This window comes from Pedobacter puniceum (assembly GCF_009674685.1).
In the GTDB taxonomy this organism is placed as follows: Bacteria; Bacteroidota; Bacteroidia; order Sphingobacteriales; family Sphingobacteriaceae; genus Pseudopedobacter; species Pseudopedobacter puniceum.
In genome coordinates this window covers 922743-980413 of record NZ_WKJI01000002.1, presented here as the reverse complement: position 1 = coordinate 980413, position 57671 = coordinate 922743, and the positions used below count along the sequence as shown (strand labels likewise).

General features: G+C 34.5%; 38 protein-coding genes and 1 tRNA gene (2 of these 39 cut by a window edge). 26 read left to right on the top strand and 13 right to left on the bottom strand.

The window, feature by feature from the left end:
- From GJJ64_RS10885 to GJJ64_RS10875, 3 genes are all read left to right on the top strand, one after another.
- Window positions 1-826: the 3' portion of a glycoside hydrolase family 10 protein gene (locus GJJ64_RS10885; RefSeq protein WP_154287798.1), read on the top strand. 704 nt of this gene lie to the left of the window's left edge; 826 of the gene's 1530 nt are visible here — the last part of the coding sequence; its start codon lies beyond the left edge, outside the window; the stop codon is at window positions 824-826.
- A gap of 2 nt (window positions 827-828) precedes the next feature.
- Window positions 829-1842 (top strand): Gfo/Idh/MocA family protein, encoded by a 1014-nt coding sequence (locus GJJ64_RS10880; protein WP_154287797.1) that lies wholly within the window; start codon window positions 829-831, stop codon window positions 1840-1842.
- Between the two features lie 72 nt (window positions 1843-1914).
- A complete protein-coding gene (locus GJJ64_RS10875) occupies window positions 1915-3261 on the top strand; it encodes a M20/M25/M40 family metallo-hydrolase (protein ID WP_229655518.1) in 1347 nt (448 codons plus the stop codon).
- Window positions 3262-3686: 425 nt separating this feature from the next.
- On the opposite strand, the gene GJJ64_RS10870 is transcribed toward GJJ64_RS10875, so the two are convergent.
- The 5 genes from GJJ64_RS10870 to GJJ64_RS10850 form a co-directional block, all read right to left on the bottom strand.
- Window positions 3687-5978, bottom strand: a complete 2292-nt coding sequence (locus GJJ64_RS10870; protein ID WP_154287796.1) for a glycoside hydrolase family 3 N-terminal domain-containing protein — start codon at window positions 5976-5978, stop codon at window positions 3687-3689.
- 77 nt (window positions 5979-6055) lie between these two features.
- Window positions 6056-6892 carry a glycoside hydrolase family 16 protein gene (locus GJJ64_RS10865; protein WP_229655517.1) on the bottom strand — a complete coding sequence of 279 codons (837 nt, stop codon included), beginning with the start codon at window positions 6890-6892 and terminating at the stop codon, window positions 6056-6058.
- Window positions 6893-6909: 17 nt separating this feature from the next.
- Window positions 6910-8184, bottom strand: coding sequence for a PKD domain-containing protein (locus tag GJJ64_RS17000; RefSeq protein WP_154287795.1), 1275 nt, complete (start codon window positions 8182-8184; stop codon window positions 6910-6912).
- Window positions 8185-8201: 17 nt separating this feature from the next.
- Window positions 8202-9722, bottom strand: a complete 1521-nt coding sequence (locus GJJ64_RS10855) for a RagB/SusD family nutrient uptake outer membrane protein (protein ID WP_154287794.1) — start codon at window positions 9720-9722, stop codon at window positions 8202-8204.
- An 18-nt stretch (window positions 9723-9740) separates the two neighbouring features.
- A complete protein-coding gene (locus GJJ64_RS10850; RefSeq protein ID WP_154287793.1) occupies window positions 9741-12827 on the bottom strand; it encodes a SusC/RagA family TonB-linked outer membrane protein in 3087 nt (1028 codons plus the stop codon).
- 330 nt (window positions 12828-13157) lie between these two features.
- Between GJJ64_RS10850 and GJJ64_RS10845 the strand changes: the two genes are divergently transcribed.
- Both GJJ64_RS10845 and GJJ64_RS10840 read left to right on the top strand, forming a co-directional pair.
- Window positions 13158-16058: a triple tyrosine motif-containing protein gene (locus GJJ64_RS10845; RefSeq protein ID WP_154287792.1), complete on the top strand. Its 2901-nt coding sequence runs from the start codon at window positions 13158-13160 to the stop codon at window positions 16056-16058.
- Between the two features lie 69 nt (window positions 16059-16127).
- On the top strand, window positions 16128-16382 hold the full coding sequence (locus tag GJJ64_RS10840; RefSeq protein WP_154287791.1) for a TFIIB-type zinc ribbon-containing protein: 255 nt from the start codon (window positions 16128-16130) through the stop codon (window positions 16380-16382).
- A 70-nt stretch (window positions 16383-16452) separates the two neighbouring features.
- Here GJJ64_RS10840 and carB read toward each other — a convergent pair whose 3' ends face one another.
- From carB to GJJ64_RS10820, 4 genes are all read right to left on the bottom strand, one after another.
- Complete coding sequence (carB, locus tag GJJ64_RS10835; RefSeq protein WP_154287790.1) at window positions 16453-19269, bottom strand: carbamoyl-phosphate synthase large subunit; 2817 nt, start codon at window positions 19267-19269, stop codon at window positions 16453-16455.
- A 128-nt stretch (window positions 19270-19397) separates the two neighbouring features.
- Window positions 19398-20354 (bottom strand): energy transducer TonB, encoded by a 957-nt coding sequence (locus tag GJJ64_RS10830; protein WP_154287789.1) that lies wholly within the window; start codon window positions 20352-20354, stop codon window positions 19398-19400.
- 203 nt (window positions 20355-20557) lie between these two features.
- Window positions 20558-21514, bottom strand: coding sequence for an energy transducer TonB (locus GJJ64_RS10825; protein ID WP_154287788.1), 957 nt, complete (start codon window positions 21512-21514; stop codon window positions 20558-20560).
- Between the two features lie 41 nt (window positions 21515-21555).
- Window positions 21556-22515 (bottom strand): energy transducer TonB, encoded by a 960-nt coding sequence (locus tag GJJ64_RS10820; protein WP_154287787.1) that lies wholly within the window; start codon window positions 22513-22515, stop codon window positions 21556-21558.
- 237 nt (window positions 22516-22752) lie between these two features.
- Here GJJ64_RS10820 and GJJ64_RS10815 point away from each other — a divergent pair, with 237 nt between their 5' ends.
- From GJJ64_RS10815 to GJJ64_RS10805, 3 genes are all read left to right on the top strand, one after another.
- Window positions 22753-23271, top strand: a complete 519-nt coding sequence (locus GJJ64_RS10815) for a hypothetical protein (RefSeq protein ID WP_154287786.1) — start codon at window positions 22753-22755, stop codon at window positions 23269-23271.
- A 333-nt stretch (window positions 23272-23604) separates the two neighbouring features.
- Window positions 23605-24222: a nicotinamide riboside transporter PnuC gene (pnuC, locus tag GJJ64_RS10810; RefSeq protein ID WP_154287785.1), complete on the top strand. Its 618-nt coding sequence runs from the start codon at window positions 23605-23607 to the stop codon at window positions 24220-24222.
- Window positions 24215-24754: an AAA family ATPase gene (locus tag GJJ64_RS10805; RefSeq protein ID WP_154287784.1), complete on the top strand. Its 540-nt coding sequence runs from the start codon at window positions 24215-24217 to the stop codon at window positions 24752-24754. The genes pnuC and GJJ64_RS10805 overlap by 8 nt, the downstream gene beginning before the upstream one ends.
- Window positions 24755-24974: 220 nt before the next feature.
- Here the strand turns inward: GJJ64_RS10805 and GJJ64_RS10800 are convergent, their stop codons facing one another.
- The 3 genes from GJJ64_RS10800 to GJJ64_RS10790 all read right to left on the bottom strand — a co-directional run bounded on the left by GJJ64_RS10800 (window position 24975) and on the right by GJJ64_RS10790 (window position 27987).
- Complete coding sequence (locus GJJ64_RS10800) at window positions 24975-25556, bottom strand: carboxymuconolactone decarboxylase family protein (RefSeq protein WP_154287783.1); 582 nt, start codon at window positions 25554-25556, stop codon at window positions 24975-24977.
- A 475-nt stretch (window positions 25557-26031) separates the two neighbouring features.
- Complete coding sequence (locus tag GJJ64_RS10795; protein WP_154287782.1) at window positions 26032-26580, bottom strand: peroxiredoxin; 549 nt, start codon at window positions 26578-26580, stop codon at window positions 26032-26034.
- A 129-nt stretch (window positions 26581-26709) separates the two neighbouring features.
- Window positions 26710-27987 (bottom strand): FAD-dependent oxidoreductase, encoded by a 1278-nt coding sequence (locus tag GJJ64_RS10790; RefSeq protein ID WP_154287781.1) that lies wholly within the window; start codon window positions 27985-27987, stop codon window positions 26710-26712.
- Window positions 27988-28116: 129 nt separating this feature from the next.
- On the opposite strand from GJJ64_RS10790, the gene GJJ64_RS10785 reads away from it, so the two are divergent.
- The 18 genes from GJJ64_RS10785 to GJJ64_RS10700 all read left to right on the top strand — a co-directional run bounded on the left by GJJ64_RS10785 (window position 28117) and on the right by GJJ64_RS10700 (window position 56858).
- Window positions 28117-28890: a UDP-2,3-diacylglucosamine diphosphatase gene (locus tag GJJ64_RS10785; RefSeq protein ID WP_154287780.1), complete on the top strand. Its 774-nt coding sequence runs from the start codon at window positions 28117-28119 to the stop codon at window positions 28888-28890.
- Entirely contained in the window at window positions 28880-29698 is an 819-nt protein-coding gene (locus tag GJJ64_RS10780) for a hypothetical protein (protein ID WP_154287779.1), read from the top strand. Before GJJ64_RS10785 ends, GJJ64_RS10780 begins: the two co-directional genes overlap by 11 nt.
- Window positions 29699-29848: 150 nt before the next feature.
- Window positions 29849-30922 (top strand): peptide chain release factor 1, encoded by a 1074-nt coding sequence (gene prfA / locus GJJ64_RS10775; protein ID WP_154287778.1) that lies wholly within the window; start codon window positions 29849-29851, stop codon window positions 30920-30922.
- A gap of 73 nt (window positions 30923-30995) precedes the next feature.
- Window positions 30996-31069, top strand: a tRNA-Asp gene (locus GJJ64_RS10770).
- A 503-nt stretch (window positions 31070-31572) separates the two neighbouring features.
- The gene (locus GJJ64_RS10765) at window positions 31573-31857 is read left to right on the top strand and encodes a hypothetical protein (RefSeq protein WP_154287777.1); all 285 of its coding nucleotides are present in this window, start codon (window positions 31573-31575) and stop codon (window positions 31855-31857) included.
- A gap of 10 nt (window positions 31858-31867) precedes the next feature.
- Window positions 31868-35038 (top strand): SusC/RagA family TonB-linked outer membrane protein, encoded by a 3171-nt coding sequence (locus tag GJJ64_RS10760; RefSeq protein ID WP_154287776.1) that lies wholly within the window; start codon window positions 31868-31870, stop codon window positions 35036-35038.
- Between the two features lie 4 nt (window positions 35039-35042).
- Entirely contained in the window at window positions 35043-36551 is a 1509-nt protein-coding gene (locus tag GJJ64_RS10755; RefSeq protein ID WP_154287775.1) for a RagB/SusD family nutrient uptake outer membrane protein, read from the top strand.
- Between the two features lie 51 nt (window positions 36552-36602).
- Entirely contained in the window at window positions 36603-38084 is a 1482-nt protein-coding gene (locus tag GJJ64_RS10750) for a CBM96 family carbohydrate-binding protein (protein WP_195759277.1), read from the top strand.
- A gap of 335 nt (window positions 38085-38419) precedes the next feature.
- Window positions 38420-42577, top strand: a complete 4158-nt coding sequence (locus GJJ64_RS10745) for a hybrid sensor histidine kinase/response regulator transcription factor (RefSeq protein WP_154287773.1) — start codon at window positions 38420-38422, stop codon at window positions 42575-42577.
- Window positions 42578-42714: 137 nt separating this feature from the next.
- Window positions 42715-44010 (top strand): T9SS type A sorting domain-containing protein, encoded by a 1296-nt coding sequence (locus GJJ64_RS10740; RefSeq protein WP_154287772.1) that lies wholly within the window; start codon window positions 42715-42717, stop codon window positions 44008-44010.
- A gap of 111 nt (window positions 44011-44121) precedes the next feature.
- A complete protein-coding gene (locus tag GJJ64_RS10735; protein ID WP_154287771.1) occupies window positions 44122-45414 on the top strand; it encodes a hypothetical protein in 1293 nt (430 codons plus the stop codon).
- 45 nt (window positions 45415-45459) lie between these two features.
- A complete protein-coding gene (locus GJJ64_RS10730; RefSeq protein ID WP_154287770.1) occupies window positions 45460-47022 on the top strand; it encodes a sulfatase family protein in 1563 nt (520 codons plus the stop codon).
- A 185-nt stretch (window positions 47023-47207) separates the two neighbouring features.
- A complete protein-coding gene (locus GJJ64_RS10725; protein ID WP_154287769.1) occupies window positions 47208-50090 on the top strand; it encodes a glycoside hydrolase family 2 protein in 2883 nt (960 codons plus the stop codon).
- Window position 50091: 1 nt separating this feature from the next.
- Window positions 50092-51315, top strand: coding sequence for a hypothetical protein (locus GJJ64_RS10720; protein ID WP_154287768.1), 1224 nt, complete (start codon window positions 50092-50094; stop codon window positions 51313-51315).
- A 132-nt stretch (window positions 51316-51447) separates the two neighbouring features.
- On the top strand, window positions 51448-52326 hold the full coding sequence (locus GJJ64_RS10715) for an ROK family protein (protein ID WP_154287767.1): 879 nt from the start codon (window positions 51448-51450) through the stop codon (window positions 52324-52326).
- Between the two features lie 171 nt (window positions 52327-52497).
- Window positions 52498-55074 (top strand): GH116 family glycosyl-hydrolase, encoded by a 2577-nt coding sequence (locus GJJ64_RS10710; protein WP_154287766.1) that lies wholly within the window; start codon window positions 52498-52500, stop codon window positions 55072-55074.
- A gap of 4 nt (window positions 55075-55078) precedes the next feature.
- Entirely contained in the window at window positions 55079-55648 is a 570-nt protein-coding gene (locus tag GJJ64_RS10705) for an RbsD/FucU domain-containing protein (protein WP_154287765.1), read from the top strand.
- A gap of 214 nt (window positions 55649-55862) precedes the next feature.
- A complete protein-coding gene (locus tag GJJ64_RS10700; protein ID WP_154287764.1) occupies window positions 55863-56858 on the top strand; it encodes an alkaline phosphatase D family protein in 996 nt (331 codons plus the stop codon).
- 91 nt (window positions 56859-56949) lie between these two features.
- Here GJJ64_RS10700 and GJJ64_RS10695 read toward each other — a convergent pair whose 3' ends face one another.
- Window positions 56950-57671, bottom strand: the 3' end of a protein-coding gene (locus tag GJJ64_RS10695; protein WP_154287763.1) for a sensor histidine kinase. The gene runs 1012 nt beyond the window's last position; the window shows 722 of its 1734 coding nt (coding positions 1013-1734); its start codon lies beyond the right edge, outside the window — the gene reads right to left on this strand; its stop codon occupies window positions 56950-56952.

The following is a 57671-nucleotide window of genomic DNA, read 5'->3' as shown; positions in this document are numbered from 1 at the left end:
ACTCATTAAAATGGTGAGTGATAGCATTAGAACATATAAAAAACACGTAAAATTTGGAATTAGCCCTTTTGGTATTTGGAAAAACAAAAAGCAAGACCCAGAAGGCTCTGAAACCAATGGTGGAGATTCTTACTACGGCTTGTTTGCCGATTCTAGAAAATGGGTTAAAGAAGGCTGGATAGATTATATCAACCCACAAATTTACTGGGCTTTTAATACAATGGCAGCTCCTTACAATAAATTAGTTGATTGGTGGAGTAATAATGCTTATGGCAGACATTTATATATCGGACAAGGTGCTTACCGTTTAAGCGATAATAAGGATATAGGCTGGCGAAACCCTACACAAATGCCTAGCCAGTTGGTTTACAACCGCTTAAATAACCGTGTGCAAGGTAGTGTATATTTCAGTTCTAAATCATTAAACAGTAATCTTAAAGGAATATCAGACACCTTAAAAAATAATTTCTATAAATACCCGGCTCTTCCACCAGTTATGCTATGGTTAGATTCTATCTCGCCAAACCGGCCAGAAAACTTATTAGCTGTACAAACTAATAAAAGTGTTTTGTTAAGTTGGAAATTGCCTACTAAAGCAAAGGATGGCGATTTGGCTTATGGTTTTACCATTTATAGATTTGAGGAAGATGAGCCTTTAGACATTGATAAAGCATCGGCTATAAGAAAAGTATTTTATAGTGCTATTACTTCTTGGGAAGACCAAGATATTGTTAAAGGAAAAAAATACACTTATGTGGTTACCGCTTTAGACCGTTTAAAGAATGAAAGCGAACACGCTATACCTGTTACTGTATCAATAAAATAATCATGGAAAGAAAAATTAGAGCTGGCCTAATGGCTTACGGAATGTCTGGTAAAGTATTTCACGCTCCATTTTTAGATCAACATCCGGGTTTTGAGTTAGTTGCTATTGTAGAACGTAGCAAAAACGACGCTGTAAAAGATTATCCCAATATCATCCAATATAGAGATCAAGAAAGCCTTTTGGCTGATGATTCTATAGAACTTATTGTTGTAAACACACCTAATTTTACACATTACGAGTATGCTAAAGCTGCTTTACAGGCCGGTAAACATGTATTGATAGAAAAACCTTTATCTGTACTAAAAACAGAAGCAGAAGAGCTATTTGCATTGGCATTTAGAAAAAATTTACAGGTTTTTGCTTATCAAAATAGACGTTTTGATAGCGATTATTTATCTGTAAAAGAGGTTTTAGACAGCCAAAAATTAGGAAATATTATTGAAGTTCATTTCCGTTTTGATAGATATCGCCCAGAGGTTAGCCATAAGTTTTTTAAAGAACAAGCTATGCCTGGCGCTGGTATTTTGTATGATTTGGGTGCACACATTATAGACCAAGCCATCAGTTTATTTGGTGTACCCGATGATTTTGTTAAAACTTATGGCAGTAATCGCCCTGTTACAGAGGTTGATGATTATGCCCATGTACATTTAAAATATAAAAATGGCTTAAACGTATACATCAGTACCAGTTTACTGGTTGCAAACCCTTTACCTAGCTATGTTTTACATGGTACCAAAGGAAGTTTTACTAAACACAGAACCGATGTGCAGGAAGAACAATTATTAGCTGGCATTAAGCCTTTAGATGCTAACTATGGTATAGAAAAACCAAATAGCGAAGGTATTTTAGTTTATTATGATATTGAAAATCAACAGCATCAAGAATTGTTAAAAGCAAAGCAAGCAAGCTATATGCATTTGTTTGATCATGTATACGAAGCTATTGTTCATCAAAAACCATATTACGTAAAACAAAATGAGATTATAGCGCAACTAAGCATCTTAGAAAAATAATTCTTCTGGATATAAACTTATTAGCCTATTTCAGGTTAATATTCTGAAATTCAACACTAACCAAACCAAAATATGAGAATTGCAGGAATTATTGCTTTATTATTTGTTTTCGCAGAAGGTATAGCGCAAACTACCGTAAGAAGAGACCCTCAAATACAGCAAATGGTAGAAGAGGTATCTGCCCAAAACTTAGAAATACTGGTTAAAAAACTCGCTAGTTTTGGCACCAGACATACTTTAAGTGATACTACAAGTAAAACTACAGGCATAGGCGCTGCCAGAAATTGGATTAAAAGCGAGTTTGAAAAATACAGCAAGGCATCTGGCGGCAAACTAAAAGTTGATTTTGATACTTTCACCCAACCTGCCGACGGACGTAGAATAAAACAAGACGCCGTTCTTAAAAATGTTTTGGCAACTTTACCAGGAACAAATCCTAATGATAATAGGGTTTTCATCATTTCTGGTCATTATGATTCTAGAGCCTCTGATGTTAATGATGCCAAAAGCAAAGCCCCAGGTGCTGTTGATGATGCTTCTGGAACGGCCATTTCTTTAGAGCTGGCCCGTATCATGAGTAAACACCAATTTAGCGCCACTATTATTTTTATGGCTGCCGTTGGAGAAGAGCAAGGTTTGTATGGTGCTGCCCATTTAGCTAAAAAAGCTAAAGCAGAAGGCTGGAATATTAATGCCATGATTACCAATGATATTGTAGGAAATACCTATGGTAGCGAAACAGATTTGAAAGACAACCGCTCTGTAAGGGTTTTTAGCGAGGGTGTGCCTGCTGCAGAAACCAAAGAACAAGCTGCTTTAAGAACTTCTGTAGGTGGCGAAAACGATAGTCCGGCAAGACAATTTTCACGTTATGTTAAAGAAATTGCAGAACGTTATGTAGACCAATTAGATGTTAAACTTATTTACAGAAGAGACCGCTATTTAAGAGGCGGAGACCATACACCTTTTTCTTTAGAAGGCTTTACTGCTGTTAGGTTTACAGAAATGAATGAGAATTTTGATAGACAGCATCAAGATATTAGAACAGAAAATGGTAGAGATTATGGCGATTTACCAGAATTTGCAGATTATAATTATATCCAAAAAGTGGGTAGGATGAATTTAGCTGTATTGGCAAATATTGCTAAAGCACCTTCAGAACCTCAAAATGTGGGTATTTTAACTAGCGATTTAACAAACAAAACTACCTTAAAATGGGAAGCACCTAAAAGCGGGAATGCAGCAGGTTATTATATTTTGATGCGTGAGACTACTTCTCCTTTTTGGGAAAAGAAATTTTATGTAAGTACTACCCAGCATACTTTACCTTATTCTAAAGACAATTACTTTTTTGGTGTACAAGCTGTAGATACAGATGGGCATGAAAGTGCTATTGTGTTTCCTAAACCAGTGAGGTAAAAAAAAATTTTCTATTTAAAGGAGCGGAGTCGAAGTCTCTCTTGTTTATCCTTCGACTCCACTACCATTGAAGTTTTTTAAGTATATTTCAAAATCAAAATCAGGCATTCGCACAAGTCTTTCCAGCCTCTTGACCGGCCATGTCAAGTTACTTTTATTCAAAGTATTAGTTTTATGTTTTGGCCTTCATGAATGCTTCGCATGTTTCCGCAAAAAGTAACCAAACCCGAGCTAAGCGAACACATGAAAGCCTTTAAAAAACAATAAGCTAATTGAATAAACTCTCCGCTGCGCCGCTTGCTTCTAAAGATTCTACTAGGGCTAATGCTGTAGATACCGCAACCGCCAAGGCGGAATTAGACGTAAACGGTTGTTATTACTTTGGCTCGATTTATCGAACTACTTAAAACAACGTTTTATCACCACTATTCTACCTCAAACTGCTTTTTTAAGCCCCCGATTTGAATTTCAAATTCGCCAGGTTCAACAACTTTTTGGTTATTAGCATTTATAAAAGCTAATTCTTCTTTTGTGATGGTAAAATCTACAGTTTTAACTTCACCTGGTTTTAAAATAATTTTCTCGAAAGCTTTTAATCGCTTTTTATCTGGTGTGATAGAAGCATATAAATCGCTCAAATAAACATCAACCACTTCTTTACCTTCTCTTGTACCTATATTGGTAACATCAACACTTATCTGCAGCTTATCATTTTCTGTAATCTTTACAGCCGATAACCTTAAATTGCTGTATTTAAAAGTGGTATAACTTAAACCATATCCAAATTCATATTGCGGATTATAATCAGCATCGTAATTATAAACACCCTCTACTACCGACCTACTTTCTGATGGTTTATGATTATAATTTACCAAAGAATTTGGGTATTTAGGATAGGTATAAGGCAGTTTACCCGATGGATTAACATCCCCGAAAAGGATATCAGCTAAAGCATCGCCACCAAAATTACCCGGTAAATAGGTTTGTACTATAGCAGGCATAGCGGGCTCTATTTTACTGATGATTCTTGGCCTACCTTCATTTAAAACTAAAATAACAGGTTTACCTAAAGCGGCTATTTTTTGAGCAAATTCTGTTTGTAAATCAGAAAGATATAAATCACTTAAATTACCCGGTGTCTCGGTATAAGAGTTTTCGCCTAGGCATAATACTACAGCATCAACATTTTTTGCTGCTTCTAATGCTTCTTGCATTTTATCGGCATATTCCTCAAAGTATTTACCATCCATTTTATAGCTAACTCCTGGAACATAAACTACCTGATTTTCTCCTATTTTATGCTTTAAAGCCTCTAAAATGGTATTATATTTTGATGCAAATTCTTCTACTTTTTCGCCTTGCCAAGAATAAGTCCAGCCGCCATTTAAAGTACGCATAGAATTTGCGTTTGGCCCAGTTACTAAAACCTTCATGTCTTTCCTCAGCGGAAGCGTATTATTGTTATTTTTTAATAAAGTAATAGATTCGGCTGCAGCCTGATAAGCTGCTTGCTCAAACTCCTTACTACCAAATTTTGGATAATTTTTGTAATGCGTAACCGGATTTTCAAATAATCCTAATTTATATTTCAATACTAGGATTCTACTTACGGCTTCATCTACACGAGACTGCTTTACTTTTCCCTCTTTAACCAAGGCGATAAGATTATCGCAAAAGGTTTCATATTGATAGGCAATCATAGACATATCTATACCTGCGTTAATGGCAAGCATGATAGCTTCTTTATGAGATTTTGCGATTTTATCTCTGGTGTGTAGGTTTTCTATATCGCCCCAATCTGTAACAACTAAACCTTTAAAACCCAATTCTTCTCTTAGTAATTTGGTAAGTAAATTATAATTAGCATGAACGGGAATACTATTTATTAAGCCAGAATTTATCATGATGGTATGAGCGCCAGCATCTATTGCTGCTTTAAAAGCAGGTAAATGATACTCTCTTAAAGCTTGTTCAGAAATATAAGCAGGCGTTCTGTCTTTACCAGATAAAGCAACCTGATAACCAAGAAAATGCTTTAAACAAGATGCAACATGAAAAGGGTTATTGATATCATTATCATCACCTTCATAACCTTTAATAGATGCTATTCCTAAAACAGTGGTAAGATGTACATCTTCACCAAAAGTTTCCCAGATACGTGGGAAACGTGGGTCTGGACCTAAATCCAGAACTGGAGAAAAATTCCACGGAATACCACTAGCTCTGGTTTCATAGGCTGTTATTTGTGCTGCTTTTTTAACCAGTTCTACATTTCTACTAGCTGCTTGTCCTATTTGCTGAGGAAACATGGTTGCGCCTGCCGTATAAGTTGCACCATGTATAGCATCAATACCATAAATAACAGGTATGTTTAGCTTACTACGTGAAGCTTTTTGTATCCCACTAATGATGTTGTACCAAACTTCTGGTGTTCTGGCTCTGTTGTTTGCAGTATTAAGTACCGAGCCTATTTTGTATACTCCAAAAGCTTTATCCATAGCAGCTTTGTCTAATACTACAGGTTCATCACTTGTAAATCTATCTTTACCTTTAGTAATAACATCTAAAGTAATTTGAGCCATTTGCCCAACCTTCTCTTCTAAGGTCATTTTTGCAATTAGCGCCTGAACTTTTTGGTTTGTAAGTTTATCTTCTTGCGCATAACTAAGGCAAGAGACTCCTAGCCAAAGCCAGAAGAATAAGTGTAGTTTTTTCATAAAAAATTGGTAAAAAGTATACTCTTTACGCCAAAAATGCTTGTTGTAAAGAGTATACTTTGTAAGAAGATAGGATGTTATTTATCTATCATTTTATAAACCCTCACGTAATCTATTTCCATAGCTGTAGGGAAAACATTAGGGTCTACGCCTTGTGCGCCACCCCAATTACCACCAACTGCAATGTTGAGTAGTAAATGGAATCTTTTATCAAAAGGCCAAGCTTTAAAACCTTGCCCATTGTTCACAAATTCAAAAACAAGATCGTTATCAATATAACCTCTAACGGCATAAGGTGTCCAATCTACCCTGTAATTATGAAATGCAGTAGAAGCTGTTGGGATAACTTTAGAGTTTCCTTTTTGTGTATTGATACTATGGTTAAAAGCGCCTGTGTGTACGGTAATATGTACTCGGTTTTGGTCATAACCCACATGCTCCATAATATCAATTTCACCAGAGTTTGGCCAATTGCCATAAGCAAAATCAGTTGGAAGCATCCAAATGGCTGGCCATGTACCTCTTCCGGTAGGTAATTTAGCTCTTATTTCAAATCTACCATACAAGAAATCTCCTTTACCTCTGGTAACCAATCTGCTTGATGTATAAAGATTAGTCTCGCGGTTTTCTTTTTTTGCCGTTATGGTTAATATACCGTTGGCGATATTTACGTTATCTCCGGCGGTATAATATTGCAATTCGTTATTACCCCATCCGCTACCTCCAACATCGTAGCTCCATTTAGTAGCATCGGGTTTACCATTATTAACAAATTCATCTGCCCAAACTGGAGAGGTTTCAAAAGTCCAGTTTTTGTCTTCTATAACCTTTGGCGCAGTTGTAGTTGGTAAATCCTTCTTTTCTGTACAAGCCATGGCTACAAGCCCAATGCTAAAAAATATAATACTGTTCATTCTAATCATCATAAATATTAATTTGCTCTTACAAAAAATAAATCAAATACAACCCCACTATTACCATTTCCGGCTCTTAACACCATTCTGTTGTCATTTATCTCTATTATTCTGTAAACATTTTCATTAGGTCTATCGGTTATACCAATAAAATATTGTGCATTAATAGGAAGGTTTATTTGAGCTATACCAGCCCCTCCAGGCACATTAGTAAAGGTATAAGTAGTGCTGTAGTTTCTTGGCGCTTGGCAACTACCAGGGTTTCCTGCCACAAAGGTTTCGGCACCAGCATTATAAACAATGGTATTATTTTGGCCAAAAGTATATACATCATCAATTTGGCAAGGTGCTAAAGGACCACCACCAAAATAACCGGTTGGGTCTCCATCATTAGGACCAACAGTAATAGGGCCAGGTATTTTATTGACATCTAATTTCCATGATCTGGTAGAACCACCTGTTAATACTAATTTCACATTGTCTAAGTCTGATGGTAATTGGAATTTAAACTCTATCAAATTACCATCGGTTAAAGTACCTCTTAAAACCATAGTTTCATCGGTAATAGACCTAATTTCATAAGCGTTACCCACCACTTGGTCTGTAGTACCTAAAAACGCTCTACCGCCTGTAGCCGCCGGACCTAAAATGATTTTTGGTACACTACCCGCTCTGGCTACCATTTTGAAAGAGTTAGCATTAGCGATAGCTGGCTGGCAAGAATAACCTGCTTGTACGCTAAAAGTTTCTCCTCTTGCATCGTATCTAAAAGTACCATCAGATTGGAAAGTAAATCTATCATCAACTTGGCAACCTGCTGCTGGGCCAGCAAAAAACACTTGTGAAGCATCTGCTGATAATACTCTTATAGCATCGGCACTACTGCTCCATGTCCAATTTTGTACGCCACAGCTGGTTAATTTTCTAAAAGTTTCATTACTGCAAGCATCTTGTACGGTAATTACTCTGGTACTTTCGCTGCTACCTGCTTTACCTACTGAAGTAAGTTTTACGGTAAAAGTATTACTGCTTTTATATATATGTACAGGGTTTGCTTCCGCAGATGGGTTACTACCATCACCAAAATCCCATTTGTAAATGAAAGCATCTTTAGAATTATTAGTAAAAGTTACCTTTTGTTGAAAAGGTAAAGTATCTGGTACGGCGGTTATGGCCGCTGTAAAAGATGCTTCAGAAGGTGTACCTTCTAATATATTATCAGACTCTTTACAAGCTGTCCAGAAGAAAGTTGTAAGAACTGCAGATAAGGTTATTAAAATATTTTTTTTCATAACATGTATCTTAAACGTTAATAATCATTTTGAGTTAAGTTTGGATTGATATCTCTCTCGCTTTGCGGGATAGGCATAAACCTATGTTTAGCAGCAACATTTGTTTTACCGGCTGCCCTCATTACATCTATAAAGTAATTAGGGTTTGGATGACGTAATAAATCAAACCAACGATGCATCTCAAAAGCAAATTCTAGTCTGCGCTCTTTATAAATTGCAGCCAAATAAGCAGCATCACTTAAACCTGCTGGTAGTGGGTTTAAATTTGCTCTAGCTCTTACCCTATCAATATATTGCTTACCTAAAGTTGGTCCAGCGGCTTCGGCATAAATCAATAAAATTTCGCTATAGCGCATAACCGGGATGTTTTTAGCAGCAGTCCAACCACCATTATCGCCAGTTAAATTGGTAATAGGTATAAAGTATTTTTTGGTATTAAATCCGTTAGGAGAACCTACTAAAGAGGCAGGTTGAGTATAATTTATTGGCCCTGATACAAATTTATCGCCAGGCATCCACATACTTGGTCTTCTTCTTTCGTCTCTGATGGTGCTAGAGTCTGCCGGGTTTGTACGCTCGTATTGGTTAAATAAATCTAAAGTTGGTACACTAAAACCATAACCAGAAGATTGTACAATATTTTGCGCTCTTGGTCCCATAAAAGTGTTTAGCACTTGTCCGCCACCAAAGAAAGTCCATTGGCCACCACCACTACGATACTGCACTTCAAAAACCGATTCTTTACCGTTTTCGTTCTCCAATTTAAAGTTATCACCATAATCATCCCATAAATCATAACCATATAAACCGGCATTATTAATAACTTCTAAAGATTTAGCAGCTGCCTCTGTTTTATTCCCTAGGGTTAAATAAACACTTGCTAAAATACCTTTTGCAGAGCCAGCAGTTGCCCTACCTTTGTTAGTACCGGTATAGGTATTAGGTAAAAGTTGTTCTGCTTGTCTTAAATCTGCAATAATTTGTGTGTAAACATCAGCTCTTGGAGACCTTGCTATCGTTCTAGCTTCTTCTAAAGAAATTGGATTAGTATATAAAGGAACATCACCAAACAACCTCACTAAATGGAAATAATAAACTGCTCTTAAAAAGTAGGCCTCGCCCAAACTTCTATTTTTTACGCTTTCGCTGATGCTTGGCACCGTAGGAACTTTCTCTATAGCGATATTAGCTCTTTGGATACCTAAGTAACACTGTGCCCAGTAGTTTGATAGATTAGAATTAAACGGAGTTACCGTAAAATTATCAAGCTCTAGTTCTGATGCGCCATCGCCACCACCGCCACCACCAGTATCGGTATCATCACTCATGATGTCTCCAAACTGCCACATCAAATTATACAAACCAGCTAATGGTTGATAAGCAGCATTTATAGCAGCTACAGCATCTGCCTCTGTTTGATAAAAATTCTCTGTGGTGATTCTATCGTTAGGATCAAGATTTAAAAAATCTTTTTTACAGCTGATTAAAGTTGTTACCACAACCCCAATCATGATATATTTTAATTTTATTGTCTTCATGTTTTTAATTTCTTTGAATTAAAAGCTTGCATTAATACCTAATAAAAATATTCTGGCTTGTGGGTAATAACCAATATCAACACCACCACCAACTTCTGGGTCGAAACCTGTATAATTGGTAACTGTTAAAAGGTTTTGCACACTTCCGTAGATTTGCATTTTCTGGATTTTTGCAGTTCTCATCCATTTTGATGGTAAAGAATAACCCAATCTTAAGTTTTTGATACGTAGGTAAGATGCATCTTCTACAAACCTATCAGAAACACGGTTATTTTGGTTAGGGTCATTCTGGATAGCTCTAGGTATACTGTTAGAAGTACCTTCACCTGTCCATCTGCCAATAAAATAATTAGAGTAATTACCGTTACTTACGCCACTTTCTGTGTACCATCTGTTAAAGTTTAATACTTTATTTCCTTCTGCACCTTGGATGAACAAGCTCAACTCGAAATTTTTATAAGTAAAGTTGTTGGTGAAACCGTATGTAAAAGTTGGGTTAGGATTACCAATATTGGTTCTATCCATATCGTTAATTACACCATCTTTATTCACATCTACGAATCTAATATCGCCAGGAGCGGTACTAGTAGCCGGGTTGGTGCCTGGGGTTTGCGTAGCATGAGCATCAATCTCTGCTTGGTTTTGGAAAATTCCATCGGTTTTAAACCCATAAAAATAATTTACAGGGAAACCTTGCTCTACTCTTAAAGAACCACCTGGGATACGGGCAAAACCATTGTTAATTGGCGATGCTAATCCTAACGAAGTTAACTCGTTATCATAAGCAGATAATACCAAAGTAGTATTCCACTTAAAGTTCTTTTTATCAAAATTTACGCTATTTAAGGTGAAATCTATACCCTTGTTTACCATATCGCCAGTGTTAAAAGGAATAGGCTCATAAGTTCCAGAGGTTGTAGGAACAGGTACTCTAAACAATAGGTCTAAAGATTTTCTTTGATATAAATCTACCGATGTAGTTAAACGGTTTTTATAAAATCCTAAATCAAAACCAATGTTAATTTGCTGATTTTTCTCCCATCCAATATTTGGGTTTGATAAAGCTGTTGGTGCAGCACCGGCAACTAAACCACCACTACCTGTATTATCGCCAAAAGCATACCCAATACCACTATTAATACCAGCTAAGTAAGAGAAACCTGGTATATCTTGGTTTCCTACCACACCAAAGCTAAACCTTAGTTTTAAATCGCTTAACCAAGTATAATTTTTAATAAAATCCTCATCTATAGCTCTCCATGCTAAAGAAAAAGCTGGGAATATGGCGTATTTATTATCCGGACCAAAATTAGAAGATCCGTCTTGTCTTATACTCGCTTGTAAAATGTATTTACCTTTATAATCATAGTTTATTCTTCCTACGTAAGAAAGTAACCTATTGGTACCAAAACCATTGAAATTATAGGTTTCTGATAAATCTACAGGTCTAAAAATATTATCATTTAATACTGGGAAACCTAAAACACTGTATCCAGTTCTTCCAGCTCCTAAAGTATTAAAGTTATTATCTTGAACGGTGTAACCAGCTAATAAGTTGAAGCTATGGTCTTTAATTTTTTTGGTGTAGTTTAAGGTAAACTCGCCCAGATAACTTGGGTTAAAATTGGTTTGATCTGTAACACCAGTTCTAATAATAGGACGACCACCCGTAGAAGGAATAGCTGGGTTATAACCTCTTAAGCTTTGGGTAATAAAATCTAAACCTAAGTTAGCTTTAAATGATAAACCAGTTGCTATTTCATATTCTCCGAAAACACTTCCAGTTAATCTGAAACGGGTGTTTAAAAACTGAGGGACTTCTAATTGATATACTGGGTTAGGCTCGTCAAAACCATCAATACCACCATTACCTCCAGCATAAGTACCGTCAGGGTTTCTTGGTCTAACGGTTGGTGGGGCTGTAAGTGCTAATAAGATGACACTGTTAAAAGCATCAAAGGTATTTGCTGGGTCTTCTTTTGTACGAGAAAGCGCTAAGCTGTTACCAATTTTTAACCTTTTGCTAGCTTTTAAATCACCATTAAAACGGGCTGTAAATCTTTCAAAACTAGTTTCTTCTATAATACCATCTTGTTGGAAATATCCGGTAGAGAAAGAATATTTAGCTTTTTCTGTACCTCCGTTGATATTAACGGTAGCGTTTGTCATGGCTGCTCCTCTAAAAATCTCATCTAACCAATCTGTTCCCTCGCCATATTCTTGTTGTACAGCCGTAGGATCTGCAAGTTTTGGTAGCGGATTTAATAAGCTTGCTATTCTGGCCTCGTTGTTTAAAATAGCGTACTCTCTAGCGTTTAGCATGGTTGGTAAGCGCCATGCTTGCTGCATACCACGATATACATCAGCATTGATATTTACTACGCCTTCTTTACCTCTTTTAGTAGTAATCATGATTACCCCATTAGAACCTCTCACACCATAAATAGAAGCTGCAGATGCATCTTTTAAAACATCAATAGATTCTATCTCGCCTGGGCTAAAAGAGTTTAAAACGTTATCTGCCCCTTGGTCTGGCAGTGGGAAACCATCTAAAACTATTAGAGGATTATTAGTACCTGTTACAGATGATATACCACGTATTCTAATACCTGTACCACCAGTACCACCTGGCGCACCAGAGTTTTGTACTACGGTAACACCAGCAACTCTGCCTTGTAAAGCTTGTGCTGCATCTGCCACAGGCGTTGCTGTAATTTCTCTAGATGATACGGATGAAATAGAACTAGAAACCGTAGCTTTTTGTTGAGTACCATAACCTACTACCACAACTTCTTCTAAGCTAGCATTGCTAGGTTGCAGTGTTACCATGATGTTTCTATTCTTACCTACCAAAACTTCTTTGGTAGTAAAGCCTAAATAAGAAAAAACTAAGACTTGATTTTCTGAACCAACCCGTAGAGAAAATTCTCCATTAACATTGGTTTGTGTTGATACTGTTTCATTTTTAATTTTAATACTCACGCCAGGCAGTGCTTCTCCCTTTTCGTCAGTAACTTTTCCGGTAACGCGTAAATCTTGCCCATACATAATAGTACAGCAGAACAAGTAAAGCGTTAGAAAAATTAAGGTAATTTTCCCTTTCATAAACAATAAGTTAAGTTGTATAATTTATTTAATTGGTTAATGGCTGTTAAGATTGGCATCTTAAACAACAGAACAAAAGTAAATTCAATTTGTGTACCAGCATCATTATGAAGTACTATATAACCACTACAATATCCTTGAAATTAAGTTTTAGAGGTACTACAATAATACTACATCATGTAAGCTTCAAATAAAAAAATCGGGTTTAAAATGACTTTAAACACAAATTGAGACGTTGAATGTTATCACGATTACAGTTTCTGTATGAAATTGAAAATAGATTTGTATCTTGATAATTGTAAACCATTAAATTATACTTCATAAACATTCATGAAGCATCTAACGCTATTCTTATTCATATTTACCATATCAATCATAACGAAAGCTCAAGTTGGGCTTCCGCAGATTAATAACTACAGTTCATCTTTTTATAAAGCAGGTACCCAAAACTGGAAAATAGAACAAGATAGAAACGGAGTGATGTATTTTGCTAATAACGAGGGCTTGCTTTCTTATGATGGACGTTATTGGAAATTATATCCCTTACCTCATAAAACCATTGTACGGTCTGTAAAAATACATCCTGATGGTAAAATTTATGTAGGCGGACAAGATGAAATTGGTTATTTCTTTCCAGATGAGCATGGCGTTTTAAAGTTTCATTCTTTAAGAGAACTTATCCCAATTGCCGATAAGCAATTTGCTGATATTTGGAACATAGAAATCTTTAACCAAGAGGTTTATTTTAGAACAAGACCTAAAATTTTTCATTACAAAGATGGTGCTTTTAGAGTTTACAAAGCAGAAGGCGCTTTTGAGTTTGTAGGAAAAGTTAAAGACCAGATTCTAGCTCATGAAAATACCAAAGGCATACTATCTGTAAAAAACGGTGTTTGGAAAACCGTTTGCGATCATCCAGACTTAAAAAGTGCTGTGGTTACAGCTATTCTACCTTATCAAAATGATACTTTGCTGATAACCACTTTAAAAAACGGATTATACCTTTTACATCAAAACCAATTATCTAAATTAACTTCTAAAGATGATGCTTCATTTTTCAAGCATCGTATAAGCTGTGCTTTACAAGTTAATAAAGAATGGTATGCCTTTACAACTTCCTCTGCGGGCTGTTTCATCGTTGATAAAAAAGGAAATATCATACAAAGATTTACCGTTTCTGATGGTCTACAAAGAAATAATATCAGAAGTATCTTTAAAGATAAAAGCCAGAATTTATGGTTAGGTTTAGATGATGGTATAGATTTTATTACCTTTAATACAGCGGTTAAATACATTTACCCAGATCCCCTTAAACAAACTACTGGCTATGCTACTCGTATTCTTGACAATCAGTTATACATAGGTACTTCTAATGGTTTATATGCTTCGCCATTAAACCCTAACCTTAAAGATATAAGCTATAACAGTAATAATTTTAGTATCATCCCAAAGGTGCAAGGCCAAGTTTGGAACTTAAATGTATTAAACAACCAACTTTTAGTAGCCCATGAAGAAGGTACTTTTTTGGTTAAAAACAACATTGCAAACCAGTTATATAATGCCCCCGGGACTTGGATTTTTGAACCTACTTCCCCTTATTATCCTGCTAAAGAAATTATTGCCGGAACTTTTAATGGGCTACAACACATTGCCTACAATCAAGGTAAATTTATAAATAAAGGTACCATCAAAGGTATTGATGAATCTCTAAGATTTTTGCTTTACGATAATAGCAGCAATACTTTTTGGGCTTCTCATCCTTACCGCGGTATCTATAGGTTTAAACTATCTGATGATAAAACTAGTATCATAAAAACATGGATTTATAAAGAAAAAGATGGTTTACCTTCTCACTTACATAATTATGTAGCTAGAATTAAAAACCGCATTGTAGTTGCAACGCTTAAAGGTATCTACGAATTTGATGAGGCTAAGCAGAAATTCTCGCCATCAAAGTTCTTCTCTCCTATACTTAAAAAAACTTTTCAATATCTTAATGAAGATCAAGATGGAAACATCTGGTTTGTAAGCTATAAGAATGTTGGTGTGATAGATTTCCAAAGAAAAGAAAAAGGTAAGAATTATTCCATTGTTTATTTTCCAGAGTTAACTTCAAAAGTTTTAGCCGGCTTTGAGAATATTTATATCCACAATAAAGAAAACATTTTTATCAGTTCTAATACAGGCGTCATCCACATCAATTACCCAAAATATTTGGCTAATATAAGACCTCTAAATGCGCTACTTACGCAAGTAAAAATATCCGGTAAAACCGATAGTACTATATTTGGAGGTTACTTTTTAAACCAAAATAAAATAGCAGAAAAGCAAGATAAAACGCAGAAACCAAAACTTGCTTACAAGCATAATTCCTTACATTTCGAATATTCATCTACATTATACGAGCAGCAAAACAATATAGAATATAGCTACCAGTTACAAGGTTTTGATAAAGAATGGTCGGTCTGGAGCGCTAAAAGCGAGAAAGATTACACCAATATCCCGCATGGCGATTATACTTTTAAAGTTAAAGTTAGAAACAATTTAGGAAATGAATCTCCGGTTACCGAATTCTCATTTACAGTTGAACCAGCTTGGTATCAAACTAATTTATTTTACTTTTTTTGCTTCTTACTGTTAGCTTTCGCGATTTATTTACTCATCCAAAGACAGAAAAAAATACACCAAAAAGAACAAGAATATTTAAAAAAGACACACCAACTAGAAATTGAGCATAACGAAAAAGAAATTGTTAAACTACAAAATGAAAAGCTTGAAGCCGATGTAAATTTCAAAAATAAAGAACTCGCAACGGCTACCATGCATTTGGTACAAAGGGGTAAACTATTGGCCAAAATAAAAGAAGAGCTATTACCTATTGTAAAAGTTGAGGATGCAGAAAATGCTCCTGAAGAATTTAAGAGAATTTTAAGTTTATTAAACGAGGCCGAACGAAACGACTCTGATTGGGAACAATTTGCTATACATTTTGATCATGTACACTCTAATTTCTTAACCAAATTAAAAGAGAAATTCCCTTCTCTAAGTCAGAATGATTTAAAACTTTGTGCTTATTTAAAAATGAACTTATCTTCTAAAGAGATGGCACAGCTCATGAGTATCACGATTAGAGCTGTAGAGGTAAGTCGTTACCGACTACGTAAAAAGTTAAACGTATCGTCAGATACCAATCTTTTTGACTATTTAATGGAAGCAGCAAATAGCGAATAAGCAAGTTTAGAAAAAGAAACAAATAGCTAAAATGTACGTTAATTTATTGTTTGATTAATCTTTGATACGATGAAATGTCCTACTTGTAATGTTAACCTTTTAATTACCGATAGAAGCGGTGTAGAAATAGATTACTGCCCAGAGTGCCGTGGTGTATGGCTAGACCGTGGCGAGCTAGATAAAATTATAGAGCGTTCTGCCTCTTTTGAACGCCCTAGCCAACATCATGATAATTATAGAACTCAACAACACCATGACTATAAACATCATGACTATAGAAAGAAAAAGAAAGACTCTTTCTTAGGCGATTTATTTGATTTCTAAAAATAAGATTCTCATAAATAAAAAAGCCATCTGCAAAACAGATGGCTTTCTATTTGATTTAAATCTCCTGTTATTTAGATAAATACATAGATTTCTCTTTGTATAACTGAATAAAATATGGGTCTTCTAAAGACTTAATGAAACGGATAGCTTCGCCGGTTGATTTCATCTCAGGACCTAATTCTTTCTGAATTTCAGGGAATTTATGGTGAGAGAAAACTGGTTCTTTAATAGCATAACCTTCTAACTTTCTTTCTATAGTAAAGTCTTTTAGCTTTTTGGTGCCCAACATTACTTTAGTTGCGATATTGATATAAGGTACATCATAAGCTTTAGCAATAAAAGGAACCGTTCTTGATGCTCTAGGGTTTGCCTCTATCACATAAACATCCTCGTTTTTAATAGCAAACTGGATATTCATCAAACCTCTAATATCTAAAGCTTTGGCAAGTTTAGCGGTATACTCTTCCATTTTAGCAATTACACCCTCAGATAAGTTAAACGGAGGTAGAACCGAGAATGAATCTCCTGAGTGGATACCAGCAGGCTCAATATGCTCCATTAAACCAATGATATGCACATCTTCACCATCAAAAATAGAATCTGATTCTGCCTCTTCTGCTCTGTCTAAGAAATGGTCAATTAAAACTCTGTTTCCTGGTAAATCTCCAAGTAACTTTACAACCGCTCTTTCTAAATCCTCATCGTTTATCACGATGCTCATGCCTTGGCCACCCAATACATAAGACGGACGAACCAATACCGGGTAACCTACTTCATTAGCTACTTTTATAGCTTCTTCAGCATCTTCTGCTACACCATAACGTGGGTAAGGGATATTTAATTCTTTTAATAAATCAGAGAAACGACCGCGGTCTTCGGCAATGTCCATATTATCATAAGAAGTACCTATAATTTTGATACCTTTCTCATGTAACTTTTCAGCCATTTTCAAGGCTGTTTGACCACCAAGCTGCACAATTACACCTTCTGGTTTCTCTAAATCAATAATTTCTCTTACATGCTCCCAAAAAACAGGCTCGAAGTATAACTTATCTGCCATGTTAAAATCTGTAGATACCGTTTCTGGGTTACAGTTTACCATGATAGCTTCATAACCTTCTTGGCCAGCAGCAATTAAGCCGTGTACACAAGAATAATCAAACTCTATACCTTGACCAATACGGTTAGGACCAGAACCTAAAACAATGATTTTCTTTTTGTCTGATGGACGAGATTCATTTTCGCCCTCGTAAGTAGAGTAGTAGTATGGTGTTTGTGCCGGAAACTCTGCCGCACAAGTATCTACCATTTTATAAACTCGGTTTAAACCTAGTTCTTTTCTTCTATCGTAAACTTCATCTTCTGTTACATTACCTAAAATCCAGGCAATTTGAACATCAGAGAAGCCTTTTTGCTTCACCGTAAGGAAAATATCTTTAGGGATATTATTTAAGTTATAACGCTTAAGCTCTTGCTCTAGCGTTACCAGTTCTTGTATTTGGTTTAAGAACCACTTATCTATTTTGGTAACTTTTCTTACAGATTCTATAGGCACACCCATTCTTAAAGCATCTTTGATAGCAAATAATCTATCCCAGCTTGGATGCTCTAGCTTATGCATGATGTCTTCGATGTTGCGGTTTTGTCTGCCATCGGCACCTAAACCTGCTCTGCCTATTTCTAAAGACTGACAAGCTTTTTGTAATGCTTCAATAAAAGAACGACCAATAGCCATTACCTCGCCTACAGATTTCATTTGTAAACCAAGCTCGGTATTAGCACCTTTAAATTTATCAAAATTCCAACGTGGAACTTTAACAATTACATAATCTATAGTAGGCTCAAAATAAGCCGAAGTTGTTTTAGTGATTTGATTTTCTAACTCGTCTAGGTTATAACCGATAGCCAATTTAGCAGCAATTTTCGCAATTGGGTAACCAGTAGCTTTAGACGCTAAAGCTGATGAACGAGAAACACGTGGGTTAATTTCAATAGCGATAATTTCATCGTTTACTGGATTTACAGAGAATTGTACGTTACAACCACCCGCGAAATTACCAATAGCCCTCATCATTTTGATGGCTTGGTTACGCATCTCCTGGTAGCAACGGTCAGAAAGTGTCATCGCAGGAGCTACGGTAATAGAATCTCCGGTATGGATACCCATAGGATCGAAGTTTTCTATAGAACAGATGATGATAACGTTATCTTTATTATCTCTCAATAACTCTAACTCATATTCTTTCCAGCCTAATACAGCTTGCTCTACCAAAACCTCATGCGTAGGCGAAGCTTGTAAACCATGAGAAAGTGCTGCATCAAAATCTTCTTTTTTATGTACGAAACCACCTCCGTAACCTCCTAAAGTATAAGAAGGACGAATTACCAAAGGGAAACCAATTTCTTGTGCCGCTTCTTTACCTTCTAAGAAAGAGTTTGCGATTTTAGATTTTGCTACCCCAATGCCAATATCAACCATTAGTTGTCTAAAGGCTTCGCGGTTTTCTGTTTTCTCTATGGCAGCAGTATCAACACCAACAATTCTTACATTATATTTTTCCCAAATACCACGCTCTTCTGCCTCTATAGCTAGGTTTAACGCTGTTTGACCACCCATAGTAGGTAAAACCGCATCAATTTTACGTTCTTGTAAAATTTCTTCTATAGAAGCTACAGTTAAAGGTTTTAAATAAACATGGTCTGCAATAACCTTATCCGTCATGATGGTTGCCGGATTTGAGTTGATGATGGAAACCTCAATACCTTCGTCTTTTAAAGATAAAGCGGCTTGTGAACCAGCATAATCAAATTCGCAAGCTTGACCGATAATAATAGGACCAGATCCGATGATCAGGATGGATTTAATGGAAGTATCTTTTGGCATGTGCGTAAATTATTTGTGGGTTTTCTTACGCGATAAAAAGAAAAACCCGACTTGTTTGTCGGGATGCAAAGATAGAAAAATTGTGCTTATTTAGGTATCTTTTTTTGTAATTTATCACGAAGCTTAAATTATCTCATACTAAATACAATAGGAAGCGTGTAAGATGACTTTGTTGGAACTCCTCTTTGCAGAGCTGGTTCCCAATTAGGACATAAATACATCACACGTTTTGCTTCTTTAGCCAAAGTCTCGGAAGGAGACTTTAATATCTTAAAACTACTAAGGCTACCATCTGCCTCTACAATAAAGTTTATGATTACTCTACCTGTTATTTTCGCCATCCTATCCTCTGAAGGGTAACTTAAATTGCTTCTTAAATATTCACCTAAAGCTTGATCGCCACCTTTAAATTTAGCCAATGTTTCCCTTACAGTATACTTACCTGTTTTGCCATCAGTTAATTTATAAGTACCAGATTGAAACACACCCTTTGAAAAAATCTCTTCATAAACAATCTGCGTTTTTAAATCTTGAAATACCCATAAACCATCTTTAAAGCCATCTTTATAAGAGCCTTTTTCCACCCAAGTTTTACTTCTATTTTCTACCACACCATTCCCTTTACCATCTAAGAATTTTACTCCAGTAGAATCTCCTATTTGTAAAAGTTTATAATTGGTTTCTGCCATGTTATACTTCCCCGATGGAATTTCAAAATAACGATATGATTTTAGCTCGCCATTTCTGAAATACTCATATGCTGGGCCAATTAACATATTTTCTGCATAGGTTTTTAAACTTTCCTTTTGCCCATTATCGTAAAAAGTTGCAACCTCTCCTTCTAATCTGGCAAGCTTTGTAGAAGAAGTTCTTCCTGTTCTTTTTAAGGTGCCATCTTTATAATATTCTACCAATTTGTAATGAGTTTCTCCAGAATCTGGAGGACTTATAGTTCTGATATAATCTGCACTATCTTTTTCTTGAACTTGTTTACCGTTTTTCTTGAAATAGTAGGTGCTTTGTTTTTCTTGGGCATAGGTACTATAAGCTATTAACATCAGCAATAGCATTATTAGATTTTTCATGGTGTTATTAGGCTTTATGGTTTTAGGTAAAAGATTTACCTAAATATAGATGTATTTTAATAATTCATATTAAGCTGTATAAGCAGCTTTATGAGTTTTTTTGGCAAGTGCCTAATTTTACAGTATCATAATCATTGATGATTATAAATGATTTCAACAATTGGACAAAAAAACCATTTTTACCACGTATAAGATACTTTAAATCATCTCAAATTAAATACAAGAGGAAGCGTGTAAGATGACTTTATTGGAATTCCTCTTTGTTTAGCTGGCTCCCAATTGGGTGACTTCTGTAAAATACGTATTGCTTCTTTTGTTAAAGTCTCCGAAGGAGATTTTAATACCTTAAAATTGTGGAGGCTACCATCTATGTCTACTATAAAACTTAATTGTACACTTCCTGTTATCTTAGCTAGCTTATCTTCAGGAGGATATCTTAAATTTTCTTTTAGAAATTCAAATAAAGTTTGCTCGCCATTTTTAAATTTAGCTAAAGTTTGTTTAACAGTATAAGTTCCTGTTTTACCATCAGTCAACTTATAAGTGCCAGATTGCAAAACACCTTTAGCATAAATCTCTTCATAAACAATCTGCGTTTTTAAATCTTGCATCTGCCATAAACCATCTTTATAGCCATCTTTATAAAGGCCTTTTTCTGCCCAAGTTTCATTTTTACTTTCTACCACCCCGTTACCTTCACCATCTAAGAACTTTCTACCGGTAGAATCTCCTATTTGTAAGGTTTTATAATTTATTTCTCCTTTATTAAACTTGACAGAGGATACATCGTAATAACGATACGATTTTAACTCTTCATTTTTAAAATACTCATAAGCCGGGCCAACTAACCTATTTCCTACATAAGTTTTTAAACTTGCTCTTTTCCCATTATCATAAAAAGTAGCCACTTCTCCTTCTAATCTTACTTCTTCCTTAGAGGAAGTTGTTCCTATCCTTTTGATAGTACCATTTTTATAATATTCTACTAATTCAAAGTAAGTTTTTCTAGATTCTGGAGGACTTATAGTTCTGATATAATCTGCACTATCTTTCTCTTGAACTTGCTTACCATCCATCTTAAAATAAGTGGAATTTCGTTTTTCTTGTGCTAGTGTTATGCTACCTAAAACACACAGTATAAAGGTTAAAAATGTTTTCATGGGGATAAACCGAGCTTAAACTTTAAGCATAAATACTATAATTATTTACTTAGTTGGAATAAAATAGGCATAGTAAAATTTACTTTCACTGGTTTTCCTCTTTCTATGCCTGGTTCCCACTTTTGAGATTTCTGCAACACTCTTATAGCTTCTTCCGCTAAAGATTCTGATGGAGTTTGTATTACTTTAAAATTGGTAAGACTGCCATCTTCTTCCACTACAAATTTTAAAAGTACTCTACCTTGTATTCTAGCATTTCTATCTTCTGAAGGATATTTCAAATTATCACTTAAAAATCCCCAAAAAGCATTACTTCCACCTTTAAAAGCTGGGAGCTGCTTTTGAATGGTATAGCTTCCAGTTTCACCATTAGCTAATTTATAAGTACCAGATTTAAATACACCATTAGCGTATATTTCTTCATAAGTAGCGTTTGTTTTTAAATTTTCTACTTTCCACAAACCATCTTTAAAGCCATTTTTATAAACTCCTTTCTCTACCAGCGAATTGTTTTTATACTCTAGAAAGCCATTACCTTTACCATCTAAAAACTTTCTCCCAGTAGAATCACCAACCTGTAATACTTGGTAATTAGTTTCTAAGGAATCAGACTTGGCCGTTGGCACAACATATAAACGGTGGTATTTAAGTTCTCCGTTATTAAAGTATTCATAAGCATAACCCATCAGCTTATTATCAACATAAGTTTTAAAGCTTTCTCTTTTTCCATTATCAAAAAAGGTAATGACTTCACCTTCATATTTTACTCCTTTAGGAGAAGAAGTTCTTCCTGTAGTTTTAATAGTCCCATCTTTATAGTGTTCTACCAATTTATAGTGAGTTTCTCCAGGATCTGAAGGGCTTATAGTTCTTATATAATCTGCACTATCTTTCTCTTGAACTTGTTTGCCGTTTTTCTTGAAATAAAAGGTGTTTTGCTTTTCTTGGGCATAGGTGATACAAGCTATTAACATCAGCAATAGCATCATTACATTCTTCATGTTGTTATAGGTTTTATTTTTATGGGTTTAGGTAAAAGATTTATGTTAAATGTAGATGTTTTTTAATAATTCATATTGAGCTGTATTAGCAGCTTTGTAAGTTTTTTTGGCAAAGAAGTTTTTCCAACTTTGCATTTCAATAAAAGAAAAATACATCGTTATACAAAAACCTTAAACCTAGCGTTTTGTTAAACGGAATAAAAATTGCTCTTTCACCACAAATTTTATTAAATACAAATGAGAAAATCTATATTCATTACTTTTATAGCTTTAGTTGGTTTGGCTGGCTGTGCCACTGTACAATCTGTAGTACGTTCTGTTTTTCCTTATACGGCTACTTTAATTATCCCAGCCACAAATAGCAGTAGCAACACTTTTAGTGTTAGTAGTGCTGCCCGTAGTTTCGACCAGATTTTTACCGGACAAACCAATAATAACCAAATTTCTCAAGTACGTATTGCATCTGCCAGAATAGATGCCATGAGCCCAACAACACAAACTTTAGGTGCTTTTAAGTCGATTAAATTGTATTTGGTAAATGGCAAAGAACAAACTTTGGTAGCTACCAGAACAGATATTGCTGCAACTGCCGGAAGATCTATTATGCTAGATACAGATAATAGTAAGCTGTTGGATGATTACCTTAAAACAGGAACTTCGAGCATTAAAATGGAGTATGTTTTACAAAATAACTTAAATGTAGACCTTAGCGTTAAGGTAAGTTTAAGCTTTAATGTAGCTACGCCTACTAGATAATGTTTTAAAAGTAGGAAGTCAAAAGTGCATAGTATAAAGTTGCCTAAATAGCGATATTTTAAAGTAGAAAGTACATAGTAAAAAGAACCTGAAAGGCGGTTATTTAGGGAGACTACCTTAAATATAAAACTCATCTTTCCGAAGAACGGAAGACGGCCTATGAAGATTTGGCAGGAAACCTTTTGTGCGGAAAAGCCATTACTAGAAAAGAAAGAAGCCGCTACCCGGCTAGGGTAAGAAAGCCTCTTTTAATATATTTACTTCATTTATTAGATTGTAATCTAAAAGTCCTTTATTTAACTATATCTTGGCTAAATGATTTAAATATTTTTTATGCAGGTACTTCAAGAAATCATACAACAGTTTAAAGCCATTAGCTATCTGGAGTGGTTTGGGGTTATTACAGGGGCGTTATGTGTGTATCTGGCAGCTAAAGAAAATATCTTAAACTGGCCGGTTTCTATCCTCAGTGTGCTAACGTATATCTATATTTTTTATGAGGCCAAACTTTATGGAGATACCATTTTACAATTCTACTTTCTTTCTACGGCTATTTACGGCTGGTATTATTGGAGTTATGGGCAAAACAAAAGCCTAAAATCAGAAAGGCCTGTCACCAAGCTCACTAAAAATGAATGGTTACTTGCTACTATCGTTCTTTTAAGTGCAAGTATAACTTTTGGATATCTGCTCGATGATTTTACCGATTCTGATGTGCCTTATATAGATGGTTTTTGTACAGCTACCAGTTTTATAGCGCAGTTTTTAATGACACGTAAAAAGTTAGAAAACTGGCTCATTTGGATATTGGTAGATGCAGTTTACATCCCCTTATACATTCATAAAGATTTAATGGCAACCGCATTACTTTACTTTGTTTTCTTGTTTATAGCTTTAAAGGGTTATTTAGATTGGAAGAAAAATTACAAGCTTTATCAGCAGCATGAATAAAAACATCATCAAAATAGCTATTGTAGGACCAGAGTCTACTGGGAAAAGTACCATTTCTAAAGCCTTGGCACAACATTACCAAACGCTTTGGGTGCCAGAGTATGCTCGTTATTATTGTGCGGCTTTAACAGCACCTTGTACTTTGCAAGATGAAGTTAACATGTTTCATGGGCAAATAGCTTTAGAAGAAGCTATGGAAGTGGCCTGTAATACAAGTTTATTAATTTGCGATACTACTTTCTTAACGGTTAAGATTTGGAGCGATTACCAATTAGGCGAAACTCCGCAGATGGTTTTAGATGCTTTGCAACACCATAAGTATAATTTTTATATCCTTTTAAAGAATGATATACCTTGGGAGCCAGACCCACTAAGAGATTTTGAGGGTTTAAGTGATTATTTTATGGATGTTTGGCGTAAAGAGTTAAAAGCTTTAGACGCCAACTATGTAGAAGTTGGCGGTTTAGAAAACCGCTTGCAAAATGCTATAGCAGCTATTGATGAGTTTTTAAAAACCGTTAAAAAACACTAAAAACAAACAAAGCCTGCATGAAATTCATACAGGCTTTGTTTGTTAACAATTAAAACTTATTTGTCCTTAAAGTAATATGATGTGTGTGTATTCCTTTAAGGGATGATTAACCTTAATACTAATTTAAGAAATTTATGCTTTTACAAGCAAATCATTTAACCGATTTTAGGAAAATAGTTTTCCACAATTTCTATAATTGTAAAATATTTAATCACAAAGCTTAATAAATAACTTTACCGGTAGCTGTAACCAAAGAAGCTATTCTTACTGCATCAAAAATTCTCTCTTCTGTAGTGCCTAACTTAATCAAAGAGTCTTCATGCGCATTAACACACATTTCGCAACCATTAACGGCAGAGATGGCTAAGCTTAACAACTCAAAAAACTCTTTTCCGGTTACAGGTTTCATCATAATTTGCATTCTGATACGAGCTGGAATTTGAGTGTATTTCTCTTTTTGCGTAAAATGGCGGAAACGGTAAAAAATATTGTTTGATGCTAATAATGAAGCGCAAGAAACAGCCTCGGCCAATTCATCTGCTGTAGCGCCGTTTTGTGCAGCATAGTTTTTATAGAAATCAATTAAAATAGTATTCTGATTATTTGCTGCCACGCTTAAACCTATTAAGCCACACTCTTTTTCTGATAAGAACTCTGACGTTAAAGTGCTATTTAAGTTTAATTTTAAATCTCTTAAATACTTAAACTCTGTTTCATTTAATAGGGCTAATACTTTATTATCTAAATTACTTAAGCCAAAAATAGCCAGTAACTCTTGTGTAGTCTCTTTCAAATTTTCCATGATTTTGATACTGAAATGTTTATGATATGAAGCAACAAAAAAGCTGTTTCATAAACACAGTTTATCTCGTTTCCTTCGACTCCCTTACTACTGACGTTAAAATATTTCAAAACCAGGCATTCACGCACAAGCTTTCCGGCCTCTTGACCGGCCATGTCAAGTTACAAAAAGTAACCAAAAACTCTCCGCTGCGCCGCTTGCTTCTAAAGGTTCTGCTAAGGCTAGTCCTGTAGTTGCTGCAACCGCCAAGGCGGAATTGGGCGCAAACGGCTGTTTATGCTTAGGCTCGACTATCGAACTACCTAAAAACGTCATTTCATATTGATTTATATGAAATATCTATATAACAAGAAGTTATTAAACTTCAGAATGATACAACTAGATGTAACAAAGCTGAGTTGGAAATTGTCAAGAATAAAATCTTGACAAATAAGACAAAATAGTTTGTTTATGAAACAGCTCTTGAAAACCTATCTTAAGCGGTTAAAGTTTCTTGTCCTTTTTCCCAGTTGCAAGGGCAAAGTTCATCGGTTTGTAAACCGTCTAATACACGTAATACTTCTTTTACGTTACGACCAACGTTAAGATCGTTTACAGAAACCCAACGGATGATACCCATAGGGTCAACAATAAAAGTTGCTCTGTAAGCTACTTTTTGGTCATCGTTAGTTAAAATACCTAAATCTTGAGCTAAAGATTTTGAAGTATCTGCTAACATTGGAAATTTAAGTCCACGTAAATCATCGTGGTTATTTCTCCAAGCTAAGTGTACAAATTCTGAATCTGTAGATGCGCCAATTAAACGTGTTTCTCTGTCTCTAAACTCTCCGAAGCTTTTGTTGAACTCTGCAATTTCTGTTGGGCAAACAAAAGTAAAATCTTTTGGCCACCAGAACATTACTGTCCATACGTTGTCATCATTCACTAGATAGTCTGAAGTGATAGTCTCAAATTCTTTGCCTTTTTCTAGGCTGGTTACTGCTAATTTTGAAAATGTTGGGAATTTTTCTCCTACGCCGATCATATATATATGTTTTTAAAATTTGAAGGCGCAAAGATAGTGCCTTAAATACCTAAAGGCAATGGCAAAAGTATATATAATAACAATAACTATATAGATAGAAACTATAGTCTAAATCTATAAACGATAGCTTTATTTTATAAAAATCCCTTGCATATTTACTCCTATGCTATAAGGGTTTAAATAGGTATCAAAGATGATGGTCATCTCCTTTTTAGTGACATAATTTTCTTGTTTAAAATCGCTTTCTAGCTCGTATTTTAATTTCCAGTTGGTACTTAACTCTCTATTCATATCGTATATTTCCCTGCCGGTGATGAAACTAATTAAAGAAATAGCATCTTTTAAAGTAAGTTCTTTTATAGGATTTTCTATAAACCATATTCTAGAACGTGGATAAAGCTCTGATAAAATAGCTTTAATATCTTCTGGCTTCACATGCTCTTCGGGGTTAAATTTTCCTTTAGCAAAATCATGCTTCATCACATCTGTAGCGATAATTTTTTGTACTGCATTCCAAGCGTATTCATTGGTATTGATATCCTTAACCGGGTAAACTAAACCTTTATAGTTAAATATTTCGCCCTGTGTAAGCCTTACGTTTGCTTTTGCGGTTTGGGTATCAAAAAAAGGCCCATAGGCAGAAAGTGCACCAGCCAACTGTCCAATATTTACCCAGGTAGCAATATTCTTAAAATCATCTGCCTGCCAACCTACTAAGCCCGCTTGCGGCGAAACAAACATTAAATTATCAACCTCGGCACTAATGAAAACGCCCATTGGAAAATAATGTAACATGGTGCTGTCTTTACCAAACCCTGCGGCTCCACTACTTCTGTAAAGCTTTAAAACTTGTTCATAAGGCTTTTCGCGTTCTAATGGGGTGTATTTACTGATGGTTTTGATATGCCCATCGCTTAGTTTTACAATACCTGCTTTTAATACTGGCGAAGACTCGGCATTGAAAAATGCATCTACTAAAACATCGGCTTTTATTTTTTCTATTTTATTGCCATTTTTTTGGATGCTAAGCTCCCAAGATTTTCCTTTCTTAATAACTTTAACAATCTGCGTTTCTTTAAAGTAACGTAAATTACTCACCTTACTTATGATGCTTTCTAGCGCTATCCGTGGGTCGGTTTGTAACGAGTCTAATTTTCTGGTATAAAGATCTTTCCATTCTTTCCAAACACCAAAATTAAAAGCAGGTACATCCATATTAGGTGCTATAGCGCCAACGCTAAAGTTGGTAGGCTCTATCAATATTACTTTTACACCACTTCTGGCCGCTTGTATAGCAGTAGCTGTACCCGCAGCACTTGCTCCTAGTACTAAAACATCGGCTTTATATTGTGCTAAAACCTGGGTAGACACCAGCATGAACACGATTATGGTAAGTTTCTTTAGCATAAAATGATAAACGAAGATTTAACTATTAAAGTTTGTATAGTTAAAGCTATAAAAATTATTCTAAGCGTTAAGCTTTTAAGCTGTTTGGCTAAAGGTTTAATATAATTTGATATTTTTAACCTTTGATATATGGAAACCCAAAAAACTAAACTATATTTTGCTTCTGATTTTCATTTAGGAGCGCCTAATTATGCCTCTAGCCGAGAGCGAGAAGCATGTATAGTGAGCTGGCTAGACCACATTAAACACGATGCCGCGGAACTATTTTTATTAGGCGATGTTTTTGATTTTTGGTTTGAATATGCCACCGCTATACCCAAAGGTTTTATCAGGCTGCAAGGTAAACTTGCCGAGCTGAGTGATGCTGGCACCAAGATATACTTCTTTAAAGGCAACCACGATATGTGGGTATTTGATTATTTTAAGAAGGAATTTGGTATGAAAATTATTAGCGATGAACTATTCATAGAACGCCAAGGTAAAAAGTTTTTATTACACCATGGAGATGGCTTAGGCCCTGGCGATGCATCTTATAAATTATTAAAGAAAATTTTTAGAAGTAAATTTTGCCAATGGCTTTTTGCTAGGTTACACCCTAATTTAGGAATTGGTATTGCCAATTATTGGAGTAGTAAAAGTAGGTTAGCTTCTTACAAAAAGGAAGGCACTATTACCCAACAATATGAGGGAGCTTTTATAAAGAGTTTTTATAAGCAGCTGAAAAATGATTATGGCAATTTTGACCATTTAGTTATGGGCCATAGGCATTTTCCTACCCAATTTAAATTGGATGAAGAAACCCTTTATACCAATTTGGGCGAATGGGTAAATTATGCTTATTACGCTGTTTTTGATGGTGTGGAACTTAAATTGCTTGATTGGAATAACCATCATGAAAAATAAAAATCTTTTAAAACTACTATTACTTTGCTGCTGTATTTTGATACTGGGATGGAAAAGTAATGCCCAAAGTTTTAAACTGATTAAGCAGATAGATACCCTTGCTAAAATAGCCCGGGTTGATAATTTAGGGAACTTATTTGTGGTTACGCCTGCTAACGAGCTTATGAAGTTTAACCCTGATGGTAAGTTTTTATGGAATTATACCAACAACAGCTTCGGTGATATTGACCAAATAGATATTACAGACCCTTTAAGGGTAATTTTATATTATCAGGCTTACCAACAAGTTGTGGTGCTGAATAATAATTTAAGCGAGATTAGCAGCTATTCTTTTAACAACAACCCTAACCAGCAGATTGCGCTGGTAGCATCGGCTAATAATAATGGTTTTTGGATTTACGACCAACTGAACCGAGAGCTTAAAAAACTAAGTAATAATTTTATTGACGAGCTAAAAAGCGGCAATATTTACCAAAGAAATGGTATAGATATGAATGCTGTTTATATGCTTAGTAATGACCAATATGTTTTTATTAACGATGCTGGCGAAGGTGTAAGGATATTTGATAGGTTTGGTAATTACTATAAAACTGCTGTTATTAATCCTGTTAAGGCTTTTGAGGTAGAGGGTGATGAGCTGATTTACCAACAAGACAATAAGCTTTTGCGCTACAACTTCATGACTTTTAAAAGCGAAGAAATAAAACTACCAATAATAAAAGCTGGCAGTACTTTTAGCTACCGTTTAAAGCGACTCTTCATATTAAATGAAAAAGGCTTAACTTTGTGGGCTTTAAATGCTAACTGAGTTTAATGCATTGCTTTGCGTTATATAAACCGGATAGCAGCGGAAACCCCACAGTGTGTGATGGGTTTAGCGCCTTGGAAAAACGAGGAGTTGCAGCGTATAGCCGGACTACCCAAACCCAAGTATTACAGGATTTGATTTTCAAAAAAAATGTTAGATAAATTAGAAGCTATAAAACTCCGCCGAGATGATGTGGAGCGGGAATTAACCAACCCAGAGGTTACGCAAGACATGAAACGTTTTGCGCAGCTAAACCGTGAGTATAAAGAGTTGGGTTTGATTGTGGATGAGTATTTTAAGTACAAAAATGTAATCAGTAATATTGATGCTAATCGTGATATTTTAGCTAATGAAAAGGACCAAGAGTTGCGTGAGATGGCTAAAGAAGAGTTGGATACTTTAGTGCCTTTGAAGGATGAAATGGAGGCAAAAATTAGGTTGATGTTGGTACCTAAAGACCCAGGAGATGAGAAAGATGCTATTGTAGAGATTAGAGGTGGTACTGGTGGTGATGAGGCTGCAATTTTTGCCGGCGATTTATACCGCATGTATACCCGTTACTGTGAAGGAAGAGGCTGGCGTACAGAAACTTTAGAGGTTACAGAGGGTACTAATGGTGGTTATAAAGAGGTAATATTTAAGGTTATTGGTGAAGATGTTTACGGCATCTTAAAATACGAATCTGGCGTACATAGGGTACAACGTGTGCCAGAAACCGAGACGCAAGGAAGGGTGCATACTTCGGCAGCATCGGTAGCGGTGTTGCCAGAGGCTGAGGAGGTTGACGTGGAGATTAACCCAGCTGACGTGGAGTTGCAAACATCACGATCTGGCGGTGCTGGTGGGCAGAACGTTAACAAAGTTGAAACTAAGGTACAATTAACGCATAAACCAACAGGTATTGTGGTGGTTTGCCAAATAGAACGCTCGCAGTTGGGTAACCGTATTAGAGCGATGGAGATGTTGAGGAGTAAATTGTATGAGCGTGAGTTGGCTAAACATAATGAAGCTATTGCCAGCACACGTAAAACTATGGTATCAACCGGAGATAGATCTGCCAAAATACGTACTTATAATTATCCACAAGGGCGTGTTACCGAGCATAGAATAGGCTTAACTTTATATAATTTACCAGCTATTATGGATGGTGATATACAGGAAATACTTGATGCTCTGCAATTTGCAGAAAATGCCGAAAAACTGAAAGAGGGCTCTATTGCATAAATTTTAAAAAAGATTTTGCACTTCAATAGAAATACCTATATTTGCACTCCCGAACGATAAGAACGGGAAAAACGGAGTGGTAGTTCAGCTGGTTAGAATGCCTGCCTGTCACGCAGGAGGTCGCGGGTTCGAGTCCCGTCCATTCCGCAAAACCTCTTAGAGAAATCTAAGAGGTTTTTTGTTTTTATGCGTTTTAGAGAACTATTAACTTGATAAGATAACTTTTATTACTGGTTTATTCTTCTAATAAAATAATCAACTTTTCTCAATTAATTTCCTAAACCTTAATGCCTTGCTAGATTATGTTCAAATGATTTTTGAACTACACCCTCAGATATCGCTAAGCAGAAGACAACCCATTCTTTTTAAGACGAAATCCATAAAATTCTAACTAACTTAAGTAAGACGAACAAGAGACACTACTATATAATTGTTTAATTTTTTTGAATATACTATTTAGTTGATTTCAAGTTGTAAGTATGCATTTGATTATAGATAAATACCTATTTATTGTGTGTATTTAAGCTTTTTTTGAAAAAGCAAGACTTTGGTACAATCAAAATAGACTCTTGTATAATACTAAAGCTTATGTTTTGTCTAACATTGCTTTATAAACCAAATAAACCAGTTAGTATAAAATTTCAAAACAAATGAAAAGCGCACCTCATATTGTGATGAACGCAGATGTTGGCGGTTCGCACATTACTAAAAAGCTTGTTAAGCTTAATCAGCAGCAACCCAATGGAGAAGCTAAAGCTATTAAAGACTACGAAAATTATCATACAACCATACCTTGTTTTAAGTACAATAAGGGTATTTCAAAAATTAATAATGCAGTCCAATTTGATTCACTTTTCGGTTTGAGTGTAAAAAAAGTGAATTTGAGTTGTCTTGAAAAAATACAGTATAATAAACCTAATTATAAACCAAACTAAATTTAGAAGTATGAATTTCTATGGTAGAAGCACTATACGTAAAAAGCAAAATTATACCTCCTTTAAAAGAAGTTTACCCATAGTGAAACTTACATTTATTTTACTTACAGCAACAATCCTACATGCTAGCGCTTCTGGATTTAACAATACTATTATTATTGAAAATACTGAGACCTTTAAGCAGGTACAAAAACAGTTGACAATTAACGGTAAAGTTACTGATGTAAATGGGGAAGCATTGCCTGGTGTAGTTGTAAGAGTAAAAAACACTAATATTTCTTCACAAACTAATATTGATGGTAAATACAGCATTAAAGTTGCTGATGAAAATGCCGTCTTAGTTTTTTCTTATGTTGGATTTAAAACCACAGAGAGAAAAATTGGTAATCAATCTGTTATTGATGTTCAGTTAAGTGAAAATTACACTAATTTAAATGAAGTAGTTGTTGTAGGATATGGAACGCAAGCTAAAAGTGAAATAACAGGTGCTGCAAGTTCTATAAAGGCAGATCAAATAGACCAGTTTGCAGGTGGCTCTATTAACACCAGTTTACAAGGTAAAATTGCGGGTTTACAAATCACCACTAATTCTGGAGAGCCTGGGGCAGGTGCAAATATTACTCTTAGGGGTGTTTCTTCTATTAATGGGGCAAGTCAGCCTTTATTTATCATTGATGGAATTCCTGTAAACAATGACACTTTTGAATCTTTAAATGATGGAGCTTCTTTTAGTCCGTTAAACGATATTAACCCAGCAGATATTGCTTCTATAGAAGTTTTAAAGGATGCAGGAACAGCATCTATTTATGGTTCAAGAGCATCAAACGGCGTTATATTAATCACTACTAAAACAGGAACGAGTACTAAGCCAACTATAAATTTGGCCTACAATAGTAGCTTTGTTGACATTTCAAGAAAAATAGGAATTCTTAATGCCACTCAATTCAGGAGTGCAAATTATGATGCTGCTTTTAATGCTACTGGCTTGCCTCCTACACGTATTCCTTTATATGATTCTTTACATCCATATTATCGTGATTCTTATGATTATCAGGATATTATGTATCGCGAAACTTTTCAACAAAAGCTAGATTTAAGTGTAAGTGGTACTTCTAAGGAGAAAAATGTAGACTATTTTATTAGTGCTGGCTACAGAGATTTAGCGCCAATTGTTATTGAAACACAGTACAAACAAGTTTTTGGGAATGCTAAGGTAAATTATAACATCAGTAAGTTTATAAAGGGTTCTACTAACTTTAATTTGTCTAACTACAACTACAACCGACAAGATAACAGCATCATTTTTAGGTATTTAGGAAGTTTTCCGGTGTATAGCCCCTATGACCCTATTACCGGAAATATTATTCCCTTATTTGAGTCGTCTAGACCCAATCCTTTAGCCCAAGCTTTATACATGACTAATGATGTAAAAAGATGGCGTATCTTGGCTAAGCAAGAATTTACTGCCACCCTATTAAAAGGATTAGATTTTAGAACTAATATTTCATTGGATTATAGCAATACGGAGAGTTTTTTCTACAACCCTCCTATCTTATCCACCAACTTATCAGCGCAATCAATTTTTAGTGACTATCGTCCTGAATTGAGATCTTCAATAGTAAATGAGAATACACTGACTTATAAAAAGACATTTAAGAAAAAGCACAATCTTACTTTCTTATTGGGCCAATCTTATCAGATTTTTAAAACCAATAGCACTTTTGTAAGAGGAATAGGAAATATCGATAATCAAATTACTTCGATAAGTGGCTCGGCAAGTATTGCCACTTTTAATCAAAGTATACAAGAGAACGTTTTACTTTCTTACTTTACCAGAGCAAACTATAATTATAAAGGTAAATACCTACTTTCTTTCTTAATGAGGAGAGATGGTTCCTCTAGATTTGGGGCTGCCAATCAAAACTCTTATTTCCCTTCAGTATCAGGAGGTTGGCGTTTTTCTGAGGAAAAATGGAGCAAAGAGCTAGGTTGGTTATATGATGGTAAATTAAGAGCGAGTTATGGTATCACAGGAAATCAAAATATTGCTAACTATGCTTCAAGAGGTTCTTTAGGAAGAGCTGGCTCTTATTTAGGCGAAGTTTCTATTACCGCAGATGCTCTTGGAAATGCAGATTTAAGATGGGAAACCACCAAACAATTTGACATAGGTACAGATCTTTCCTTCTTTAAAGGTCGACTAAATTTTACAGCGGATTATTACACTAAAAATAGTGACGACTTATTGTTTAATGTCCAAATCCCAACCCAAACAGGTTATAGCTTTATTCCGTTTAACTTCGGAAGTTTAAGTAATAAAGGTGTAGAGTTATCTGTAGATGGAGTAATTATTGACAAAGCCTTTAAATGGTCATCAACAGTAACATTTGGTTTAAATAGAAATAAAGTTACTTCATTACCTGGCAATGAGGATTATAGACCAACTAATTTTAGTTTGGCTCGTGTTGGCGAGGCTGTAGGTGTTTTTTATGGTTTTAAGGCTTTAGGAATTTATGCTAGAGATGAAGATAATGTATATATAGATGCTAATGGACAGATTTCTCAGTACAGGAGAGGTTCTGCAGACGGAGATGTATATAAAGGTGGTGACGTAATTTTTGAAGACATTAATAATGATGGTATTATTGATATTGATGACCAGCAAATTATAGGTAATCCAACACCAAAAGCTTTTGGTGGATTTCAGAACACCTTTTCTTATAAGCGTTTCACATTAAACCTATTTGTTAACGCTGTTTTTGGTAACGATATCTTTAACCAATTGAATAGAAGTTTAGATGGTAATCAATTTGATGTGAACTATTCAACTAGACAATTAAGAAGATGGAGACAACAAGGTGATGTAACTGATGTACCAAGATTAGAGAGAGGCGACCGTATGAGAAATTATTCGGTAAGTAGCTTGTTTGTAGAAGACGGCTCTTTTATCAGAGTTCAAAATTTGGCGTTAAGTTACAATTTACCTCCAAAGACCATAAAAAATATTGGATTAAGTTCTGCCAATTTAGGTTTTAGCGTTCAAAATCTATTCACTTTTGGAAGCTACAGTGGCTACGACCCAGAGGTAAGCGCTGGAAACAATCCACTAGGATTTGGCGTTGACAATGGTTCATTCCCTAGAACCAGATCTTATAACCTATCTCTAAATATTAAATTTTAATTACATGAAAAATATCATAAAACTTTTAACCGGATTAGGCTGTCTTTTAGCAGTTGTTAGTTCATGTAAATCTGCTTTAGACCGTGATCCTTTAACAGAATATGCTTACGATAATTATTGGAATGAGCCTTCGCAAGCTAGTGCAGCCTTAAGTGGGGCTTATTTTAGGCTACAATCTACCTTAAATACTGAATTTGTATTATATGGAGAAGCCAGAGCAGACATTCTTGCTGTACCCAGAGAAGATAATGTTACCAACATAGCTCTTTTAGGCAATAGGTTAAGTCCTGATTTAGGAATAACTGATTGGTCTAACTTTTACAGAGTGATTGGCCAAGCCAACTTGATTATCAAGAATGTAAAAGAAATGAGGGAAAGAGGGGTTTACGTTAACCAAACGGCTGAGTATAATAGGGTTTTGGGGCAGGCTTTAGGTTTAAGAGCATACTGCTATTTGCTCATGACTAAAGTTTGGGGTAATGTGCCTTTAATTACAGAGCCCATCCTAAATAATGGAGACATTAACTCTTTTAAAACACCAAGAACAGATTCTTTAAAAGTTTATAACCAAGTTGCTACAGATTTATTACAGGCAAGAGATTTATTACCAGCATCTTATACTGATGCTAAAAGAACCAGAGCTACGTTAACCAAAGGAGGAATAGACGCAATTCTTACCGACTATTACATGTGGCGCAATAACGTTGATAGCGCATTAATTTTCTCTAAAAATATTCTAGATAATACTGCACAATACAGATTAGCAGCATTGTATGACCCTAACATAGATTATTTAAGTAGACCACAAGTAGACATAGACAATACAGAATACGCTAAAATGTTTATTGATGGTTTTAGTCCAGAATCTATTTTTGAGATTGAATACAGCTTTGAAGAGGGTACTACTTCGGGTTTATTGGCTTTATTTGCTGGTGGTTCTGGTGTAGCTCAATTTGTAGCTAATGCTAATTTTGCTTCCAAATTTTCATCAACAGATTTAAGAACGTTAACCAATTTTAGGTCTAGTGTTCAAATATTTAAACAATTTCCTAAAGGAACTTTTGATAGAACTACTCAAAACGATAAAAACGTAATTCTTTACCGATTAGCCGATATTATTTTATTAAGAGCCGAAGCTTTTGTTACCAAAGGAGATAGAAATGCTGCTTGGAATTTACTTAAGAGGATCAGAGAAAGAACATTTGGACCAGTAGCAACAGCAACTAATCCAAATCAATACAATAATGCGGTTACAGGGCCAACCGGAAGTGATGAAATGGCCAGATTTATGGCGCTTTCTAGAAGTGCAGCAATTGATGTGATTTTGGAAGAAAGACAAAAAGAGTTATGTTTTGAAGGTAAAAGATGGTTTGATTTGGTAAGAACGCGTAGAGCTATATCAGTAATGGGACCTATAAATGGATTAACTAATCCGGAAAATATCTTATTTCCGATTAACTTAAATATAATCAGATTAAATCCATCAATAGAACAAAATAATTTTTACAAATAAAATCAAGAAATGATGAAGAAAATAACTTATCTAAAGATTTTAATCTGTACAATGATACTTAGTATAAGTATCACTTCTTGTGAAAAATTTTCACTCCTCAAAAATGAGGATGTAGAGCATATTTCGGCTGGTATAAATCTTAAAACTAAAACTATATGGGAATTTGTATCAGAAAACAACTTTCATGAAAATGATCCTACAAAGATTGGTTTATTTGGTAAAGCTGTACAGCATGCAGGTTTAAAAGATTTACTAAATGATTCTAAACAAAACTTAACGGTAATTATTCCTAATGATGATGTTCTGTTAAACTTTATTATAGGTTTAGGTTATACTGAAGTAGAAGATGTACCTCCAATTATTTTAAAAAATATATTACTTAATAATATTATTGAGGGGCGTGTAAGATCTTTTGATTTAGAAGCAGGCGTGGATAAATCTTACCCTAGTTTAAGTAATGATAGTTTATACCTTACCCGTACTATTGCTGTGGGCAATGAATATGTACTAACCGTAAACGCCTCTCCTAATGCTAGCTCTGTAAGTGCTAGTGTTAGAACTCAAAATCTGGAGTTTATTAATGGAGTAGCTCATGTGGTAAATAGTTTTACTTATTATATTGCTAAAACAAATCCTCAGGACCAAGTGAACCCGGCAAATGTTTCTATCCTAAGTGATACTATTTATGTAACTAAAGACACCTACCTTCAAAATGGGACCGCTAATAGAACATTAAATTATGGAGCAGTATTGGATGTACAAACTAAATTATTTGGTGCAACAGGTAATGCGGCAAGTTTTAGTAAGAGAACCTTAACCCAATATGCCGTTAGAGCACCTCGTTTTAGTGGTAGAATTGGAACTGTAAGGCTTGAAATGTTTTTCAATACTATTCAAAATGCTACCACCATGAATTTCTTTGAAGATCAAAATGTTGATTGGAATGAGAGTACTGTAAGCTGGGTAACTGCACCAACTTTTGGTTCTATTTCCATTGGAAGTATAAACGTAACTCAAGCTATGAGGAATACATGGGCAAATATTGATATTACCTCTTTCTACAACGCCGCTTTAACACAGGGTAAAACTTTTGTCAATATTGGTGGAGCTGTTGTTCAAGATCTAAATACGCATTTTCGCTCTAAAGAATTTAGCGGTGGAGCTTTCAGATCAAGGTTAATTTTAAGCAGCCCACCAGTAAGTATTATTAGTCCAGCGGCAAATAATCCACTTGAAGTTTCAGTCTCAAATCCCGTTAAAGTATTGTCTTTAAATGAGCTTAGATTTCAAGGTACTGCTGATAAAAACATTTCTTATACTTTAACCCAGGCTCCGCAAAATGGGTTCTTAGTTTTAAATGGTATTCCATTACTCGTAAACTCTTCTTTTACTCAAGAGCAGATAGCAAAAGGAGTAGTAAAGTACTTATACAATGGTACTTCACCTAGTACAGATGCTTTAACTTTAGAAGCTAGAGATTTCCAAGGAGGTATATATAATCAACTAATTAACCTCAACATTAATATCAGGTAATTAATCTGATATGTCTTTGCAGCCTTATCTCATATTTTTTGATGGGATAAGGCTTTTTGCTGAAATTAACTTAAGTCATACTAATGGCTACTTACAAATTTTAGGTCTAATATTAACCGTTATACCAAATACACAAATTTCTACTTATATAATTTACACAGATTATATGCCTGCATTCATTTGTAATTGTAAAATAATTCAAACAAAAGAAATTTAAATAAGGCAAACTTTAGCTGAATCCTTTTTTTTTATTAGTTTAGTATAAGCCAACACAAACAGGTAAGATATCATTGCTTTTTTTCTGTCGATTTTTAATTAAACTCTCTGAGAGGATTATGTCTTCCTACAAGAATATTTTTACACAAAAAATATCTAATGGTGCTCTATTGCTGTTTTTTTTACTACTTATGCAGCATAGTGGTTCTGCTCAGGTTAAATACTTTAGTCAGCAATTAGACAATAGTACAGGTTTATCTAATAGCTGCTTAAATGTGATTTATCAAGATTCTGATGAACTTATGTGGTTTGGAACTTGGGATGGCCTAAGTATGTACGACGGATCTTCTTTTCATGTATTTAATTACAGCCAGAGCAATACAACAAAAAGTATTAGAAGCAATGTAATTTATCAGATAAAAGAAGATAAAAACAAGAATATATGGATTGCCACCATGGAGGGTATATCTAAATATGATAAGTTAACCGGAAATTTTGAACATTATTTATATAGTAGAGACTTAAATGATAAAGTTATAAATAAGGGTTTTCTTTTAGCAAAGGATTTAGACGGCACTATTTATGGCATTCAGAAAACTGATTCATTTGTAAATTATTACGATACCAAAACCTCTACTTTTAAAAGATGCGATTTACCTGAATTTAAACAAGGGAAAATATCAAAAATAATAAGTGATCATTCTAATAGATTATGGATTGTTACTAGAGATGGAGGTTTACAAGCTTATCAAAAACGAAACAATAAGTTTTCTAAAATCAAAAATTTAAACCTGCCAAATAACGTGATAGATGTTTATCATGTAAATAAAACTATATTTTACACTACTTCTAATAAAGAGCTATTTAAAGCAAATGAGCAACTTAATTTTAAAGAAGTAGCCATTTTACCACAACCTTTAAGAGCAATTACCTTCTTTAAAAACAACTATATTTTAGCTTGGTCTTCTAAAGGAATAGATGAATATACATCTGATTTTAAACCTTCTAACAAATTAGAAGATGAGTTGCAACCCTTACAAAATGCAAGAATTACTTCTTTATATGTAGGCACTCAAAACATACTTTGGATTGGAACTGATGGAAACGGAGTAGTTAAAGTTTCAGAAAAACAAAATCATTTTGGCTTAGTAAAGCAGTTACCCGGAGGAGGAAAAATCAACACTCCAATTAGAGCTTTTAATGAAGTTGATAAGCAATTATGGATTGGAACCAAGGGTAATGGTATCATCACCATTAGCAATTTGGGTAAACCTAATGCATCCATTAACTCTATTAAAACGTTTTATTCGGTTTCAGGTTTATTAGACAACTGTGTTTATTCTATCCAAAAAGGGAAAGATGATTTTGTTTATATAGGTTCTGATGCACTAGGTGTTACCTTGTATGATTTGCAACAAAAAAAATGGTACACTTGGGATAAAGTTTTAGGGAATAATAACTACTCTTCTTTTAACTCTGTCCATAGTATTTTAATAGATCAAGACAGCTCTGTTTGGTTAGGCTTAGAAACTTATGGTTTAATTCATCTTAAAATTAGAAGGAATAAGACTGGTTTACCCACTATACAATATTTAAGAAAGTATCCATATACGGGTAACAGATTTGGCCCTGGCAATAATGTAATTTATACTTTAGAGAATGGTGGTAACAATCAGCTTTATGTAGGCTGCCGGTATGGTGGATTGAGTATTTTTAATAAAAAAACGAAGACTTTTAGAACTATCAATGCTTTTTCTTATAAAAATAGTCTTTCAAATAATGATGTTCTTTCTCTATATAAGGATAAAACGAATAAGCTGTGGATAGGCACAAGTTATGGTTTAAACTACATTGAAGAAAAAGATTTAAATAAAGAAAAACCTGTCTTTAAAAAAATCACTAAAGAAAATGGCTTGCCAAACAATACCGTCCATACTATTACACAAGATAATGAAGGTTTTATTTGGGCAAGTACCAACAAAGGTTTAGTAAAAATTCATCCTCAATCTTTACAAATAGTAAGGTTTAAAGCATCAGATGGCCTACAGAGTGATGAGTTTAGTGATAATGCTGTCTGGAAAAATAGTGAAGGCTATTTGTTTTTTGGTGGAATTTATGGATTTAATTATTTTCTTCCGAAGAATATAAAAACTAATAATTATCAGCCTAATTTGCTGCTAAGTGAGATTCAGATGGCAGGATTACCACAAGAAGAATCACAGTTTAATATTTTAAGCGCAAAAAGTAATGCCCGTACAAAAGAATATATTTTATCGCCGGGTGATAACTTTTTCGAACTAAGAATAAAAGCGATAGATTACATAGATTCTGAAAAATCTAATTATAGCTATTTTTTAGAAGGGAATGATAAAGTATGGCATTACCTAAGTAAAGACAATAAAATTACTTATAGTAACATCCCGCCGGGTAATTACACTCTAAAAGTAAAATGGTCTAATGAAAGTGGTGTTTGGACAAACGAAGTTGTAGCTTTTAATCTTCAAATAAAGCAATATTTTTGGCTTACTTGGGTAGCTTTTTTAGGCTACTTCATCATTATTGCATCAGGCCTTTATGTATTTTATATATACAGAAGAAATAAGGTGAAAATGCAATATGAATTATCTATGGAGCATATGTTGAGAGAGAAAGACGAAGAGGTTCATCAAGAACAACTTAACTTCTTCACCAATATCGCTCATGAATTGCAAACACCTTTAACGCTGATATTAGGCTCTCTTGAACGCTATTTTCTTAAAGCAAAAACAGATACTAAGCAAGGGCATAATTATTTTCTTTCCATTGTAAATCAGCAGGCCTCTCGTTTAAACTATTTGGTTTATCAGCTTTTAGAGTTTAGAAAAGCTGAAGCAGGACATCTAAAAAACCATTATAGTTTTGTAAATATCAGTACACTTCTAACTAATATTTCTGAGCTTTTTCTACATGTAAATGATCAAAATAAATTTCACTATAGTGCTTATATAGAGCCTAATATAGAAATCTGGATAGATAAGGATAAACTAGAGAAAATTATTTTTAATTTACTTTCAAACGCATTTAAACATACGCATGCTGGTAATACTATTCAGTTTTCTGTAGCTAAAAATTTAGAAAATCAACAATTAGAAATTAAGGTATCAAATTCTGGATATAATTTATCTGAAGAAGAGTTATCAAATTTGTTTGACAGATTTTTTGTTGTAGATGATACTCAACAAAGCAAAATAAGCTCTGGTATTGGTTTAGCATTTACTAGAGAATTGGTTAACCTGTTAAAAGGAAAAATAGCTGTTTCATCAGAAAATAACTGGATTTTCTTCACAGTACAATTACCGCTAAACTATATTCCTGCGGAGGAAGAGAAACTTAAGCACAGTAAAGATAGATTAGATACTCCGTCTTATTTATTAACTTCTATGGCTATTGAACAAAATAGCACTGAAGATAAAATTATATTAGACAATAATAAGCAAGCGGTTTTAAGTAGCGTTGAAAACCAAGAAAAGAAGAGTATTCTAATTATTGAAGACGAGCCTTCAATTAGGTACTTATTAAAAGATGTTTTAAAAGATGTTTACAATGTATATGAGGCCGATAATGGTAAAAAAGCATTAGACATAGTTAGGAAAATAATCCCTAACCTTATCATAAGTGATATTATGATGCCTGACATGAGTGGCTTAGAAGTTTGTAATATCATTAAAAATACTCCAGAAACATGCCACATTCCATTTATTATTTTATCTGCTAGAGGCACTATTGAACAGCAAAATGAAGGTTATGAAGTTGGTGCTGATGCTTACCTCCCTAAACCATTTCATACAGAAAATTTATTGTTAAGGGTGAGGAAATTATTGGAATATCAACAAAGATTGCATGATTTGTTTAATAAAGATCAATCTCCAATAAAAATTCCTGATGTTGGAATGAAACACAATGACAAAGAATTTTTAGAGCAAACTATAGCTCTAATAGAAGAGAAAATGGATGATGAAAGTTTAGATGCTGTTTATCTTGAAAATAAGCTAGGGATGAGCAAGGCTAACTTCTATAAAAAGCTTAAAGCTTTGTCTAATATGACACCAGGAGAATTGATTAAAAGTATTCGTTTGCAAAAAGCAACCGAACTATTAAAAAATTCTGAGCTTACAGTTTTAGAAATATTTTATAAAACAGGCTTCAGCAATCTATCTTACTTTTACCGAGAATTCAAAAAGAAGTATAACTGCTCACCTGCAGAATATAGGGCAAATCATAAGTTACCACTAAATTAAAAGTATAGTTAATAGTTTAGGACTAGTATATAACATTTAAATACTATAGTACAATAACTCATTTTAGGATACACGTAAAATTGTAATCATTAAAAACACTTTTTTTAATGTAAACCGTACCAATTAATCCTAAAAAAATGAAAAAAACTTTACTTATCTCGGCACTTGTATTCTATTTCGGAATCAAAGCAAATGCACAAACAACTTTATTTAGTCAAGATTTTTCTGCTGGAGGTGTTGTAGCAGATTATGTTGATGGTTCGGCATCAGATAAATTTACAGCTATTGTTAGTGGCAACACTACTACCTCTACCCCATCAATAACTAATAATGCATTGAGAGTTGTTAAAACAACAGCAGGGTCCGCTAGTAATAATCCTTTTTATGCTATTCGTACCAGCGGATTTGGAAGCGCCAACATAGACTTAGTTCAGTGTAAATTTAACTATACCGTTTCAAACGCTAGCCTTTTTCAAACTTCACCCAATGTGAATTTTTTAATTGGAAGCACAATAACAGGAGATGCTGTTGTTGGAACAAATTTTCATAGCAGAATAGCAATAACACACTCATCAACTACAGTAAATAGTTGGTTTGTATCAGGTAATGGGGCCACAACACCAGTGGGAACACTTTACAGTGGAACTCAAACCATTACTCTTGTTGCGAACAATTCGGGTGCTTCAAAATCATATATTGCTCCTGATGGTTCAACAGTGGCAACCGTTGGCGACGATAGATTTGATATTTGGGTTGGTAATAATTTGGAGGTAAATGAGGGAACCGCTTCTGCAACTACATCCACTTTATCTAGTTTCAAATTTACCATACCTGGTCAAACTTTAGCTGGAACTTTTGACTTTGATAATATCTCTATAACATCATTACCATTAACTTTACCCATAAGTTTAACATCTTTCACTGGTAAAGCAGTAGATCAAAATGTTTTATTAAACTGGGAAACTGCTTCAGAACAAGACAATGATTACTTTGAAGTATTGCGTTCTGCTGATGGCAAAAAATTTACAGTAATAGCTAAAGTTGACGGTGCTGGCAATAGCACAAGCGTAAAAAACTACAGTTTAGTAGATGAAAACCCATTTGCCGGAACTAATTATTACAAATTAATACAGCATGATTTTGATGGCAAAACATCTGAGTCAGATGTGATTTCAGTAAATTCAAAAATTGCGGCCTCACAGCTTTCTATTTACGCAAATCCGTCAGATGTAAAAATCACGCTTTCCTCAGCAAATAACACCAAAGGCAAACTACAGCTTTTTGATATTTCTGGACGTAAATTATCAGAAACCTTAGTTGAAGTAAATAAAGGCTACAATACGTTTTCTTTACCCGCTACACTTCAAAACGGAATACATGTTTTAAGATACACTACAGAAAGTGAAATCATTAATCAAAAGTTTTTGAAATAAGTATTCTGTGATATGCAAAAAAACCCTGATTATTAACCTAATTCGAACTTAATGAAACGAAATTATCTTTCTACTTTAAGCAAACTTTGTCAAGTTAAAACAAATTCAAAGATGCTTCTTCAAGAAGTTTCACTTGTATTGATTGCTCCTTTCCAAAAAGTTGTAAAACATCGTGTGCAATTACTTACAACAATATTGTTGACCACAACAGTGGTATTATTTTCATGTAAGAAAGTAGCTACAGAGGAAGAAAAAAAATTAGTTCTTAAGGATCTATTTGTTGAGCGTGAGCCTTATAATTTTATACTAGGTACGCATGCTATATCAGGAAGTTATAAATTAACCAACAGTAATGGTTTACTTGAACAGGCACAAAAAGTAAGAGAAATGGGCTCTAATATTCTTAAAATTTCTTTGGGTAAAAACTCACCTGAAACTTATGGAATTAGAGAAGCGGTTGCTAGTAAAACTACCTTAGATCTTTTTGCAAATAATGCTGCTTATAAAATAGCATGTGATTTAGATTTCAAGTACATTTTCTTTTGGGTTCATACTTTAACAAATGTTGATTGGAAGAATAACCTTAGTAGAGCAAATGAGAAAATTTTATATGATGAAATGTACAATTTTGCTACCTATATCCTTAATAGATACAACAATTCAGGAAAAACATTTTTAATTGGAAACTGGGAGGGAGATTGGTTATTAATTCCTAATTATGACCGTAATGCAACGCCTTCTACAGCCGTTTTAAACAACATGGCCAAATGGTTTCAGATAAGACAAAAAGCTATTGATGATGCTAAAGCTGCATCAACCTCTAAAAATGTTTATATGTATCATTACATAGAGGCTAATTTAGTTGAAAAAGGCATGAATGGACAACCCTGCGTTGCACAATCTGTTATACCTCAGGTAAATGTAGATTTAATATCGTATTCTAGTTATGAAGCTATTAAGGATAAAACTTATGCTAGAAAAAAGAGCGACTTAACGGCTATTTTTAATTATTTAGAATCAAAGCTTCAACCTAAATCTTCACTGCCGTTTTCTAGAAGAGTTTTCATAGGAGAATACGGTTATCAAGCAGAATCCTCAAGACCTGCTACTTTCCAACAACAATTTGAAGAAAGTAAAGAAATTATGAAGATATCATTTGAGCTAAACCTACCCTTTGCCTTGCACTGGCAAATGTATAATAATGAGTATGATGATGTTACTAAAGCTTCTAAGCATATGTCATTGATTAATGAACAAGGAGAGAAAACAAGGTTATACTTTTTACATCAGAATTTTTATCAAAAAATGAATACTTACCTTAAGGAAGAAAAGCTCAAGAACAATGCTTATCCAAATTCAGAACAGTTTAGAGCTAAAGCAATTGAAGTATTAGCTACACTTTAATGTTTTAGTAAGTTTTTAATAATAGAAAATTTTCAAATAGGATTTATGAAACACATAAAAATTAAACTGTTTTACATTGCCTTATTAATCGTTCAATTCAAAATTGCGAACGGGCAATCTGCTGCTGTGCAACAAAAGGATGGCTCATTAAAACTAATTAAGAACTCGGGAGTAAAACCAAGAAATATTGTTTTTATTCTGACTGATGATCATCGCTTTGATGCTTTAGGTTTTCTAAAAGCTCAATCATTTATAAAAACTCCTCATCTTGATTTTCTTGCTTCAAATGGTGCTTATTTGCCTAATGCATTTGTTACCACCTCATTATGTTCGCCATCTAGGGCTTCAATTTTAACAGGTATATACGCCCATAAACATAAAGTAGTTGACAATAATAATCCGGTATCTAAAGACTTAGTTTTTTACCCTCAATACTTGCAAAAAGTAGGTTACCAAACTGCAATGATTGGTAAATGGCACATGGGCGGAGAATTTGATAATCCGCAAAGAGGTTTTGATTATTGGGTTTCTTTTAAAGGCCAAGGGTCTTATTTACCTGAAAAAAATGGATTAAATGTAAATGGTAATCGGGTTAAACAAAAAGGATACATTACTACAGAATTAACCGACTATGCTTTAGAATTCTTAGATAAAAGAGATGCTAAAAAGCCTTTTATGCTTTATTTATCACATAAAGGTGTACATGCAGATTTTATTCCAGAGGATAAGTACAAAGGAATGTCCGGCGATTTAGCCTTTAACCCTCCACTTAACATGAATGTTGGTACACATCAAGGTGCACCAATGTGGTTACAAAATCAACGTAATTCATGGCATGGTGTAGAATTCCCATATCATAGCAACTTAAATATTGGAGAATACTATAAAAGATATGCAGAAACACTTTACAGTGTAGATGAATCTGTTGGTAGAATTATAGATTATTTAAAGAAGCAAAATCTGCTAGAGTCTACCCTAATTGTTTACATGGGTGATAATGGCTTCCAGTTTGGAGAACATGGACTTATTGATAAGCGTGTAGCATATGAGGCCTCTATGCGAGTACCCATGCTGGCTCACTGCCCAGAAATTATTAAACCAGGAACTGTAGTAAAACAAGTAGTAGCAAATATTGATGTAGCATCTACTTTCCTAGAGGCAGCTGGTTTAAAAGCTCCTAGTTATATGGATGGAAAAAGCTTTTTACCTTTCTTAAAAGGCGAAGACCAACCATGGAGAAATGGTTTATTGTATGAGTATTACTGGGAGCGCAATTACCCTCAAACACCTACTATTCATGCACTTAGAGGCGAGCGTTATAAATATATACACTATACCGGAATATGGGATACTGATGAATTATATGACTTGGTTGAAGACCCATTAGAAACCAAAAATCTAATTAGAAATCCTAAATATAAATCAGTTGTAAAAGAGATGAATACCGAGCTGTTTAAACAATTAACTGAAACAGGAGGTATGTTTATTCCACTAAATCCTGATAGAGGAGGTCAAAGTATTTTAAGATATGAATTTGGCTCGCCAGCAGCACAATTTCCATCATATCTCATGAGAGAAAAAACAGAAGCTCCGGGAGCACAGCATTAAAATTAAATCTAAGATAAAAGGTCGTTCTGATTTAAAAGAACGACTTTTTAAGACAACATAAGTCATTTTTTGTGATACAAATTTTGACCAATACATAATCTAAAAATTACACCTTATTGATGTTTTTAAAAGAGCGCTGAAACAGTGTCTCTATAAAATTTTTTTAATATAATTTTTCCAACACCATGTTAAAAGACAACTTTTTTAAATTAAAAAAAACAGCTATTTCTAGTTGTTTAATGTTTGCTTTTTCGGTTGCAGTTGCTCAAGACAAACTAAATTATGGTTTGTCTCAACCACAAGATCCTGCTACGCTTCCAAAATCTAAGGTGCCTGTTGTTTTTCCTCAAAAGAAAGAAAAAGTAAATGCGGTTACTGTTTTAAAACCATTAAACAATAATGAATTTGAAATTACAGGTGGTTGGGAAATGATACAAGCATCAGAAATTAATGGTTCTGGCGCATATGTTTCTAGCCCAAGTTTAAGTACATCAAAATGGTATAATGCAACCGTCCCAGGTACTGTTTTAACAACATTAGTAAACCAAGGTGTCTACCCAGACCCATACTTTGGTTTAAACAATTTGGCTATTCCGGAAGATTTATCAAGACAAAACTGGTGGTATAGAACTACTTTTAAAACACCAGACCTTAGCAACAAAAAGAATGTTTTATTGGTTTTCAATGGAATTAATTACCAAGCTGATATTTGGATAAACGGCAAATTATTAGGAAAAATTAATGGCGCTTTTAAAAGAGGTAGCTATGATATTACAAAATATTTAAACACTAAAGAAGAAAATGCAATTGCAGTAAGAATTATTCCTCCACCAAATCCGGGTATTCCTCACGAAGAATCTCCTAGTGCCGGACGTGGTCCAAACGGAGGTCTTTTAACTTTAGATGGTCCTACTTTTATCGCATCAGAAGGTTGGGATTGGATGCCAGGTATTAGAGATAGAAATATTGGTATTTGGCAGGATGTAAGACTTAAATTAGTTGATGATGTAACTATATTAAATCCTCACGTAGTAACAGATTTACCACTTCCAGATACCTCAAAGGCTAATATTTTTATCAGCACTGAGCTTGTTAACCAATCAAAAACCAATCAAAAAGTTGTAGTAACGGGTAAAATTGGAGAAATAAAATTCTCACAAGAGGTTGAATTAAAAGCTGATGAAACAAAAAAGGTTTCTTTTTCGCCAGATCAATTTCCGCAATTAAAAATGAAGAACCCTCGTTTGTGGTGGCCTAATGGCTATGGCAAGCCAGAGTTATATCATTTAAACTTAACAGTTGCTATAAACGGAAAGATTTCTGATGAAAAATTAGTTCGTTTTGGAGTAAGAGAGTATACTTATGATTTAACGGTTGATGTACCATCAGAACCAGCAAAAAGAGTAGAATTTAATCCTATAAACGCACTAAAATCAGGAGCTCCAATTTTTGATAATGCTAACAGAAGAGAATTAGCAAGACAAGTTTCTATTCCTTCATTATTACCAAATGTAAATCCAAATCTTCTAACACCTAGTACAGAAACTGGTACTGCTCCTTTTCTGGTAATAAAGGTAAACGGACAAAAAATATATTGCAAAGGCGGAAACTGGGGTATGGATGATGCCATGAAAAGAGTGTCTAGGGCACAACTAGAACCTGCTTTTAAGCTACATAAAGATGCTAATTTTAACATGATTAGAAACTGGACTGGTGAAAGTACAGAAGAAGTATTTTTTGATTTATGTGATGAATACGGAATGTTAGTTTGGAACGACTTCTGGATTTCTACCTTAGGCTATAACCTAGATGTATCGGATGAACATTTGTTTATGGATAATGCCATTGATGTAGTTAAGCGTTACAGAAATCATGCTTCAATTGCTGTTTGGTGCCCAAGAAACGAAGGTTATGCTCCTAAAAGTTTAGATTTACAATTGGCCACTTTAATCGCTAAAGAAGACGGAACTCGTTTATATCAAGGAAATTCTAGATCATTAAATTTAAGAAATAGTGGTCCATGGGACTTTCAAAAACATCCCATGATTTACTTTAACAAACTTGCCGATGGATTTAGTACAGAATTAGGCACTCCATCTATTCCTACGGCAGCTTCTATGCGTAAAATGATGGCAAAAGAAGATGTTTGGCCTATAAGTGATGTATGGTACTATCACGATTTACATTTCGGGCAAAAACCATATCTTAAAACAATTGATTCACTGTATGGACCTTCTGCAAGTTTAGAAGAATTTACTAAAAAGGCACAAATGGTAAACTATGATAGCCATAGGCATATGTTTGAGGCTTGGAATAGCAAGTTGTGGAATAACACTAGTGGTTTATTACTTTGGATGACCCACCCTGCATGGCCAAGTATGATTTGGCAAGTTTATTCATGGGATTTTGAAACTTTTGGCTCTTACTTCGCCTCTCAAAAAGCTTGTGAACCTATACATGTACAAATGAATTTGAACGACAGTCAGGTTGTAGTTGTAAATACATCTTTAAAATCTATACAAAATGCGGTAGTAACTTTAGAAGTATTTGATTTGAAAGGTAAATCAATCTTTACACAAAAAGCAAATTTAAATATCTTAAGTAATCAATTAAATAAAGCATTTAAAGCCACATTACCTGCCAATTTACCAAACAATTATTTGGTAAGATTAATTTTAAAAGATAAAAACGGTAATATTATATCTGATAATGATTATTGGAAAAACAATAAAAATGTTGGCAATTTCTTGGCTTTTAATGATTTAGAAAGTGCAAAATTGGGAATTAATGTAACAAGCACTAAAAAGGCAGAATCTTCTGAGACCTATTTTACCATAACTAATAAATCATCAGTTCCGGCAATTGCCATTAAGTTAAATCTTAAAGATAGCCAGACTAAAGAAATTATTTTACCTGCTTATTTCTCTGATGGATATTTTAATTTATTACCAGGCGAAACTCGCAAAATTAAAGTTGAGTATCCATATCAAAATAAAGAAGTAGAAATTGCTGTAGATGGCTATAACATCCAAAACACAAATAATATTAAAATTGCTTCAACTAATTAATATGATGGGATTTACAAAGAAAATATTAGCGCTGTACTGCTGTTTTTTAACTTACAGTACAATAGCTCAAACCAAAGCTAAACTAAATGATGCTGATGTTTTAAGCATTATTGAGAAAAATAAACCCTTAAGAGGTATAGTAATACCTGCTAATATTAAGGATATGATTGGCGCTACCCATGTTGGGGGGAAATACTTTTTTACCAAAGAACCTTTTTTGGTAGAGGGAGCAAAAAAATTAGATAGTTTAGGGTTTGGGGTTTGTAAGCTATGGTTTTATAAAGATCCTAAAGGATACCAATACAATTCTAATTGGAACTTGCCTCAACAGTTTAGTTTAACAGATTTAGCTGAGCATCCGTATTATCAACAGGCATTTAATTTACCTTTCTCTACTTTCATTTTAAGTACCAAAGGATCTGTTAAAAATATGATTAATGCTAAGGATGAGGAGTTAAAAACTGAAGAGCAAGAATATTATGAGCTAGCCAAGTATTTTTTGAAAAAATACAAAGATAGATCAGTAAGCTTCGTATTTCAGAACTGGGAGGGCGATTGGATTCTTAGAGGTGGTGTTTCAGCGAAAGTAAAATGGGATAAAGATAATTTGCCAGCTAATGCAGAGCAAAGATATAAGAGTATGCAAAAAACTTTTAAAGCCAGACAAGACGGAGTAAACAGAGCCCGTTCTGAGGTAAAGAATACAAAATGTAAAGTTTATCATGCTATAGAAGTGAATAGGGTAATGGAAGCTATGAACGGTATTCCGGGTTTGGCAACACATGTATTACCTTATGTTGAAACAGATATGGTTTCTTGGTCTGCTTATGATGCAACAAGCCCCGATAAAAGCGGTCTGAAATTATACAATGGAATATCTTTTTTAAAAGAGCAGATGAAGCCTACCGCTTATGTTAAGCAGCCCACCGTATTTTTAGGAGAAATTGGTATCCCAGAAATGTTAACTAAAAAAAGTCCTCAAGAGGTTAAAGAAGCGTGGGATAATTATTTGGCAGTATGTTTAGCGCAAAACGTTAAATATATGGTACAATGGGAGCTTTACTGTAATGAGAATGCAACAGATAAAAAAATTATGCAGCCTCAATTCACAAGAAATGAAGCAGATTTAAAAGGTCTTTGGCTGATTAAACCAGACGGAACTATGGGGCATGCTATGACCTATTTTAATCAAATTTTAAAAAATGCTGGTAAAAAATTAAAGTAAGAAAGTGATTTCGCTTTTCAAGCTTATCATTTTTTAATATTCATTTCAATCTTATGTATTGTTAGAGCTAATGCTTTATCTAACATTATCCTATAAACCTAAATTATAAAATTGTCTTTTTGATTTAAACAAATGAAAAGTACATCCCATATAGTGATAAGTGCAGATGTTGGTGGTTCTCATATTACTACGGCGCTTGTAAATATTACCCAACAAAGTCTTATTCAAGAAACCTTAATCAGAGAAAGAGTAAACCCGCTAGGCACACCTGAAGAAATTATTGATAACTGGAGCAGCTGTATTTTTAGAACCATCAAAGGCTACGAACATCAAGTTAAACACTTTGGTATTGCTATGCCTGGTCCTTTTGATTATGAAAAAGGTATTTCAAAAATAAAAAATGTGGCCAAGTTTGATGCTCTTTATGGTTTAAATGTGAAGGAAATGCTTGCTAAAAAATTAGGAGTAACAACTTCACAAATAAAAATGATGAACGATGCTGGTTGCTTTTTACAGGGTGAAGTTTATGCAGGTTCGGCAAAGGGATTTAACCATGTTATTGGACTAACATTAGGTACAGGTTTAGGAACAGCCCGCTATCATTATGGTGTTGGTGATGATGCTAATTTATGGTGCATGCCTTTTAAAAATTCTATTGCCGAAGATTATATTTCTACTAGGTGGTTTGTAAATAGATATCAAGAATTAAGTGGCTTATCCATAAAGGATGTTAAAGCATTAGCCGAAATTTATGAAACAGATGAATTTGCAAAATCAATATTTGAAGAATTCGGGCTTAATCTAGCTTTATTTATCGAGGAGTTTATCAAAAAAGATAATCCAGAAGTGGTTATTATTGGAGGGAACATTGCTAACGCCTTTCATTTATTTAAAGATGAAATGATCAAGCATTTTAACAAATCTAAAATTAACACAAACATTAATCTTTCAAAATTAAACGAAGTAGCGGCTTTATTAGGTGCAGCTAATTTGTGGGCAAATACAAATTAACCGCGTATTTAACAGAAAAATAGATTGATTTCTCAAAAGCTAAACCTGTTTAAGGTGGTCATTAAAATGGAATGATACCTCGGTTCATAGACTTTGATAATCATTATACGTTAAAGATATCATTGTTTAACAAACAGCAAAAATCTTTACTCTTCTAAATTATATAACACCATGAAATTAAATTTTAAACAACTTTTTCTTTTCAATTTAAGTTTCTTTACCATCCTAAATATCAATTGGCTTACAGCGCAAGATAAAGAAGACTGGCCTATTTTAAAGCATTACGATCAGAATCATTTGCTGAATATTGCACTTCCTTTAGGTGGTATTGGTACCGGTACGGTTTCTTTAGGAGGACGTGGAGAATTGCGTGACTGGCAGATTATGAATAAGCCAGGGATTGGCTTTAGCACTGTAACTGCCGGAAACAACGCTCCTTTCTTTGCTATTTTTATGCATCCTGCTGGTGAACAGCCAATTACCAGAGCACTTTTAGGCCCTCTTGATGATACAGAATATCAACATTACGAAGGCAGGCCTGTTAATCAGCATGGTTTTCCAAGATTTTCAAATGCGAGTTTTGATGCTTCTTATCCTGTAGGGATGGTCAACTTATCAGACCCTAATTTACCCCTAAAAGTTAAAATTATCGGGTTTAACCCTTTAGTTCCCGGAGATGCAGATGCAAGCGGGCTTCCAATTGCTGTACTTACCTATCAAGTTACAAACTTAACTTCAAAACCAATGACAGTTTCTGTTTGTGGCTCTATGCGCAATTTTGTAGGAAAAGATGGTAGCAATTATCATCGTGATTGGAAAGGAGACTTTATCCCCGATGGCGCAAAGAAAAACCAAAATATTTTTAAAGATAATGGGAAGTTTAGCGGTATTTACATGTACTCTGATAGCGTAAGCAAAGATGACCCTGCTTTTGGTACAATTGGTTTGTTAACCGATGAAAAATCTGGAGTAAGCTACCGTAGGTCTTCTGTAGCTGACGGCTGGGTAGGGCTTTCTACACTAGATTTCTGGGATGATTTTAGCATAGATGGCGAACTGACCGACAAAATTAAATTAAATGATCATGACCCCATGGCATCTTTGGCGGTCAAAAAAGAGATAGCACCCAACAGTACAGAAACCTTTCAGTTTTATATCACTTGGAATTTCCCCAACAGATTTGCATGGTCAAAAACTGTAGTAGGTAATTATTACAGCACCAAATATGCAAATGCTTGGGATGTAGCAGAAAAAGTTATCCCACAAATTCCTGCTTTAAAGCAAAAGACAAAGCTCTTTTTAAATGCATTTATCAATTCTTCCTTACCATTGGTTGTAAAAGAAGCAGCACTTTTTAACCTCAGTACGCTACGTTCTCAAACTGTATTTAGGATAAAAGATGGACACATGATGGCATGGGAAGGTGTGATGGATGAATTCGGCTCTTGTAAAGGTTCCTGTACCCATGTATGGAACTATGAAGTAGCAACTCCTTTCCTTTATGGTGAGTTGGCAAAAACTATGAGGGATATAGAATTTAATTATGCATCTAGAGATAATGGTTTTATGGCTTTTAGGGCAGATTTACCATTATCAGAAGCTTCTAAAGGCTCAATAGCCGCTGCCGATGGGCAAATGGGAACCATTATGAAGTTTTATAGAGAATGGCAGTTATCTGGTGATAACCAATTTTTGAAAGCTAATTGGCCTAAAGTAAAAAAAGCCTTAGCTTTTGCTTGGGTAAAAGGCGGTTGGGACGGTGATGTAGATGGTGTAATGGAAGGATGCCAGCATAATACCATGGATGTTGAGTATTATGGACCAAACCCGCAAATGCAATTTTGGTATTTAGGAGCGCTACGGGCCGCAGAAGAAATGGCTAAATTTTTAAAAGATGATGCCTTTGCCAAAAAGTGTAATATGCTGTTTAAAAAAGGAAGCGCCTGGACAGATGCTAACCTTTTCAATGGAGAATATTACATCCATAAAATTCAACTACCTACAACAGATATTTTCCCGGGACTAAGAGGGGGAGGCAAAATTGACATCAATAAAATCAAAAACCCGAACTTTCAGTTGGGAAAAGGTTGTCTGGTTGATCAGTTAGTTGGGCAATATATGGCCCATATCTGCGGATTGGGCTATCTAGCTCAAAAGGAGAATATAGATACCACGCTAAAATCAATTATGAAATATAATTATGTAGCAGATTTCTCTTCTAAATTCAATAATATGCGCTCCTTCGTAATGGGCAATGAAAGCGGACTAATTATGGCGAGTTGGCCATACGGACGTGAAAAAGTTCCATTCCCTTATTTTGCTGAATCTATGACTGGTTTTGAATATACCGCTGCTGTTGGGATGATGTATGAAGGCCAAATGGATAATGCATTAAAATGTATAACGAGTATCAGAAATAGATTTGACGGAAGAAAAAGAAATCCTTATGATGAGCCAGAATGTGGCCACCACTATGGTAGAGCCATGGCTAGCTGGGCCTCAGTTCTAGCGCTAAGCGGTTTTCAGTACTCTGGAGTAAAAGGCAGTATTTCATTCACCTCAACTCCTGGAAATTATTTTTGGAGTAATGGGTATGCTTGGGGTACTTGTAAAGTAGAGAATAAAAAAGCGGTATTAACTGTTTTAAATGGTACGCTTTCATTCTCAAAATTCAGTTTAGGTAATATATCAACGAAAGTAAAGCCCACTATATTGAAAGCTGGTGAGCAAAAAGAAATTAATTTATAGTTTGATGAGAACGTTAAAATATTTACTAACCCTTTTACTGATAATTAGTTGCACTGTTGCTTGTCAAAATAAAGCTTCAAAAACAGAAGAATCACTTTCAGATTCGTGGAAACTACAATTTAAAAAGAAGCTTTCAGAATACGGCCATAGAAACTGGATTTTAATTGTTGATAAAGCTTTTCCCTTGCAAAATTCTGCCGGTATTATTACCATTAATACCCACCAAGACCTGCTAAAAGTACTTGATTATACTTTAAGTCAAATAGATAGTTCATCCCATGTAAAACCTCTAATCTTTACAGATAAAGAGCTCAACTATATTAGCAAAGAACAGGTTGAAAATATAGGTGATTACCGAACTGCCTTATTAAAAAGTATTGGAAAGTATCAGCCCCAAAGCATGTTGCATGACTCTGTTTTTGTGAATATAGATAAAGCTTCAAAATTGTTTCAAGTTCTTGTTCTAAAAACAAATGAAGTTATACCCTATTCTTCAGTATTTATACAATTAGACTGTAAGTACTGGACAAGTAAAAAAGAGAATGATTTAAGAAAAAGAATAGATGCTCTTTAAAGCGAAATAGAAGATAAGTTTAAGCCCCCGTCTGATAAGTTTTTTCATTTTTAGGGTATACCAAATTAAAATATTAAGCATTTTCATATCTAAACTACTTTAAAATACTTATCCATTTAAAGAAGAACTTTAGTCTATATAAACAAAATATAGATTTAACTTTCTAATAATTTTAAAGCTCTACTTTTGGTTTAAACAAGCATTAAATACTATTATGAAATATTCTCTAGCAGTTATACTTATTGCATCATTTGCGATAAGCATTAAAGCTCAAACTAGTAAAACTCAAACATTTGCTTTTGGTTCTTGTAACCGTGAGACTTCTCCACAACCCTTATGGGATGTTATCTTAAAAGATCAGCCTAACTTATGGATTTGGCTTGGTGATAATATTTATGGCGATACACATGACATGGATGTTCTAAAAGAAAAATATCAAATACAAAATGACAATCCTGATTATAAGAGGTTTGCAGCCAAAGTTTCGTTAATTGGCACCTGGGATGACCATGATTATGGAAAAAATGATGCTGGAAAATATTATCCGCGTAAGCAAGAAAGCCAGCAATTAGCCCTTGATTTTTTGAAAGTACCAGCAGAAAGTCCAGTTCGTAAGCAGGAAGGTATTTACTCATCTCATGATTATCAAGTAGGAAGTAAGAGAATACAAGTAATTCTATTAGATTGCAGATATCATCGTGATACTTTAATGCAAGATGGTAATAAAAGTTATATTCCTAATGTACAAGGAGATATTTTAGGGCAGGAACAATGGACCTGGTTAGAAAGCCAGTTAAGCACTAATGCTGATGCTTATATAATAGGCTCAAGTATTCAGATATTATCTGAGGAACATCCGCATGAAAAATGGGCCAATTTTCCTAGTGCTAGAAAAAGATTGATAGACTTGTTAATTAAAACTAAACCTAATGGTGTAATTTTATTAAGTGGAGATAGGCATATTGGGGAGTTTTCAAAAACACAAATTATAGGTTTAAACTTCCCAATTTACGATATTACTTCCAGTGGACTTACAAATCCTGCATCACATATTAAAGCAGAGCATAACCCATACCGCGTAGGACCATTGGTTAACCAAAAGAATTATGGACTGTTAGAATTTAAAGACAAAGGCAAAAAGCTTGTGGTAACAATGTCTTTAAAAGGCCTTGAAACACCTGTTTATCATAAAGAGGTAGTGGAATTCTGATTCACACTTTAAATCTTTATGATGAGCGCATTCCTTGAATTTAAGTTACAAAGGGTTAATGAAGATTATCTGAACAAGCTTTTCCTCAATGCTATGAAAACGATTTTACAAGTGTTAATGTAAAAACACTACCTACCCCAAATTCACTATCAACGCTGATATTACCTCCTTGGGCTTCAATAAAATCTTTACTGATGGCAAGTCCTAATCCGGTACCTTCTTTTTGGGTGCCTGGAACTCTAAAATAGCGTTCAAAAATTTTATCTAGGTATTGGGGGGCTATGCCTTGCCCCTGGTCCTCAATAATTATCTTTACTTCTTTTGTGGTTTCTAACATTTTAACGTTAATAACAGATTGCTCATGAGAGTACCTGATGGCATTGGCTATCAGATTGGTGATTACCCATGCTGTTTTTTCTTTATCCGCTAAAACTTTAGACACCGTATCAGAATAATTGATTTCAAATTTTATTTGTTTTTGCTCTGCTTGTGTTTTAGTTGCTTGGATAGCATAATCTAAAATTTCTATAGGGCTAGCAGGTAATATATTTAATTGTATATGACCACTTTCTAATTGTGCCATGTTTAATAACTCGCTCGTAATTTTCAATAAACGATGTGTGTCATCTTGTATACTTTCAATCAAATCATTTTGCTCTGGATTTAGATCCCCCATTTGTTTATTTTTCAAAAGTTGCGTACTCATTTTGATAGAAGAAATAGGTGTTTTTAACTCATGAGAGATGGTTGCTATGAAATTGGTTTTAGCTTCATCCAGCTCGTGGAAAGCGGTAATATTCTTCAAAATATAAA

Coding starts and splice junctions, on each gene's coding strand:
- GJJ64_RS10790 (WP_154287781.1), bottom strand. CDS start 27,987: ATGCTAAAGAAACTTACCATAATCGTGTTCATGCTGGTGTCTACCCAG.
- GJJ64_RS10700 (WP_154287764.1), top strand. CDS start 55,863: ATGAAATATTCTCTAGCAGTTATACTTATTGCATCATTTGCGATAAGC.
- prfA (WP_154287778.1), top strand. CDS start 29,849: ATGTTAGATAAATTAGAAGCTATAAAACTCCGCCGAGATGATGTGGAG.
- GJJ64_RS10730 (WP_154287770.1), top strand. CDS start 45,460: ATGAAACACATAAAAATTAAACTGTTTTACATTGCCTTATTAATCGTT.
- GJJ64_RS10720 (WP_154287768.1), top strand. CDS start 50,092: ATGATGGGATTTACAAAGAAAATATTAGCGCTGTACTGCTGTTTTTTA.
- pnuC (WP_154287785.1), top strand. CDS start 23,605: ATGCAGGTACTTCAAGAAATCATACAACAGTTTAAAGCCATTAGCTAT.
- GJJ64_RS10780 (WP_154287779.1), top strand. CDS start 28,880: ATGAAAAATAAAAATCTTTTAAAACTACTATTACTTTGCTGCTGTATT.
- carB (WP_154287790.1), bottom strand. CDS start 19,269: ATGCCAAAAGATACTTCCATTAAATCCATCCTGATCATCGGATCTGGT.
- GJJ64_RS10750 (WP_195759277.1), top strand. CDS start 36,603: ATGATACTTAGTATAAGTATCACTTCTTGTGAAAAATTTTCACTCCTC.
- GJJ64_RS10715 (WP_154287767.1), top strand. CDS start 51,448: ATGAAAAGTACATCCCATATAGTGATAAGTGCAGATGTTGGTGGTTCT.
- GJJ64_RS10805 (WP_154287784.1), top strand. CDS start 24,215: ATGAATAAAAACATCATCAAAATAGCTATTGTAGGACCAGAGTCTACT.
- GJJ64_RS10800 (WP_154287783.1), bottom strand. CDS start 25,556: ATGGAAAATTTGAAAGAGACTACACAAGAGTTACTGGCTATTTTTGGC.
- GJJ64_RS10745 (WP_154287773.1), top strand. CDS start 38,420: ATGTCTTCCTACAAGAATATTTTTACACAAAAAATATCTAATGGTGCT.
- GJJ64_RS10825 (WP_154287788.1), bottom strand. CDS start 21,514: ATGAAAACATTTTTAACCTTTATACTGTGTGTTTTAGGTAGCATAACA.
- GJJ64_RS10795 (WP_154287782.1), bottom strand. CDS start 26,580: ATGATCGGCGTAGGAGAAAAATTCCCAACATTTTCAAAATTAGCAGTA.
- GJJ64_RS10765 (WP_154287777.1), top strand. CDS start 31,573: ATGAAAAGCGCACCTCATATTGTGATGAACGCAGATGTTGGCGGTTCG.
- GJJ64_RS10755 (WP_154287775.1), top strand. CDS start 35,043: ATGAAAAATATCATAAAACTTTTAACCGGATTAGGCTGTCTTTTAGCA.
- GJJ64_RS10870 (WP_154287796.1), bottom strand. CDS start 5,978: ATGAAAAAACTACACTTATTCTTCTGGCTTTGGCTAGGAGTCTCTTGC.
- GJJ64_RS10865 (WP_229655517.1), bottom strand. CDS start 6,892: ATGAACAGTATTATATTTTTTAGCATTGGGCTTGTAGCCATGGCTTGT.
- GJJ64_RS10815 (WP_154287786.1), top strand. CDS start 22,753: ATGAGAAAATCTATATTCATTACTTTTATAGCTTTAGTTGGTTTGGCT.
- GJJ64_RS17000 (WP_154287795.1), bottom strand. CDS start 8,184: ATGAAAAAAAATATTTTAATAACCTTATCTGCAGTTCTTACAACTTTC.
- GJJ64_RS10855 (WP_154287794.1), bottom strand. CDS start 9,722: ATGAAGACAATAAAATTAAAATATATCATGATTGGGGTTGTGGTAACA.
- GJJ64_RS10880 (WP_154287797.1), top strand. CDS start 829: ATGGAAAGAAAAATTAGAGCTGGCCTAATGGCTTACGGAATGTCTGGT.
- GJJ64_RS10760 (WP_154287776.1), top strand. CDS start 31,868: ATGAATTTCTATGGTAGAAGCACTATACGTAAAAAGCAAAATTATACC.
- GJJ64_RS10725 (WP_154287769.1), top strand. CDS start 47,208: ATGTTAAAAGACAACTTTTTTAAATTAAAAAAAACAGCTATTTCTAGT.
- GJJ64_RS10850 (WP_154287793.1), bottom strand. CDS start 12,827: ATGAAAGGGAAAATTACCTTAATTTTTCTAACGCTTTACTTGTTCTGC.
- GJJ64_RS10840 (WP_154287791.1), top strand. CDS start 16,128: ATGAAATGTCCTACTTGTAATGTTAACCTTTTAATTACCGATAGAAGC.
- GJJ64_RS10740 (WP_154287772.1), top strand. CDS start 42,715: ATGAAAAAAACTTTACTTATCTCGGCACTTGTATTCTATTTCGGAATC.
- GJJ64_RS10830 (WP_154287789.1), bottom strand. CDS start 20,354: ATGAAAAATCTAATAATGCTATTGCTGATGTTAATAGCTTATAGTACC.
- GJJ64_RS10785 (WP_154287780.1), top strand. CDS start 28,117: ATGGAAACCCAAAAAACTAAACTATATTTTGCTTCTGATTTTCATTTA.
- GJJ64_RS10710 (WP_154287766.1), top strand. CDS start 52,498: ATGAAATTAAATTTTAAACAACTTTTTCTTTTCAATTTAAGTTTCTTT.
- GJJ64_RS10875 (WP_229655518.1), top strand. CDS start 1,915: ATGAGAATTGCAGGAATTATTGCTTTATTATTTGTTTTCGCAGAAGGT.
- GJJ64_RS10820 (WP_154287787.1), bottom strand. CDS start 22,515: ATGAAGAATGTAATGATGCTATTGCTGATGTTAATAGCTTGTATCACC.
- GJJ64_RS10705 (WP_154287765.1), top strand. CDS start 55,079: ATGAGAACGTTAAAATATTTACTAACCCTTTTACTGATAATTAGTTGC.
- GJJ64_RS10845 (WP_154287792.1), top strand. CDS start 13,158: ATGAAGCATCTAACGCTATTCTTATTCATATTTACCATATCAATCATA.
- GJJ64_RS10735 (WP_154287771.1), top strand. CDS start 44,122: ATGCTTCTTCAAGAAGTTTCACTTGTATTGATTGCTCCTTTCCAAAAA.